The sequence below is a fragment of the Embleya sp. NPDC050154 genome (assembly GCF_044460165.1).
Classification (GTDB): domain Bacteria; phylum Actinomycetota; class Actinomycetes; order Streptomycetales; family Streptomycetaceae; genus Embleya.
In genome coordinates this window covers 230685-275100 of the sequence record NZ_JBITJP010000007.1, presented here as the reverse complement: position 1 = coordinate 275100, position 44416 = coordinate 230685, and the positions used below count along the sequence as shown (strand labels likewise).

37 protein-coding genes (1 of these 37 running past the window's edge) are annotated in these 44416 nt (G+C 72.4%); 19 read left to right on the top strand and 18 right to left on the bottom strand.

The features are described 5' to 3' along the window. The 3 genes from ACIBSV_RS17670 to ACIBSV_RS17660 all read left to right on the top strand — a co-directional run. A partial coding sequence (locus ACIBSV_RS17670; RefSeq protein ID WP_395863888.1) for a hypothetical protein occupies nucleotides 1-4203 on the top strand: 4203 nt, incomplete at its 5' end. 12 nt (nucleotides 4204-4215) lie between these two features. Continuing rightward, complete coding sequence (locus ACIBSV_RS17665) at nucleotides 4216-6822, top strand: right-handed parallel beta-helix repeat-containing protein (protein WP_395863886.1); 2607 nt, start codon at nucleotides 4216-4218, stop codon at nucleotides 6820-6822. 29 nt (nucleotides 6823-6851) lie between these two features. After that, the gene (locus tag ACIBSV_RS17660; RefSeq protein WP_395863884.1) at nucleotides 6852-8036 is read left to right on the top strand and encodes a hypothetical protein; all 1185 of its coding nucleotides are present in this window, start codon (nucleotides 6852-6854) and stop codon (nucleotides 8034-8036) included. Between the two features lie 80 nt (nucleotides 8037-8116). On the opposite strand, the gene ACIBSV_RS17655 is transcribed toward ACIBSV_RS17660, so the two are convergent. After that, entirely contained in the window at nucleotides 8117-9898 is a 1782-nt protein-coding gene (locus ACIBSV_RS17655; protein WP_395863882.1) for a protein kinase, read from the bottom strand. A gap of 1037 nt (nucleotides 9899-10935) precedes the next feature. Here ACIBSV_RS17655 and ACIBSV_RS17650 point away from each other — a divergent pair. Continuing rightward, nucleotides 10936-12639, top strand: a complete 1704-nt coding sequence (locus ACIBSV_RS17650; protein WP_395863880.1) for a SulP family inorganic anion transporter — start codon at nucleotides 10936-10938, stop codon at nucleotides 12637-12639. A gap of 69 nt (nucleotides 12640-12708) precedes the next feature. Here ACIBSV_RS17650 and ACIBSV_RS17645 read toward each other — a convergent pair whose 3' ends face one another. The 3 genes from ACIBSV_RS17645 to ACIBSV_RS17635 all read right to left on the bottom strand — a co-directional run bounded on the left by ACIBSV_RS17645 (nucleotide 12709) and on the right by ACIBSV_RS17635 (nucleotide 14433). After that, nucleotides 12709-12915, bottom strand: coding sequence for a hypothetical protein (locus ACIBSV_RS17645; RefSeq protein WP_395863878.1), 207 nt, complete (start codon nucleotides 12913-12915; stop codon nucleotides 12709-12711). A gap of 156 nt (nucleotides 12916-13071) precedes the next feature. Beyond that, a complete protein-coding gene (locus ACIBSV_RS17640; RefSeq protein ID WP_395863876.1) occupies nucleotides 13072-13767 on the bottom strand; it encodes a glycerophosphodiester phosphodiesterase in 696 nt (231 codons plus the stop codon). A 60-nt stretch (nucleotides 13768-13827) separates the two neighbouring features. After that, nucleotides 13828-14433, bottom strand: a complete 606-nt coding sequence (locus ACIBSV_RS17635) for a TetR/AcrR family transcriptional regulator (protein WP_395863874.1) — start codon at nucleotides 14431-14433, stop codon at nucleotides 13828-13830. A gap of 135 nt (nucleotides 14434-14568) precedes the next feature. Here ACIBSV_RS17635 and ACIBSV_RS17630 point away from each other — a divergent pair, with 135 nt between their 5' ends. Further along, the gene (locus ACIBSV_RS17630; RefSeq protein WP_395863872.1) at nucleotides 14569-15360 is read left to right on the top strand and encodes an SDR family NAD(P)-dependent oxidoreductase; all 792 of its coding nucleotides are present in this window, start codon (nucleotides 14569-14571) and stop codon (nucleotides 15358-15360) included. Between the two features lie 85 nt (nucleotides 15361-15445). Here ACIBSV_RS17630 and ACIBSV_RS17625 read toward each other — a convergent pair whose 3' ends face one another. The 7 genes from ACIBSV_RS17625 to ACIBSV_RS17595 all read right to left on the bottom strand — a co-directional run bounded on the left by ACIBSV_RS17625 (nucleotide 15446) and on the right by ACIBSV_RS17595 (nucleotide 21661). Then, nucleotides 15446-16525 carry an LLM class flavin-dependent oxidoreductase gene (locus tag ACIBSV_RS17625; RefSeq protein WP_395863870.1) on the bottom strand — a complete coding sequence of 360 codons (1080 nt, stop codon included), beginning with the start codon at nucleotides 16523-16525 and terminating at the stop codon, nucleotides 15446-15448. Then, on the bottom strand, nucleotides 16522-17436 hold the full coding sequence (locus ACIBSV_RS17620) for an ABC transporter substrate-binding protein (protein WP_395863868.1): 915 nt from the start codon (nucleotides 17434-17436) through the stop codon (nucleotides 16522-16524). The genes ACIBSV_RS17625 and ACIBSV_RS17620 overlap by 4 nt, the downstream gene beginning before the upstream one ends. Then, nucleotides 17437-18294, bottom strand: coding sequence for an ABC transporter ATP-binding protein (locus ACIBSV_RS17615; protein WP_395863866.1), 858 nt, complete (start codon nucleotides 18292-18294; stop codon nucleotides 17437-17439). After that, the gene (locus tag ACIBSV_RS17610) at nucleotides 18291-19151 is read right to left on the bottom strand and encodes an ABC transporter permease (RefSeq protein WP_395863864.1); all 861 of its coding nucleotides are present in this window, start codon (nucleotides 19149-19151) and stop codon (nucleotides 18291-18293) included. The genes ACIBSV_RS17615 and ACIBSV_RS17610 overlap by 4 nt, the downstream gene beginning before the upstream one ends. Beyond that, a complete protein-coding gene (locus ACIBSV_RS17605; RefSeq protein ID WP_395863862.1) occupies nucleotides 19148-20194 on the bottom strand; it encodes an ABC transporter substrate-binding protein in 1047 nt (348 codons plus the stop codon). The genes ACIBSV_RS17610 and ACIBSV_RS17605 overlap by 4 nt, the downstream gene beginning before the upstream one ends. Further along, nucleotides 20187-21332 carry an ABC transporter substrate-binding protein gene (locus tag ACIBSV_RS17600; protein WP_395863861.1) on the bottom strand — a complete coding sequence of 382 codons (1146 nt, stop codon included), beginning with the start codon at nucleotides 21330-21332 and terminating at the stop codon, nucleotides 20187-20189. The genes ACIBSV_RS17605 and ACIBSV_RS17600 overlap by 8 nt, the downstream gene beginning before the upstream one ends. A gap of 221 nt (nucleotides 21333-21553) precedes the next feature. Further along, nucleotides 21554-21661, bottom strand: coding sequence for a putative leader peptide (locus ACIBSV_RS17595; RefSeq protein WP_395863859.1), 108 nt, complete (start codon nucleotides 21659-21661; stop codon nucleotides 21554-21556). Between the two features lie 302 nt (nucleotides 21662-21963). Here ACIBSV_RS17595 and ACIBSV_RS17590 point away from each other — a divergent pair, with 302 nt between their 5' ends. Beyond that, on the top strand, nucleotides 21964-22794 hold the full coding sequence (locus ACIBSV_RS17590) for an IclR family transcriptional regulator (RefSeq protein ID WP_395864071.1): 831 nt from the start codon (nucleotides 21964-21966) through the stop codon (nucleotides 22792-22794). Nucleotides 22795-22864: 70 nt separating this feature from the next. Here ACIBSV_RS17590 and ACIBSV_RS17585 read toward each other — a convergent pair whose 3' ends face one another. Further along, nucleotides 22865-23377, bottom strand: a complete 513-nt coding sequence (locus ACIBSV_RS17585) for a hypothetical protein (protein WP_395863857.1) — start codon at nucleotides 23375-23377, stop codon at nucleotides 22865-22867. A 445-nt stretch (nucleotides 23378-23822) separates the two neighbouring features. Here ACIBSV_RS17585 and ACIBSV_RS17580 point away from each other — a divergent pair, with 445 nt between their 5' ends. The 7 genes from ACIBSV_RS17580 to ACIBSV_RS17550 all read left to right on the top strand — a co-directional run bounded on the left by ACIBSV_RS17580 (nucleotide 23823) and on the right by ACIBSV_RS17550 (nucleotide 29962). Then, nucleotides 23823-24422, top strand: coding sequence for a CGNR zinc finger domain-containing protein (locus tag ACIBSV_RS17580; RefSeq protein ID WP_395863855.1), 600 nt, complete (start codon nucleotides 23823-23825; stop codon nucleotides 24420-24422). Between the two features lie 111 nt (nucleotides 24423-24533). Further along, nucleotides 24534-25169 carry a septum formation family protein gene (locus tag ACIBSV_RS17575; protein WP_395863853.1) on the top strand — a complete coding sequence of 212 codons (636 nt, stop codon included), beginning with the start codon at nucleotides 24534-24536 and terminating at the stop codon, nucleotides 25167-25169. Between the two features lie 661 nt (nucleotides 25170-25830). After that, nucleotides 25831-27234, top strand: a complete 1404-nt coding sequence (locus tag ACIBSV_RS17570) for a sensor histidine kinase (RefSeq protein WP_395863851.1) — start codon at nucleotides 25831-25833, stop codon at nucleotides 27232-27234. Nucleotides 27235-27251: 17 nt separating this feature from the next. Continuing rightward, nucleotides 27252-27638 (top strand): roadblock/LC7 domain-containing protein, encoded by a 387-nt coding sequence (locus tag ACIBSV_RS17565; RefSeq protein WP_395863849.1) that lies wholly within the window; start codon nucleotides 27252-27254, stop codon nucleotides 27636-27638. Next, nucleotides 27635-27985: a DUF742 domain-containing protein gene (locus tag ACIBSV_RS17560; protein WP_395863847.1), complete on the top strand. Its 351-nt coding sequence runs from the start codon at nucleotides 27635-27637 to the stop codon at nucleotides 27983-27985. The genes ACIBSV_RS17565 and ACIBSV_RS17560 overlap by 4 nt, the downstream gene beginning before the upstream one ends. Continuing rightward, nucleotides 27966-28586 (top strand): GTP-binding protein, encoded by a 621-nt coding sequence (locus tag ACIBSV_RS17555; protein WP_395863845.1) that lies wholly within the window; start codon nucleotides 27966-27968, stop codon nucleotides 28584-28586. The genes ACIBSV_RS17560 and ACIBSV_RS17555 overlap by 20 nt, the downstream gene beginning before the upstream one ends. Continuing rightward, on the top strand, nucleotides 28583-29962 hold the full coding sequence (locus ACIBSV_RS17550) for a cytochrome P450 (protein ID WP_395863843.1): 1380 nt from the start codon (nucleotides 28583-28585) through the stop codon (nucleotides 29960-29962). Before ACIBSV_RS17555 ends, ACIBSV_RS17550 begins: the two co-directional genes overlap by 4 nt. A gap of 508 nt (nucleotides 29963-30470) precedes the next feature. Here the strand turns inward: ACIBSV_RS17550 and ACIBSV_RS17545 are convergent. From ACIBSV_RS17545 to ACIBSV_RS17535, 3 genes are all read right to left on the bottom strand, one after another. Then, nucleotides 30471-31328, bottom strand: coding sequence for a ketose-bisphosphate aldolase (locus ACIBSV_RS17545; RefSeq protein ID WP_395863841.1), 858 nt, complete (start codon nucleotides 31326-31328; stop codon nucleotides 30471-30473). Between the two features lie 204 nt (nucleotides 31329-31532). Next, a complete protein-coding gene (locus ACIBSV_RS17540; RefSeq protein ID WP_395863839.1) occupies nucleotides 31533-32465 on the bottom strand; it encodes a 1-phosphofructokinase family hexose kinase in 933 nt (310 codons plus the stop codon). An 82-nt stretch (nucleotides 32466-32547) separates the two neighbouring features. Continuing rightward, complete coding sequence (locus tag ACIBSV_RS17535) at nucleotides 32548-33438, bottom strand: SIS domain-containing protein (protein ID WP_395863837.1); 891 nt, start codon at nucleotides 33436-33438, stop codon at nucleotides 32548-32550. A gap of 336 nt (nucleotides 33439-33774) precedes the next feature. Here ACIBSV_RS17535 and ACIBSV_RS17530 point away from each other — a divergent pair, with 336 nt between their 5' ends. Next, on the top strand, nucleotides 33775-35325 hold the full coding sequence (locus tag ACIBSV_RS17530; protein ID WP_395863835.1) for an acyl-CoA carboxylase subunit beta: 1551 nt from the start codon (nucleotides 33775-33777) through the stop codon (nucleotides 35323-35325). A gap of 61 nt (nucleotides 35326-35386) precedes the next feature. Continuing rightward, nucleotides 35387-36256, top strand: a complete 870-nt coding sequence (locus ACIBSV_RS17525; protein WP_395863833.1) for an AraC family transcriptional regulator — start codon at nucleotides 35387-35389, stop codon at nucleotides 36254-36256. A 5-nt stretch (nucleotides 36257-36261) separates the two neighbouring features. Here ACIBSV_RS17525 and ACIBSV_RS17520 read toward each other — a convergent pair whose 3' ends face one another. Next, the gene (locus ACIBSV_RS17520; RefSeq protein WP_395863831.1) at nucleotides 36262-36681 is read right to left on the bottom strand and encodes a VOC family protein; all 420 of its coding nucleotides are present in this window, start codon (nucleotides 36679-36681) and stop codon (nucleotides 36262-36264) included. 179 nt (nucleotides 36682-36860) lie between these two features. Between ACIBSV_RS17520 and ACIBSV_RS17515 the strand changes: the two genes are divergently transcribed. After that, nucleotides 36861-37715 (top strand): NAD(P)H-binding protein, encoded by an 855-nt coding sequence (locus tag ACIBSV_RS17515; protein WP_395863829.1) that lies wholly within the window; start codon nucleotides 36861-36863, stop codon nucleotides 37713-37715. A 1045-nt stretch (nucleotides 37716-38760) separates the two neighbouring features. Beyond that, nucleotides 38761-40275 (top strand): RNA polymerase sigma factor, encoded by a 1515-nt coding sequence (locus ACIBSV_RS17510; RefSeq protein ID WP_395863827.1) that lies wholly within the window; start codon nucleotides 38761-38763, stop codon nucleotides 40273-40275. 101 nt (nucleotides 40276-40376) lie between these two features. On the opposite strand, the gene aspS is transcribed toward ACIBSV_RS17510, so the two are convergent. After that, on the bottom strand, nucleotides 40377-41684 hold the full coding sequence (aspS, locus tag ACIBSV_RS17505) for an aspartate--tRNA(Asn) ligase (protein WP_395863825.1): 1308 nt from the start codon (nucleotides 41682-41684) through the stop codon (nucleotides 40377-40379). 375 nt (nucleotides 41685-42059) lie between these two features. Between aspS and ACIBSV_RS17500 the strand changes: the two genes are divergently transcribed. Beyond that, nucleotides 42060-42899 carry an SAM-dependent methyltransferase gene (locus ACIBSV_RS17500; RefSeq protein WP_395863823.1) on the top strand — a complete coding sequence of 280 codons (840 nt, stop codon included), beginning with the start codon at nucleotides 42060-42062 and terminating at the stop codon, nucleotides 42897-42899. A gap of 12 nt (nucleotides 42900-42911) precedes the next feature. Here ACIBSV_RS17500 and ACIBSV_RS17495 read toward each other — a convergent pair whose 3' ends face one another. Then, entirely contained in the window at nucleotides 42912-43454 is a 543-nt protein-coding gene (locus tag ACIBSV_RS17495; protein ID WP_395863821.1) for a carboxymuconolactone decarboxylase family protein, read from the bottom strand. A gap of 46 nt (nucleotides 43455-43500) precedes the next feature. Here ACIBSV_RS17495 and ACIBSV_RS17490 point away from each other — a divergent pair, with 46 nt between their 5' ends. Next, on the top strand, nucleotides 43501-44416 hold the 5' portion of the coding sequence (locus tag ACIBSV_RS17490; RefSeq protein WP_395863819.1) for a PLP-dependent aminotransferase family protein. Its footprint extends 515 nt past the window's final position; only the first 916 of its 1431 coding nucleotides appear in the window; it begins with the start codon at nucleotides 43501-43503; its stop codon lies off the right edge, out of view.

Sequence of the window (44416 nt, the reverse complement as noted above, 5' to 3'; positions counted from 1 at the left end):
ACCCTCACCGACCTCGACGGCCGACCCATCCCCAACCGCGAAGTCACCGCGATACAGGACGGCTACCGCGTCACCGACCCCACCACCAACACCTCCATCCGCTACAACACCACCGACGGCTCCATCGAGCACGGCACCCGACTCGGCGCCGACGACACCCACTTCGTCGTCGACCACGGCAACAACCGACCCACCCTCACCGACCTCGACGGCCGACCCATCCCCAACCGCGAAGTCACCGCGATACAGGACGGCTACCGCGTCACCGACCCCACCACCAACACCTCCAACCGCTACAACACCACCGACGGCTCCATCGAGCACGGCACCCCGTTGCGCGCCGGCGCCGATGAGACCCACTTCGTCGTCGACGCGGGCAACGGCCGACTCACCCTCACCGACACCCACGGCACGCTCGTTCCGGGCCGCGAAGTCACCGCCGTACAGGGCGGTTACCGGGTCACCGACAACGTCGGCGGCGCGTCCGTGCGCTACACCGCCGACGGCGCCGTCGCCGAGCGCGGCATCGCGTTGGGCGGCGCGGGCGATCCGCGTTTCGTGGTGGCCGAGGGCACCGGACATCGGCTCACCGACACGCACGGCGTTCTTCGACCCGAGGTCGTGCAGACCCACCCCGGCGGCGGCTACCGCGTCGAACCGCAGCCGGGCGGAGCCCGGACGTACGAGCGGTTCGACGCCGGCGGCAACCCGGTCGGGAGCGGCCAGGAGTTGTTCGACGCGACGGGCACCCGAATCGGGTACGTGGACCGTCCGACGGCCGGGCCCGCCCTGATGCTGGACAACGCGTTCGATCCGGGCTCCGCGCGGCCCGCGACCTCGACCCCGGACGGGATCCGGGTCGACGACGCGCATGGCGGCCACCGGGTGTTCGACAACAACAGCGGCGCGTTGACCCACGAGACGATCGTCCTGCGCGATCCGTCCGCCGCCGCGCCCACGGCGCGAGTGACGGTGGATCACGCGACCGGCGCCGCGCCGACGGTGCACCTGGTCGAGGCGCCGGGCGTACCGGGGCCGGCCCGCACGGTGACCAGGGATCCGGTCACCGGTGAGCTGCGCGTCACGATCAACGAGCCGAACAGCCCGCGCCACGGCGAGTTCCGTACCCACGGTAACGACGGATCGCTCGGCCACGAGGGCTTCAACGTCCTCAGGGGCGGTCGCCGCACGGACCACCAGTACGTGGTGGATCATCACGCCCGTACCTGGCGGCAGGAGTACCGCGATGGCGTGACCCCTCCGGCCGATGTCAACAAGCCCGCCGGCTTCGAGCGCAACGGCTTCGAGCGCGGCACCGTCGACGCGAGCGGCGCCGCGAACGGCGGTATCAAGCTCAAGTCGGCCACGCCCGGCAAGGTCGACGTGTTCGAGCGCCGACTGCTGCCCGGTGGCAACACCCTCGACGCGTTCCGCCGGACCGACCTCAGCGGGTTCGGCAGCACGAGCAGGCGCACCACGTGGGTCGAGTACGGCGTGGATGGCGCTGTGGCCAACTCCGGTACCCGCAGGTTCGATACGTCCGGCTTCGGGTGGCAGGACGTGGATTCCGGCGGCTCCGTGGTTCGCGAATCCCGGGACACATTGCAGAAGTTCGACGGCAAGGCCGGTCACACGCTGGGCATCGAGGGCGACACGGGCTGGACCTGGCACCGCTACGACGCAACGGGCAACGAACTCGCGCACGGCCCGCGGACACCGCACGCCGACGGCGGGTGGAGCGACCGGACCATCGCGCGGCCCGACGCGCACGGCAACACACCCGCCCGCGGCGACCTGGTCCAGAAGCAGTGGGGGCCGCTGCACTCGCCGAACAACGCGCGGCACTATGTCGAACACCCGTTGGCCAGGCCGACCGATCCCGCACACACGACCTGGGACGTGCAGCCCTCCTGGGACAAGCAGTCGCCGCAGGGCAAGGAGTCCGGCAAGCACGAGGTCAAGGCGGACGGTTCGACCTTCACCACGAACCGGGTCTCCGAGCAGCGCCCGCCGCAGTGGGCCCGCCGCATGCTCGGCGACGGCGGCACCCAACCCACCGGCATCCACGCCTTCCTCGGCCCGGACACCCGGTACCAGATGTTCGCGTGGGAGAAGACCACGCCGAATCCGGCGGGTGGCGAGCCGTTGTCGCACTCCGGTGCCCGGTTCGTCGGCGACGACGGGGGCTACGTCGACATCCACGCCGACGGGACCTTCGCCCGCTCGCAGACCAAGCTGCACAGCGGGTCGACGCTCAAGGTCGGCGACACCGTGGCCCCGCACCCGAACGCGCCGGCCGGGTCGGTGCCGTGGAACGACGGCGGCACGACCGGCTACCGGATCGAGACCCCGGGCGGTGCTCCGGGCGACGCGGTCTGGCAGGACATCCGGTTCGCCGCCGACGGCACCGACCCGAGGGTGGTCCGCGAGGGCTTCGCGAACGGGAACGTGCGCGAGTACAACGCCCCCCAGCCGCACCACGACCCCGCCGGCAACCCGGTCGCCGACCCGAACGCCAACTGGGTGCAGCGCGACGGCCACGGCTACCCGACCGGGCAGCGGCACACCTGGCCGACCGCCGACGGCACCGGGCAGGTCACGGTCACCGCGGCCGGGAAGCCGACCGCGCGGACCTGGGACTGGCAGGCGGTCGACTCCAACGGAAACGTCACGGAGGGCAAGCGGGTTCTCTTCCGCGGCTCGGACGATCCCAAGTTGCCGTTCGACGACTCCTTCCGCGACTTCGACGCACGGAACAACCTGGTGCGCGAGCGGCGGATGCTCGACGGCGGCAAGTACGTCGACGCGTGGCGGACCGAGACCGACGGCTGGAAGTGGCAGAAGTTCGGCCGAAACGGCGCGGAGACACCGCACCCCCGTGCCACCGGGCAAACGGGTGAGCAGGTCAGGACCTGGTGGAATCCCGAGGGCGGCGCCAACGGCCGATGGGAGCCGCATCCGACCGACCACAAGAACCTGCTCTTCCGCGACGAATACCGACCCTCCACCGGTGCGAACGTGGTGGTCCGGGAAACCCCGCCGCACATCGGCGACAGCGCGCCCGCTCGGGTGCGCGAGTACCACCCCGGCGGCGACACGACGCCCGCCCCCGGCACGTGGAAGGAGTTCGACCACGGCTCGGCGGTGCGTACCCGCGAGCAACTGCCGGACGGCACCTACCTGGAGACCGACGCGTGGCGCGGCCAGTGGCGGCACTACAGCGCGGGCGACCATCTGCTCGGCCGGCGCACCGACGGTGGTGTGGTGATCACCACCGACTCGCTGGGCCGCTGGCAGGCGATCGGCACCGAGTACGACTTCCGCGGCCCGTTGAGCGAACTGCGCGGCTGGGGACGGCGGATCCGCGAGGGGCAGCGCATGCCGTGGACGGACGGCCGGCAGGGCATCGACGCGACGCGGTTCCGCGGCGCGTTGCAGGGGTTGCCGAACATCCCGGCCACCGGCGCGATCCGTCTGGCCGAGGCCGCCTACCAGCCGTACTGGTCGGTGATCGCGAAGAAGGCCCTCTTGGAGTTCGGGCAGGAGTTCGTCATCGAGTTCGCCGCGAACCTGATCGCCAACGGCATCAACGCGGCGATCAACAACAAGCCGTTCACCGGGAAGGACGTGCTCAAGTCGTTCGCGAACGCGGCGGTGGGCTCCGCGGTCAAGACCACGCTGGGCACCTTCATCCACGAGAACAGGCTCACGCACACCCGCTGGATGGGCGACACCAAGAGCGGTCTGGGCAACATCGACGGCGGCAAGCACTGGAGCCGTCGCCCGGGCAACCACGACAAGACCTGGGCCAACGAGTGGGCGGGCAACGAGACGCCGATCCGGTGGCGCAGCGGCACCTACGACTTCGGCTTCAACGTCGGCCTCGGCGGGATCACCGGGTGGGTCAACGGCGCGATGAACGCCTCGGTGTGGGGGATCACCGGCGCCGACGGCCTCAACCACAAGCTGACCGGCTGGGACGCGTTCCTGGACGGCGGACTGTCCGCGTTCTCCGGCATGTTGAGCAACGGCAGCGTGGCACTGGCGCGCAACGTCGCGCTCAGTGGCGCGGGCGGGCGGTTGTTCCACCGGCAGGGCTTCAACGAGTTCGTCCTCAACATCGCCTTCAAGTCGCTCGAGAAGGTCTTCAGCGGCTGGCTCACGCCGACGCTGCGGGGCGCCATCCATCCGTACTGGTACTAGAAGAGCAGAAGGGTGCGTAGCGCACAGGTGTCGAGCATCGACCATCGAGGGAGCGGCACCGGGCCGGCGGCTGTCCGGGTGGCCGCCAAGGGCCGCGGCACGCATCGCCGGATCGCGGACGCGGTCCTGGCCGCGTCCCCCGGCGCGACCGTGTGGGTCGCCGCCGGCCACTACACCGAATCCCTGCTGCTGGCCCGGTCGGTGACGCTGTGTCCGGAACCGGGCGGCGGCGAGGTGGTGCTGACCGCGACCGACCGGGGCCCGGCGATCACCGTGGACGCGGCGGACTGCGTGGTGCGCGGGTTGAGCGTGCACGGTGCGGGCACCGACGCGCCGGCGGTCAGCGTGGGTCCTGGCGCGGGCCTGATCCTGGCCGACTGCACGGTGACGGGCGGCCGGATCGAGGTGCGCGGCGGGCCGGACCGGCCCGACGGGGACGGCGCCGATCCGGACCTGGACGCCGCGCCGACGGCCGCCGGGAGCACCTCGGCGCTGCTGCTCACCGGCACCCGCGTGCGCGGCGCGCGGCTCGCGGGCCTGCATGTGTCCGGTGACGCGCGGGCCCGGGTCGAGGACGTCGAGGTGAGCGCGATCGAGGGCACCGGAATCGTGCTGTCGGGTGATGCGCGGGTGGGCGTGGCGCGGCTGCGCCTGGAGGCCACGTCCGGCTCGGGCATCCGGCTGCGCGGCCGGGCGATGTTGCGGCTGACCGATTCGGTGCTGCACGGCTGCGGGCGGGTGGGCCTGCTGCTGGAGGACGCGTCCTCGGCCGTGGCGGGCGAAAGCCGGGTGAGCGCGCCGGGCGCGGCCGGCATCCGACTCGGCGGCAGCGCCCGAGCCGAGTTGACCGACTGTCGCATCCTGGACGCCGCCGCGGCCGGCATCGTGCTCGACGGCACCGCGCGGGTGGTCGCGCAGGGCTGCGCGGTGCGCCGCTCGGCGACCAACGGCGTGCTGCTCACCGAGGGCGCGGGCGCCGACCTGACCGACTGCCGGATCCTGGACTCCGGCTACGGCGCGGTGCACGCCGCCGGCACCGCCGTGCTCAAGCTGGCCGACTGCCGGGTTCGGGGCACTCCCGAGCATGGCGTGCACACCGCGGACACCGCCCGGGCCGAGCTGACCGACTGTACGGTCTCGGCCGCCGCGATGACCGGGATCGCGGTCACCGGCCGGTCCTCGGCGGCGCTCTCCGGCTGCCTGGTCGCGGATACCGCGACCGGGATCGGGATCGGTTCGCCGACCGGGTCGCGGGTGTCCGGCTGCACGGTGCGCGCGGCCGGGCGGACCGGGATCGAGGTCACCGGCGAGGGCGTCGCCGAGTTGGCCGGCAACCGGGTCACCGGCGCGGGCGCCGCGGGCATCGTGTTCGACGCGGGTTCGCGGGCCGAGCTGGCCGGCGGCTCGATCGAGGACTGCACCGGCTCGGGCCTGGTGGTGTGGACCGGCGCCCGTCCCACGGTGCACGGTCTGCGGATCGAACGGCCGGGCAAGAACGGCCTGTATGTCGCCGAGCAGGCCGGCGGCACCTTCACCGGGTGCGACGTGATCGGTGCCGGCTACGCGGCGCTGCACGTGGGCGGCGGCGCGGATCCGCTGTTCCGCCGCTGCCGGGTGCGCGAGTGCACCGACGACCTGAGCACGGACCCGAACGCCGCGCCGGTGTTCGACGACTGCGATCCCGCGCTCGGCGCCGGCACCGACGCGCGGCTCGTGACCGCCGCGACCGCGGGCGCCGCGCCGGGACCTTCGGCCGGCGCCGCGTCCGTGCCGGAGTTGCCCGACGTGGTCGAGGAGAGCCTGCCCGACCTGCTCGCCGAACTCGGCGAGCTGGTGGGCCTGGACGGGGTCAAGCGCGACGTGGCGTCGATGGCCAAGCTGATGCAGACGGTCCGGCTCCGGGTCGAGGCCGGGCTGCCCGCGCCGCCGCTGAGCCGGCACCTGGTCTTCGCGGGCAACCCCGGCACCGGCAAGACAACGGTGGCACGGCTGTACGGCCGGCTGCTCAAGGCGCTCGGACTGCTCGGCCACGGCCACCTGGTCGAGGTCGACCGCAGCGCGCTGGTCGGCGAGTACGTCGGCCACACCGGGCCCAAGACCGCCGCCGCGTTCAACCGGGCGATCGGCGGCGTGTTGTTCATCGACGAGGCCTACTCGTTGTCGCCGCTCGCCGGCGGCAACGACTTCGGCTCCGAGGCGATCGCCACGCTGGTGAAGCTGATGGAGGATCACCGCGACGACGTCGTGGTGATCGCCGCCGGATATCCCGACGACATGGACCGGTTCGTGTCCTCCAACCCGGGCCTGGCCTCCCGATTCACCCGCACGCTGCTGTTCGAGGACTACGACGCCGAGCAGCTCGTGGCCATCGTCGAGCACCAGGCGGAGCGGCACCGCTACGAACTGACCCCCGCCGCGCGCGCCGAACTGCTCGCGCTGTTCGCCGGCATGACCCGCGGCGGCGGCTTCGGCAACGGGCGATCGGCCCGGCAGGCGTTCCAGGAGATGACGGAACGTCAGGCCGGCCGGGTCGCCGAACTCGACAACCCCGACGCGGCCCAACTGATCGCCCTGGAGGTCGCGGACCTGCCCGCGTCCCTCGCGGGCGCGACCGCGTGAGCATCCTCCCCCCGACACCTGGAGTCCCCGTGCCCGCCAACAACCGCCCGCACAACGGTGGTTCCCCCGACGACCCGAACGGCTTCGCGGCCACCTTCGCCCGCCGACCCGGCGCAGGCGCCCGAGGCCCGGTGCCCGGCCTGCGGGTCTGGGGCACGATCGGCGGCGCCGCGGCGCTGACCACCGGCGCGATCGTGCTGGTGCCGCTGCTGGCCGCGCCTGGCACCACCCCCTCGCACCCGCGCCGCGATGTGCAACACGTCGCGGCGAACGCCGCGTTGCCGGGCACTCCCGCCGGCTGGGGCTCCCCGGGTAGCGCCGAACCGGCCCCGGTCGAGGGGGTTCCGGTCGGTGCCGACGGCACGCCCGTCGCACCGCAGGGTCCGCCCGGCGGTGCGCCGGTCGGCTACCAGCCGGGCGGCGTGCCGGGCACCGGGGCGGGCGGCTCGGTGGCCTACAACGGCGGTGCGGCCGGCGGGGGCGGTGGCGCGGTGGCCGGCGGTGGCGCGGGTGGCGGCGGGGGCGGTGGTGGCGGCGGCGGTTCCACCGTCCCCGGGGCCGGCGGGTCCACTCCGGGCGGTCCGGTCGCCGGCGGTGGCAGTGGCGGCAGCACGTCGGGGGCCAAGCCGCCGGTGCCGCCGCCGAGCACTCCGGCCAAGCCGCCGGTCGCCCCGGCCCAGGGGCCGCAGCAGGTCTACAACGGCTATGCCGGGCTGGGTTGTTCGAACTCGGGCGCCGGGTTCCGGGTACAGGGCGACTACAGCGACGGCAAGGAAGGCTGGTACAAGGTCGGCAGCGGCGGCCTGGGCACGGCCGGGTGCGGGGACGACTTCTGGGCGATCCCGATGTCCGGTTCCAAGACCAAGGACGATGCCGGCGTCGCGGCGGTATGGACCTGGAACGCCGGTGCCAAGGCCAAGAGTTGCTCGGTGCAGGTGTACGTGCCCGGCGGCTCCACCTGGCGCGACGCGGCCGGCAAGCCCGCGTTCTACCAGGTGCTGGACACCGACAGCGGTTCCGCTCCGGTCCGGTCCACCTTCACCGTCGACCAGACCGCGCACCGCGGCGCCTGGATCCAGGGCGTGAGCCTGCCGGTCAAGGACGGCAAGGTCGTGCTGCGCATGGTCAACCGGGGCGAGGACTGGGTGGGTTCGGACAAGACGTACGCGCACCTGGCCGCGGGCCAGGCGCGGGTGCTCTGCTACGACCGCTGACCCGACCGCTTCCGTCGGCCGCTTCCCGCCGGCCGGGCCCTTCGCGGCCCGGCCGGCACCGGCCTTGCACGGTGCGCCGCTCAGCGCGGGTACATCTTGACGACCTTGCCGTCCAGGTCGGCCCGCAGATAGCCGCCCCCGTAGTCGTCGCTGACGTAGATCTTCAGCGCCGGCACCCGGTCGATCAGTCCGATGTCCAGGATCACGTAGTGGTTCTTGGGCGTGGTGATGCCCAGTTCCTTGTCGGCCTTGGCCATCAGTGCCGGGAGCGCGTCCCAGTTGACCTTCGTCAGGTCGATGGTCTTGTCGTCCCGGTCGGTCCCGGAGCCGGATTCCTTCTTGGTGACGCCGTCGCGGTAGGAGAAGCGGTCGTACAGGCGGGCGTTGCCGGCGACGGGCGCCTCCGTGAAGGCGTACTTGTCGTAGACGTTGAGTTCCTTGACCTTGGTGCCCCCGATCACCGGGGCCATCGCCTCGATCAGGCCGCGGATGGCGGTGGGGGTGAGCAGGTTCACCGTCTCCGCGGGGGGCTTGGTGGTGCGCGTCGCCGACGGCCGGGTGGGTATCGAGTCCACCGGGATTCCCGGCACGGAGGGCGACGGGGTGGGGCGCGCGCTGTCGCTGCCCTGCTTGCCGGCGCCGGCCTTCTTGTCCGAGTCCGAACCCGTGTCGCCCAGTTGGGAGGCCAGGACCAGCGCGACCAACCCGCCGACCAGGGCGGTGCCGACCGCCGAACCGGCGATGATCCGGGTGCGGCGGGCCCGCTGCCGGTCCGGCGATTGCGGTTCGGCCGGGGTGAACGGCGTCGCATAGCGCGAGGAAGGCGGTACGGACGACGGCGGCGGGGTCGACGATGCCTGCCAGGAACCGGAGTTCGCCTCCGCGCCGACCCGGTCCGCGCCCGACCAGGCCGGTCCGGTGTCCGCCGCGCGACCGCCGCCGAGGTCGGCCGGCTGCCAGGCGAGGGCGTCGGCGACCGGCAGCGCCGAGGTGGTGTGTTGTGACGAGGGCCGCCCGGTCGGCTCGCCGGCCGCCTCGGCCAAGAGCCGGTCCAGGTGCGCCGCGTCCGGGCGGGCCGCGGGATCGCGGACCAGCAGCGCCTCCAGGACCGGGGTCAGCGCACCCGCGCGGATCGGCGCCGGCACCGTCTCGGTCAACACCGCGGCGAGCGTGGCCAGGCTGGTCGCCCGACGCAGCGGATGTTGCCCCTCGACCGCCACGTACAACATCATCCCCAGCGACCACAGGTCGGACGCGGCGTTGTCCTCCTCGCCGCGGATGCGCTCGGGCGCGATGTACTCGGGTGAGCCGATCAGGTCCCCGGTCGCGGTCAGACTCGTCGACTCGCGCAGCGCGGCGATACCGAAGTCGGTCAGCACCGGGCTGCCGTCGGCGCGCAGCAAAACGTTGCCCGGCTTGACGTCGCGGTGGTGGATCCCGGCCGCGTGCGCGGCGCTCAGCGCGGACAGCACGCCCCGGCCGATCGCGGCGGCCTCGACGGGCGGGATCGGCCCGGCCGTCAACCGGTCGTGCAGCGAGCCGCCCGGAACCAGCTCCATCACCAGCCACGGGTGCGGAACCTCGGCGGCATCCACGATGTGATGGATCGTCACCACGTGTGGGTGATTCAGCCGGGCCAGCGACCTGGCCTCGCGCAGCACCCGCTCGCGCAACATCCGCGCGGCGGTCGGATCGTCCTCCAGCAGCGCCGGGTCCGGCGGCCGGACCTCCTTGAGCGCGACCTCGCGTTCCAGCGCCAGGTCACGCGCCCGCCAGACCAATCCCATGCCGCCACCACCGAGCCGCTCCAGCAACTCGAAGCGGCCGTCGATCACGCGTCTGCCAGGTACACCCGGGGTCATGCGGCACACCCTACAAATCCGGACTCCCACACCGGCAATCGCCGGCCGCATCGTGGGCAATTCCCTCGCCGGAACCCACCCGTCGCCCCGCCAAACGCCCCTCCCCCGCCCCGCCATGCGAACCCCTACACACCGCCCCGGAGCCCAAGGCTCGCCCACCGGATTGCACGGCCGCGCTCAGGGACACTGCGCCCCACCCCAAACCGCACCCACGACCCCGCCCCGCCATGCGAACCCCTACACACCGCCCCGGAGCAAGGCTCGCCCACCGGATTGCACGGCCGCGCTCAGGGACACTGCGCCCCACCTCGACCCGCCATGCGAGCCCCTACGCACCGACCCGGGGCCGAGGCTCGCCGGCCAGGTTGCTCGGCTGTGGCCAAGGGCATTAAGTCCAGTCTCAAGCCGCACCCACCACCCCAACCCGCCATGCGAACCCCTGCACGCCGACCCGGGGCCCAAGGCTCGCCGGCCGACTCGCTCGGTTGCGTTCGCGGGCATCGCCCCACCCCAAGCCGCATCCACCGCCACCGCCTCGCCCCAACCGGCCCCTCACCGCCCCGCCCGCCCCGTCCCTCTCCGCCCGTCCCCGCACCCGTCCCGCCCCGCCCCTCACCGTCCCGCCCCGCCCCTCACCGTCCCGCCCCGCCCCGCGCCCGTCTCGTCTCGCCCCCGCCAGGGGTTGCGTGGTGGTTGGGTGCGGAACGTGATGGATGTAGGACTATCGGTTATTTTGATCATCACTTCTTGCTAGGGTCGGCGTAGAGGCGAGAGTGCCCCCGCCATGGGGCCGCGCCGCGATTCGCGCGTTCGCCGGATGTGGACCACCTGACGACACGGATCACACGACACCCGATCTCCCACGGCCCCGCGAGGGGTCCGCGCCCCCACGTGTGAGGGCGATGCGACGGCGCCCTGACCCGGGCGCCCGGATCTGGGCCGGGTACGCGGCACACGAACCGGTGTGCGGGGTATGGCGATTCGGCATGCCCGAACGGGTGCGGGGTCGCCTCGGCCGACGAGAGGTCAGGGCGTTGATGGAAGCGTTCTTCAGGGGATGGGGCCGGGTCGCCGGATTGTTGCCGGGGCCCGGTGATCTGCCGGCGATACGCCGCGCGCCGGGGCGGGATCTGCTGGCCGGTCTCACCGTCGCGGTGGTCGCGTTGCCACTGGCGTTGGCGTTCGGCGTGGCGTCGGGCGTCGGCGCGCAGGCCGGGCTGGTGACGGCGGTGGTCGCGGGCGCGCTGGCGGCGGTGTTCGGCGGGTCCAACCTCCAGGTGTCCGGACCGACCGGGGCGATGACCGTGGTCCTGGTCCCGGTCGTGCAACGCCACGGCACCGACGGCGTGTTGATGGTCGGCCTGATGGCCGGCGTACTGCTGGTCGTGGTCGCCGTACTACGCCTGGGCCGGGCCGCGAAGTACCTGCCGCTGCCGGTCATCGAGGGCTTCACCGCAGGCATCGCCGTGGTGATCGCCCTCCAGCAGGTGCCCGCCGCGTTGGGCGCGGCCGGCGAGGGCGAGAAGGTGTGGCAGGTCGCCGGGCACGCCACCCTCCGCTTTCTCGAACACCCGGACGCGGACGCGCCCGCGATGGCCCTCGGCGTAGCCGCGCTGCTCCTGGTCGGCGCGCGATGGCGGCCGGGCGTACCGTTCTCGCTGCTCGCGGTGGCCGCCGCGACCCTCCTGGCCGAGGCCCTGCCCACCCTCGACGTGGCCCGCATCGGCAGCCTGCCCAACGGCCTGCCCGCCCCGTCCCTGGCCTTCCTCGACGCGTCGATGCTGGTCGTGCTGCTCCCCTCCGCCCTGGCCGTCGCCGCCCTGGCCGGCCTCGAGTCGCTCCTGTGCGCGAGCGTGGCCGACGGGATGACGACCGGCCAACGTCACGACCCCGATCGCGAACTCCTCGGCCAGGGCATCGCCAATCTGGCCACGCCCCTGTTCGGCGGCGTACCGGCCACCGCGGCCATCGCCCGAACCGCCGTCAACGTCCGCGCCGGCGCGTCCTCCCGGCTCGCCGCGCTCACCCACGCCGTCGTGCTCGCGGTGATCGTCTTCAGCGCGGCCGGCCTGGTCTCGCACATCCCGCTGCCCGCACTGGCGGGCGTACTGCTGGCCACCTGCGTGCGCATGGTCCAGGTCTCCTCACTGGCCGCGCTGGCCCGCTCCACGCGCGCCGACGCCGCGGTGCTCGTGGTGACGTTCGTGGTGACCGTCGCGGTGGACCTGGTCACCGCGGTGGTGATCGGCATCGCCCTCGCCGTCGTCCTGGCGCTGCGCCAGGTGACCCGCTCGGCCCGACTGGAACCGGTACCGATCCCCGCCGACGACGCGGAGGAGGACGCCCGGGCCGGGACTCACGGCACGCCCGGGCCACCCTCGACCGGCCACGTCGCGGTGTTCCGCCTGGACGGGCCACTGTTCTTCCCGGCCGCGCACCGCCTGCTGACCCGGTTGTCCGAAGTACAGGACGTCCGGGTGGTCGTCCTGCGGATGTCCCGGGTGACCGCGATCGACGCGACCGGCGCCGGCGTCCTGGGCGAGGCGATCACCGACCTGGAGGTGCGCGGCGTCACCGTACTGCTCTCCGGCGTCCAGCCGGACCATGATCAGGTCTTGGACGCGCTGCGGATCGCCGAGCATCTGCGCCGGGACCACCTGGTCTTCCCGGACACGCGCGGCGCCATCCGGCACGCCCGCGAACTCGCCCGCGCCGGCCGCCCGAAACCGGCGGGCCACTGACGGCGCGCTCTCCGCCCCGCAGGCCCGCCCCGCGAACCCGTCGAGGGAAACCCTCGGGGGAGCCCGCCACTACTCGCCCAGATAGTGGAACGCGAGCCAGAACACGCCGCCGATGATGTGCGTGACGAACAGGAAGAAGCAGAGCCAGATCAGGATGCCCTTCTCGGTCTGCTTCTGCGTCTCCCGAGGCCGCCGCGATACCGCCGCGGGCGAAGCGGTCGCGGGAACAGGCGCGGACGGCGCGGACGCGCCGGGCTCCGGGGCTGGTTCGGTCATCACGGTTCCTCGCGTCGGGGCGGAGCAGACCACCGGGGTACGCGCCCGGACTGCCCCGCCACGGTAACCGCCGCACACGAGACCTCCGCGACGACCTCCCGCGCGGCACCATTCCGCTCGGCCCCGCCGTCCCGTCCGGCCGCCGGCCCCGCGGGCTCAGCCCTGCCCCTCCGCAAGCACACCGAGCAGTCGCCCGACGCGATTGCTGATGATCATGTCCACGCCCATCGCCACCAGCCGGCGCATCACCCGCGGCGAGTCCACCGTCCACGCGCTCACCAGATAACCGTCCGCATGACAACGCTCGACCGAGGCCGCGTCGTACGCCCGCCAGCGCAGGTTGATGTACTCCGGCCGCAGATCGCGCAGCACCGCCGCGTCCGGCACACGTGCGAACGAGTCGCCGCTGAGCCCGATGTGCGCGTGCGCGGCGTGCTCGCGCACCCGGCTCATCGCGACCGGCCCGCCGACGTACAGGATCCGCTCGTTCACTCCGTGCCGGTCGACCGCGTCGACGGCCGGTTCGGCCAGTTCGATCTCGCCGAAGTCGACCATCAACCCGCCCCGGGTGCCCTTGATCAGCTCCAATGCCTCGCCGAAGCTGGGCACCCGGTACTTCCCGCGCCGGCCGATCTCCTGGACCTGAGCCAACGTCAGGTCCCGGACCCGCGCGTTGCGCCACCACAACCGACGCAGCGTCGCGTCGTGCAGGAGCACCAGGTGCCCGTCCCGGGTGATCTCGAGGTCGATCTCGACCAGGTCGGCGCCCTGGTCGAGGGCGCTCGCCAACGACGGCAGGGTGTTCTCTCGAAAACGCCGGGGGTCGCCTCGGTGGGCCACGGCCAGGGTCACGACAAACCTCTCGATCGGGGACCGGCGGGCACACCGTACACGGGGGCCGGCCGGCCCGGCTCATCGCGCCAAGGCGCCGTCGGGCCCGCCGAATCCACGCAGCAGGGTGTCCACGATCCGGGTCGCGAGCGCGTCCGCGTCCTCGCCGCGGTCCTCCTGCGCGGCCTCGTGGATCAGCGCGTAGTACACCCGCCGGGTCCAGTCCAGGTCGACGTCCGCACGCAGCACTCCGGCCTCCCTGGCCCGCCGGAAGAGCCGATCGCACCGGTCGCGCACGTCGGCGTGCACGTGCGCCACCTCGGCGTCGTCGGTGCGCCGCGCGGTCATCGCGAAGCCCCACGCGAGCTTCACCCGCAGCACGTTCGCGGTGACCTGGTACAGCGCGACGGCGGGCGGCGTGGTCTCCGGCCGCCCGGCCGTCACCGCGTCGTGGAACTGTCGGGCAGCCCACACACTCATCGCCGCGATCAGCGCCTCGCGGGTGGCGAACCGACGGTGCACCGTCGTCCTGGCCACCCCGGCCGCCTCGGCGACCTGCTCCATCGTGGCCGCCGGATCGGCGCTCAGCACCCGCTCGGCCGCCTCCAGGATCGCGCGCACGGTCCGCTCCGCGTCCGCGCGCAGCGGTCGCGTGCGATCCCCGGTACCACTCGCCTTCGAAGTCACCATCGAACTGTACGACAAAGTCGCCACTCAACGACTACTTGCAACATCGGTGATGCATGTTCTAACTTCAATGCATCAACGAAGCACTACTTAGTGCTTCGCGGCAGGCAGCACGGCACTACCCAAGGAGCCCTCATGGATCTGCGTCTCGACGGAAAGACCGCCCTGGTGACCGGCGCGAGCCGAGGCATCGGCCTGGCGATCGTGTCCGCCCTCGTCGACGAGGGCGTCCGCGTTCTGGCCGCCTCCCGCACCCTCACCCCGGAGCTCGCCGGAACCGGCGCCCTGACCATGGCCGTGGACCTGGCTCGACCCGACGGGCCGATCCGACTCGCCGAACGCGCCACGGCCGAGTTCGGCCCGCTCGACATCCTGGTCAACAACGTCGGCGGCGGCGACCCGGGCGGCGACGATCAGACCGGCGGCTTCCTGAGTTTCACCGACGACCAGTGGCTCGCCTCGTTCGACCTCAACTTCCTGGCCACCGTGCGCACCACGCGCGCCGCGCTGCCCGCACTGCTCGACGCACGCGGCGCGATCGTGAACATCTCCTCGATCGGCGCCCGAATGCCGCACGGCGGGCCGGTGACGTACACCACCGCCAAGGCCGCGCTGACCGCGTTCGGCAAGGCGCTCGCCGAGGAGTTCGGGCCGCGCGGCGTCCGGGTCAACACGGTCTCCCCCGGCGCCGTGCGCACCGCGATGTGGGAGGCGCCGGACGGCTACGGCGCCCAACTGGCCGCATCCATGGGCCTGTCCCACGAACAGCTGCTCGCCGCGCTTCCCGGCGCGACCGGCATGGTCACCGGCCGCTTCGTCGAGCCCGCCGAGGTGGCGACCGCGGTCGCCTACCTGCTCTCCCCGCTCGCGGGCAGCGTGACCGGCACGGACCACCTCGTCGACGGCGGCGCGCTCAAGGCCGCCTGAGCCTCCCATGCCGCCCGGGCGGCCCAAGCGGTACGACGGGGTCTTCCGCCGTACAGGCCCCGCCGTACGCCCGCCCCGCCGGCGCTCACCCCACCCGAGGCCGCACCCCCAGCGCCGGCAGCACCGTCTCGCCGATCCGGTACGCCTCCTCCAGCAAGGGGTTGCCGGACAGGATGAACGTGTCCACCCCCATCGCCTCGAACTCCTGCAACCGCTCGATCACCTGAGCCGTGGAACCGACCACCGCTGTCCCGGGCCCCGGCCGGAACAGCCCCATCCCGGGCCACAGATTCGGGTACACCTCCAACTCCCGCGCCCGAGCCGGGACCCGACCTCCGTGCTGGCGGAACTGCCGCTCCCAGCCCACCCCGTCCGCGTCCGCCGCCTGGCCCAACTGCCGCGCGTAGGTGGCGTGGCTGGTCACCTCCAGCAGCCGATCGGCCGCCGCCCACGCCTCGTTCTCGGTGTCCCGCACGATCAGGTGCAGCCGCAGTCCGATCCGCAACGAACGCCCGTGCGCGGCGGCCCGCTCGCGGACCCGCTCCAGTTTCTCCTTGAGCAGGTGCGGCGGTTCGCCCCAGGTCAGGTAGACGTCGACGTGCTCCGCGGCCATCTCGATGCCGGCCGGCGACGAGCCGCCGAACCACATCGGGACGTGCCCGCCGTCCCGGTGCAGCTCGCGCAGCCCCGCGCCGGCCTGCCGCAGGTCGTAGAACTTCCCCTTGTGGTCGAACACCTCGCCCGAGGTCAGTCGCCGGACGATCGACCAGTACTCGGCGCTGAGTTCGTAGCGCTCGTCGTGGTCCAGGTGCAGCCCGTACTCGCGCAGACCCTCGGTCGAGCCGTTGACCACGTTGAAACGCAGCCGCCCCGCGCCGAACAACGCCTCGAAGCTCAGCGCCATCTTGGCCAGCAATGTCGGCGCGATCAGCCCGGGATGCACCGCGAGCAGCGGTCGGAACGTCGGCGCCGCCGCGGCCACCACGCTGCCCAGCGACCACACGTCGTACAGGTCGGTCGCCAGCAACGCGCCGCTGAATCCCAACCGGTCCACCGCGCCCGCGAGTTGCTGGAGGTAGGCCAGGTCGACCGGACGCCGGCCGGCGGGCTCCCAGGGATACGGCCCCTCACGCGGGATCACGTACCACAACACCTCGGTGCTCATCGGGCACCGCCGACCGTCGCCGCGAGCGCCCCGGCGACCAGCGGCGTCAACGCGTCGACCTGCGCGTCGGCCACCGTGATCGGTCGGTCGATGAACCCGTTCGCCACGAAGATGTCCGCGGCCTCCTGCTGCTCGGCGATGAACGAGGCCGGTACCGGCTCCAGTCGCCACGGCAGCGCGGCCAGCGCCTCGGCCCAGTCCGCCCGCGCGCCCGGCAGCTCGGCCGCGTGCAACCCGGCTGCCTCGTCGAGGTGCGCCGCGGCCCACTCGTCGGCCTCGCGCAGCGCGGCCACCACGACAGCGGCCACCTCCGCGCGCTCCTCGGCGAACGCGCGGCGCGCGAAGAACACCGAGCGGTCGGTGATCACGTCGCCGACCCGGTGCAGCACCCGAAGTCCGGGCTCACGCAGCGCGGCGACCAGCTCGGGCCCCTGCGCGACCCAGCCGGCGATCTCCCCGGAACGCAGCCGCGCGGCCTGGTCCTGTCCCGCCACCGGCCGCACGGGCGTGATGTCGTCCCGGTAGGACAGCCCGACGTCGGCGAGCGCCTTGGCCACGAAGTGGGTCTGCCACGAACCGATGCTCAGCACGACGGTGCCGTCCTTGAGGTCCGCCGGCGCGCGCACCGGGCCCTCGTCGGCGACCAGCAACGCGCCGTGCCCGGGACGCGGCGCGGACACCGCGACGTAGACGATGTCGTGGCCCTGCGCCTGACCGACGATCGGCGGCGTCGAACCGGTCCCGCCGAAGTCGATCGTGCCGTCGCCGAGCAGTTCGCCCACCCGGGTGCCCTCCACGGGCACCCAGGTCACGCTCTCCCCCAGCGGCTCCAACGCGCGCTCCAGGATGCCCAGCCGCGCGAGCAGGTACAACGACGGGTTGCTGCCATGGACACCGATGGTGACGGTCATTCAGATCACTCCGGTCGAAGACGGGGACGAGGAAGAGGACGAGGAGAAGGACGACGCGGAAGACGCGGAAGGCTCGGAAGACGGGCCGCTGCCGGCCGAGGCGGGGTGGAAGGACGCCCCGGCGGATCCGGAATCCGGCGTGCGCACGCCCAGATCGGCGAGCAACCGCCGGCGCAGCGCCGCGAACGCCGGATCGGTGGGGTCGCGCGGCCGGTCCACCGCGACCACCTCGTCGGTGACCAGGTTTCCGTCCCGCAGCACCGCGACCCGGTCGGCCAGCCGGATCGCCTCCTCCACATCGTGCGTGACCAGCAGCACGGCAGGCCGATGCACCCGGCACAACTCGCCGACCAGGTCCTGCATGCGCAGCCGGGTCAGCGCGTCCAACGCGGCGAACGGCTCGTCCAAAAGCAGCAGTTCCGGCTCACGCACCAGTGCCCGGGCGAGCGCGACGCGCTGCGCCTCACCGCCGGACAGGGTCGCCGGCCAGGCCTGGGCATGCCCTTCCAGACCGACCTCGGTCAGCGCGCGCAGGCCGATCTCGCGGGTGGCCCGACCTCGCGGCAGGCCGACCACGACATTGGCCAACACCCTTTTGGACGGCACAAGTCGCGGTTCCTGAAAGACGATGGTGCGGGCCTCGGGGACCAGGACCGTGCCGCCGTCGCTGCGATCGAGCGCGCCGAGGATGCGCAGCAGCGTGGTCTTGCCGGTACCGCTCGCGCCGAGCAGCGCGACGAACTCGCCGCGGGCGATATCCAGGTGCACACCGTCCAGGACGGCGCGGGTGCCGAACACCCGGCGCAGCCCCCGGATGTGTACCGCGACCTCGGCGGAGCGGGTGCGATCGGTGCTCATCGGCCCGCCCCCTGCCCCTGGTTGCGCCAAGGCATCAGCACCCGTTCCAGGATGCGCACCAGGGCGTCGGCGAGCAGACCGAGGATCGCGTAGACCAGGATGCAGACGGTGAGGATGTCGGTGCGCGAGAAGCTCTGCGCCTGGCTCATCAGATAGCCGATCCCGGCCGTGGAGTTGATCTCCTCGGCTGCGATCAGCGCGATCACGCTCAGCGTCATGGACAGCCGCAGCCCGGAGAGCAGCGCGGGCAGCGCGCCCGGCAGGACCACCTCGCGCACCAGCGCGATCCGGCCGACGCCGAAGCTGCGCATGGCCTCGACCAGCTTGCGGTCCACGTTGCGCACCCCGCCGGAGGCGGAGACGTACATCGGGAACGCGGTGGCCACCGCGATCAGGATCACCCGGGCCGATTCGCCGATGCCGAACCACACCATGAACAACGGGACCAGCGCGAGGAACGGCACGGTGCGCAACAACTGCACGGTGGAGTCCAGGAGTTCCTCACCCAGGCGGGAGAAGCCGGTGAGTACGCCCAGGGCCAGGCCGATGGTGAGCCCGAACACCAGGCCCAGGCCGGCCCGACCCAGCGAGACCCGGAGCGCGTCCGGGAGTTGGCCGTTGTCCCACATCTCGCGCGCCGCGCGGAAGACGTCGGCGGGCGAGCCGAGCAGGTCCGGGCTGAGCGCTCCGCTGTGCGATGCCCAGGCCCAGCCGCCGACCAGCGCGAGCGGGCCGATCGCCCGCAGCGCGGGGCTGAGGAAGCGCGGTCGGGAGCGCGGGAGTCGCGGACGCGGGGTGACCAGACCGGGGTACTCGCGCACCCGGGGTTCGGTCTTGACCAGCGTGGGCGCGCTCATCCGGTCGCTCCCGCGAGGGAGGCCACGTCCAGCAGGTGCGGCTTGACGTCGACCAGGCTCGGGGTGACCTTCTGGTTCAGGAAGAACTGGGCGACCTTGCCGAAGCGTTCCACGTCGGCCGGTCGGATCGGCTCGACCGTGGCGCCCTGCCGGGTGAAGTCGGTCTGGATGCGCTTGGGTTCGGCGCCGTACGCGGTGGGGCCGGAGTCGGTGAAGACGTTGATGTACGCGGCGGGGTCGGCGATCTCCTTGGTGCCGGCCTCGTGCAGGTAGGCGTAGAACGCCTTGACCACCTCGGGGTGCTTGTCCGCGAACGCGTTGCGCACCGCCCACACCGAGTAGTTGTCCGAGCCGAGCGCGCGGCCGTCGGCGAGGAATCGCGCGTTGCCGGAGGCCAGCGCGGGCACCGAGTAGGTGGCCCAGGTGGCCCACGCGTCGACCTGGCCGGCGGCGAACACCGGCGCGGTCTGGTCGGCGCGCAGGTAGACCCGCTCGACCTTGTCGGCCGGGATGCCGGCCTGTTCGAGCGCGGCCAGCAGCAGGTATTCGCTGGTGCCGCCCTGCGAGCAGGCCACCTTCTTGCCGACCAGGTCCCGGATCGAGTGGATCTTCGAGTCGCTCTTGACCAGGATGCCCTCGCCCGCCAGGTCGGGGGCGGTGGCGCCGAAGAGCTTGAAGCTCGGCTTCTGACCGAGCGCGGCGACGGCGGAGGTGATCGAGCCGAGCGCGACGTCGAGTTGGCCGGCGTTGATCGCCTGCGCGGCCGGTGCGAACGGGCCCGCACTGCCGGTCCAGGAGACCTTGGCGCCGACCTTGGCGAGCGCCGCGTCCAGGGAACCGTCCTTCTTGCCGAGTGCGAGCACGCCGTTGTTGCCCGGGTCGGGGATGCGCAGCGTGATGCCGGTCTTGGTGTCGCCCGCGGCCGACGACGCCTTGGCGTCCTTCGACGAGGAGCCGCAGCCGGTCAGCGCGATCAGCGTCGCGGTCGCGAGCGCGACGGCGGACAGCAGACGGGTGTGACGGCGAGGGGGTCGGCTACTCATGGGATGCCTCCAGCGTGGATATCCGGGACGGTTCGGGGTCGAGCGACTGTTCGGGGTGCGCGCGCCCGGCGGGCGACGGCGCGGCGTCGAAGGGGCGGGCGGAGTTCTCGGGTGGCGGCGCGTCCTCGGCCGATGTCCGTCGCGCGTCCGCGAGTTCGCGCGCGGCTCGCAGCGGCTCCGGGTCCGCCCACGCGCGCACGTCCACGGGTTCGGCCAGGAAGCCCTGTCCGTACAGGAAGCGCTCCTGTCGCGCGAGCAGGTCCAGGCGCTCGGCGGAGAGGTCGATCCGCAGCGTGTCCGGGCCGAGTTCGCGGTATGCGCCGGCCACCCCGAACGCGCCCGCACCGGTCTCGGCGCCCAGGATCCGAGCCACCTCGGCGGGATGTCCCGGCGCCCAGTCGGCCGCCTCGACCAGCACCGCGAGGAAGCGGGAGACGAGGTCCGGGTGGTGGTCCAGCAGATTCCGGTGCACGGTGATCGGCCGCGGCGTGCCGTTGTTGATCCGCGCTCGCGGGTCGACCGCCGCGTCCAGGTCGACCGCCACGACCGCGCCGTGCCGCGCCGCCGCCTCGACGGCGAGCGCGCCCTTGACGTACACGGCGTCCACGTCACCGCGCCCGAGCGCGGCCAACTCGGCCTCCCACTGGCCGATCCCGCGCGCCGCGGGCACCTCGACCGGACGTGCGTCGGACAGGGTCGCGCCGGCCAGGGACAGCGCGCCGGCGAAGCCGTGCAGTGCCATCGCCCGCCAGAAGTCGATCGCGATGTCGTGCCGGGGAATCGCCAGCCGCAGCCCGCGCAGATGCTCGGGCGCGCTGATGCCGCTGTCCGCGCGGACCAGGATCGCCTGGCTCTCCTCGATCCAGGTGAGTCCGACCAGCCGGGTCGCCTCACCTCGCGAACGCGCCCACAGCGCGGGCACGTTGCCGCCCTCGCGGAAGAGCCCGGGCAGCGCGTGCGTGTAGTGGTGGTCGGCGGCCACGTCGGCGGAGACGTCCTGCAGCGAGCGGACGGTGATGCCCTCGGCCGCGAACTCGGCGTCGAGCAGCCCCAGATCGGCGGCGATGCCGGTGGCGGTGGGCACGGGACAGCGGGTGAACCACAGTTCGTCCGGACGGGCGCCGGTCACGGCGGTCATGGCGATACTTCCGTTCGCGTTGGTGGCGGCGGGGGTCCGCGGCCCGGTCGGGCACGGCGCGGATCGACCCGGGACCGCCTCGGTCCGGGCAGGGGGCAACGGGTCACGCGTGGTCGGGACCTATGCGTGAGAGGCATCGATCAGGCAGCGCGCGGACGCCGGACGTCGATCGGATCGATCGCTCGGGCGCGGGCGTACCGGGGTTCGGTGCGGGGGGTGGGTCAGCGACAGCCGGCGCTGGAGACGCGCGCGAGGTCGATGTGCCGGCGGCTGGTCAGCAGCGCGCGGGCGGTGGAGGACGGCGCGGTGTACAACGCGTCTGCGGACACGCGGGCCTCCCTCTCGGTTGCTTCGTCGATCACGGGCACGCCCGGCGGAGCGCCCGGCGCGCCAAAAGGCGCATCGGGGGGATCCTGGCATGATCCGCACCGCGCGATCAAACCTTCCCATGATGTGGGATACCTTGATGCTCTCCGGCACGGATCGTGGCCCACAGTGGTCGATCGCCTTGCCGTATGGTGAAAACCGCCTGTCGAACGGCGAGTTGGGGGTTCCAGTGGACGCAACCGCGGCACATGCAAACGCGCCGAACACGAACGCGGCGGACACGGACGCGGCGGACACACCCGCGGTGCCCACCCGCGCGGCGCACGCCGGCGCGGCGGACCCGAGCGCACCGCGCGCACCCTCCGGCGCGCAGGCCGTCCAGCGTGCCCTGGGCATCCTGCACTGCTTCCGGGCGACCGGCACCGACCTGAGCGCGTCGGACATCGCCCGCCGGATGGACCTGTCGGTGTCCACCGCGCACCGCCTGGCTCGCACCCTGGTCGGCGCGGGCTTCCTGGATCAGGACGACCGCACCAGCCGCTACCGGCTGGGTCCCGTGGTCGCCGAACTCGGCCTGCTCGCCTACCACCAGCGCGGCCTGCACCACGCCGCGCCCGAGTTGGAACAGTTGTCCCGGCGCACCTCGGCGACCTCCGACCTGGCCATCCGCAGCGGTCGGCACGCACTGGTCCTGGTCGGCAGTTCGGTCCAGCCCGGCACCGGGCTCGGTCTGCGCCGGCCACTGCACTCGACCGCACTGGGCAAGGTACTGCTGGCCTGGGCCGATCCGGCGGACGGCGGTCTGGAGCCGCTGCTGCCGCTGGCCCCGCAGACCGAGCGCACCATCGTGGACCCGGCGGCGTTGCGGGCCCAGCTGCAGGCGGCCCGGGCGGTCGGCTACGCGCTCAACGACGGCGAGTCGGTCCCGGGTGTACGCACCCTGGCGGTGCCGATCCTGAACCGGGCCGGCCACGCGCACGCGGCCCTGGCCGTGCGGTCCACGCCCGCCGTGATGACCGACGAGCGCATCCCGTGGTTCCGCGACCGGGCCCAGGCGTGCGCGGATGCCTTGGAGGTACTTCTGTTGCCGCCGCATCGACGCCGACTGCGCGAGTCGGGGCTGCCCACGGAATAGGGTCCGCCCCGTGACTCCGGTCCGGAGTCACGGGGCGGACCCTGCGCTTGGGGGTGTCGTGTCGGTCGGGTCAGGCGGCGGCCACCAGTGCGTCGCGGCCGAGCACGCGGGTGCGGGTGGTGGTCACGGTCTTGGCCGAACGCGCCTTCGGCGCCGCGAACACGGCGAGCCGCAGGAAGGCGAATCGGGCCAGCCCGGCGACGCCCGACGCGACCAGGTAGGTGCCCTGCTCGACCATGATGCTCGGCGCGGTCTGGACCGCGTGCAGGCCCAGCACGGCCGCCGTGGTGAACAGGTAGGCGACCACGGCCGACCCACCGGCCTGGGCGTGCGCCTTGAAGTTGGCGCGCCCGGCCCGGAAGGCGAACCGGCTGTGCAACTCGGTGGCCAGGAGCGTGCCCGCCACGGTGACCACCGCGTTGGCGGCGGCGATCGGGAGGTGGCCGGAGAGGCCGACGAGCGCGGCGCTGGAAGCCAGTCCGGTACCGCCGCCGAAGACCACGAAGCGAGCGAAGGAGGCGACCGTACCGGGCGTCGACGGCTGAGTGGTGTCCTGCTCTGCGACCCGGCTGCGGTTGTTCACGTGACTCTCCTTGACCCCCTGCGAGCCCTGTCGGCCCGTCTGGTTCAAACCTAGGGATCGCGCAACACATTCCCCATGGTGCCCACTTCCCTCTCTGGGTGGGGCTGGCCCCACCCCTCGACAGGCGGCCTGCCCCGCCCCCGCCGACACGTCCCCGGGCCGCCATCCACGACACGGGTTCGACAATTGCCACCAAATCCACCGAAACTGCACACCCACGAGCCAGCAAAAGTGCGCGTACGACCCTTCCGGCGCCCCTCCCATCGCGGATGTCTGCCTCGTCACACCACACGCTGTGTGCAAAGAGGATCACATAACGCATGCAGCGCCATCCACCCGCGGCAACGTACGTCCACCGACGGGGCGCCCGGCGTCCGAACCGAGCCGGACCACCACCGACGCACGCACATCCACATGGATATCGGCACCCGCTACCATTAGTTTGGTGAGCACACGAATCGCGGACCTCGACACCGGCGGCGCGCCCCTGCTCGGCGAGCCACTTCCGGTGGAACTGGCCAACACTCGGTACGCGGTGCGCGGCGTACCGCACGAGGGACTGGCCGAACCGGAGCACCTGGCCGCGTGGCTGCGCGATATCGCGCCGCGACTGACCGCACCGCCGTCCGACGCCGCGCTGCTCGCGGTGGACGCGCGGGACCTGGCCGCGGCGCTGGACCTGCGCGCGTGCGTCGCTGCCCTGCTGCACGCCGCGACGACCGACACCGCGCCGGCCGCCGACACGGTGGCCCGCCTCAACGCGTACACCCGCGCCGCGCCGCGCTGGCGCGAGCTGACCTGGCCCAACGCGACCACACACACTCGGGCCGAGCCGATCGCCGCCGTGCTGGCCGAGCTCGCGGACGCCACGATCGACCTGGTCACCGGGCCCGACCGGGGCGAACTGAGGCCCTGTCACGGCCCGGGCTGCGTGCTGCACTTCGTCAAGAACAACCCGCGCCGCGAATGGTGCTCCGCGGGCTGCGGCAACCGCGCCCGGGTGGCCCGGCACTACCAGCGCACGAAGAACCCGCCCCAAATGTAGGGAATTGAGGGCATTGGCAGCATTGGCCAGAGATAAGGGAAGCCCCTGAAGACCGGAACACCCGCCTCCGAAAGACTCTGGGCGATTCCCAGCGAGAGGCTTCGATTTCCGATGCGCGTTTCCCGGATCTCCGGTGTGCTGTCCCCTACCCCCGCGCGCCGTCGTCGCGCCGGTACCCGCGCGTCCGCGGCCGCGGCCGCCGTCCTGGTCGCCTCCGCCCTGCTCACCGGCTGCCTCGGCAAGGACGACGACAAGAAGGACGACAAAGGGAGTTCCGCCGAGTCCAAGCCGCCGATGATCACCATGCCGCCGGCGCCGACCCTCCCGGCGAAGTCCGACCCGTCGACGGGCCCGACCGGCGGCGGTAGCGGTGGCGCCACCCCGTCCGGAACCGCGACCAAGCGCAGCGGCCAGGTCAAGATGATCAAGCTGCACAAGGGCGACTGCGTCGAGGAGAAGGGCGAGGAGCTCGTCACCGTCGCCTGCACGACGCCGCACGACGCCGAGGTGGTCGGGGAGTTCACCCTGCCGGCGAACATGTCGCCGACGAGCATGACCTTCCAGGACGACACCGGCAGGAAGTGCACCGAATTGGTCACCCCGACGGCCGCGCGCAACAGCGACCTCCCGTTGTCCAAGCTCACCCTGCGTCCCACCTCGGGCAGTTGGATCAACGAGAACGACCGCGATCTGACCTGCCTCCTCAAGCGCAACGACCACGTCAAGCTCACGGCTCCCCTGAAGTAGCCACGACGGGCGGCCCGACGGCGAGCACACCGCCCACGCCGCCGGGCGAACCGCCCAGGGCACTCGCCCTCCCGAGCGAGCCGGCGCCCGCCGCTCGAAAGTCGCCGACCGGTCAACCCCGGGGTCTCCCGCCCAGCGAACGGGCTTTCGCTGGACCACCTGACCCCGAGCGGCCGCCCGTACCACTGACCCGCGACACACGGTCCCACCACGGCCCCGCACACGCCCTCCGGGCGAGGCGGGGCCGTTCGCGTTCCCGGCGAGCCGGCGACCGCCTGTTGAGGGCACCCGAAGCCCGCCACCCGCCGCCCGCACGGACCGCGAACACCCCGGCCCCTCTACCGCTTTCGGCCGAAGCCATGTCCCGATCCCGATCGATTCACCCGTTCGAGGGGCTTGTGCGCCACACGCCCGATCCGCCCCACGCGTCCGCGTAGCCTGGCGCCCGCAACGGTGCTTCCCCTGCCCGCCGGGGCGCGACCCCGCCCGCACGGGACCCACTCGAGCACCCCCGCTCGGCGACCGAGCACAGCCCGCCGAGCGGTCCCCGCAGGACACCCGCACGATTCGTTTCCGACATTTTTCGAGGATGCCGATGGTTCTCGCTGGATCGTCCCCCGGAGGCCGACGGCCGGCCCTCGCGTGGGTCCTCCCCCTCCTCGTGACAGCCGTGTGCGCGGCCGCGGCCGTGGCCGCGGTCTCCCCCCAGGCCCGTCCCGCGGTGGCCCTGTGCGGTGGACTCGCGACCGTCGCCGTCGCCGTGTGCGCCGCCGAGGCCGGCCGCCGCGGGCGCACGATCGCGCAATTGCACCTGCGACTCCAGCAGCAACAGGTCGGCCTGCGCCGGCGCCTCGCCGCGCAGGAGGCGGAAACGGTCCGGCTCTCCGAGGAGTTGCTCCCGGAGGCCATCGGCCGCCTACAGATGGGCGAGCCGGTCCCGGAGGTGATGCGCAAGGTCGCCCCGCAGCCGGACGACCCGACCGAGTTCGCGGTCGCACACCGCAACGTGATCCGCTCGGTGATCGACACCGTCAGCGCCGAGGAGGACATGCGCGAGTCCGCCCAGCGCGCGTTCGTCAACATCGCCCGCCGCGTCCAGGCCACCATCCACCAACAGGCCCAGGACATGCGGGACATGGAGGACCGGCACGGCGACGACCCGGTCGTCTTCCGCGACCTCCTGCACCTGGACCACGGCAACGCGCTGATCGGCCGGATGGCGGACAGCATCGCCGTGCTCGGCGGCGCCCGCCCCGGTCGCCAGTGGGAAACCGACATCGGCATGTACAGCGTGCTGCGCGGCGCGATGTCGCGCATCCTGGACTACCGCCGGGTCAAGCTACACTCCGTCGTCGAGGTCGCGGTCATCGCCCAGCACGTCGAGCCGCTGATCCACGCGATCGCCGAACTGCTCGACAACGCCACCCGATACTCGCCGCCCTCGACCACCGTGCACCTGAGCACCGTCGAGGTCCAGACCGGCATCGCCGTCGAGATCGAGGACGCCGGCGTCGGCCTGAGCGAGGAGGCCCGCCGCCGCGCCGAGCGCATCCTTTCCCTGGACGGCGACGCGCTCAACCTGGGCGACCTGGGCGAGACCCCGCGCCTGGGCCTGACCGTGGTGGGCCGACTCGCGCACGCCAACAACTTCAAGGTGATGCTCCGCCCGTCGGCCTACTCCGGCGTACGCGCCGTCGTGGTCATCCCGCAGGACCAGATCACCGCGAACGTGCCACCGATGTACCCGATGCCGGAGCACCTCCAGCACCTGGACGAACTCCCGTCCCTGCACGACATGATGACCGACACTCCGGTCGGCACCGAACTGGGCGCCAACGGCCTCCCGCAGCGCCGCCGGCGCAACCTGGGCACCGTGCCGCGCGCCGGGGGAACGCGCGGCGGGCACCGCGCGAGCGCGTCGAAGCCGGCCCCCGCGCCGGTCGAGGATCCGCCCCCGGGGCTCGGACTGGACGCGTTCCTCAGTGGCATCAACGGCGAACTGCCGTCCAATGAACGGCGATCCGAGACCGGGGACGATTCGTGGGGCGACGGGGGATATCGATGACGGGGTACCGACCGAACATGGACTGGATGCTCGCCGACCTGGCGAAGAGTGTGCCGTTCACGCGCTACATCGTGCTGCTGTCCGCCGACGGCCTGCGGATGGCCCAGCACAACACCGAGGCCGACACCGCGGACCGGCTCGCCGCCGCGTGCGCGGGCCTACAGAGCCTCGCCGCCGCGATCGCGTCCGAATTCCCCAAGGGCGACGGCCGGATGCGGCTGGTCGTGATCGAGGTCAACGGCGGCTACTTCTACATGATGGCCGCCGGCGCGGGGGCCTATCTCGCGGTGCTGGCCGACGGTCAGGTGGACACCGGCCTGCTCGGCCACCGGATGCGCGACCTGGTGATCCGGATCGGCGAACACCTGACCAGTCCGCCGCGCCACGACGGGGCCTTTCCGTGAGTGTGCCGAGGCGCTCACGGCGCGACCCGCACCCCGAGCGGCTGTACCTGGTCGGGGAAAACTTGGAGGCACAGGACCGGTTGGACCTCGTCACCCTGTTCGTGGCGAAGCACGAACCCGAGCGCGGGATGTCCCCCGAGCTCGCGACGATCCTGCGGATGTGTGAACAACCTTTGTCCATGGCCGAGATCTCCGCGCACATGCGGTTGCCGACCAGCGTGCTGACGCTGGTCCTGACGGACATGGTGACCACGAATCAACTCGAGGCGCGGGCACCGATCCCGGCCGCCTCGTTGCCCGACATCGATCTGCTCAAGGCGGTGATGCATGGACTACAAAGGCTCTGAGACCCTCGCCGGGCCGCGCCCCGAGGACATGCTGCCGGCGACGGCCGCCGCCGCGGTCAAGGTCGTCGTCGTCGGCGGCTTCGGCGTCGGCAAGACCACGCTGGTCGGCGCGGTCAGCGAGATCCGGCCGCTCACCACCGAGGAGACGATGACCCAGGCGGGCGTCGGCATCGACGATCTCGCGGGCATCGAGACCAAGACCACCACGACCGTGGCGATGGACTTCGGCCGGATCAGCCTCAACGAGCGCCTGGTCCTCTACCTGTTCGGCACCCCCGGACAGGAGCGCTTCTGGTTCCTGTGGAACGGCCTGTTCGATGGCGCGCTCGGCGCCGTGGTCCTGGTCGACACCCGGCGCCTGGAGGTGTGCTTCGACGTGATGGGCCGGCTCGAGGATCGCGGCGTGCCGTTCGTGGTCGCGGTCAACACGTTCCCCGAATCACCGGTGCACTCCATGGACGAACTGCGCAGCGCGCTCGACCTGGACGAGTCGGTACCCATGCTCGACTGCGACGCGCGCAGTCGCGGCTCCAGTCGGGACGTCCTGATGGCCCTCATGCAATACCTCTACACGCTCACCACGAACCGGGAGACGCAATGACCGCTCCTCCCCCCGTTCCGCCGCCCGGCTGCCCCGCGCACGCGGGCGCGACGGCAACCGAGGGCATCACGAGGTTGTACGGACCGGAGACGATCGCGGACCCGGGCGCCACGTACGAGAGGTTGCGCGCCGAGTACGGGGCGGTCGCGCCGATCCTGGTCGACGGCGACTTCCCCGGCTGGCTGGTGCTGGGCTACCGGGAGAACCTGGAAGTCATGCGCACGCCGAGCCGGTTCTCCCGGGACGCGCGCAACTGGCGCGACTGGCGCGAGGGCCGGATCCCGCCGGACGCCACGATCCTGCCGATCATGGAGTACCGCCCGGACTGCGTGTCCAGCGACGGCGCCGAGCATCAACGCCTGCGCACCGTGGTCACCGAGAGCCTGGACCGGTTCGACCGACGCGGCATCCGCAAGCACGTCCAGCGACTCGCGCACGACCTGATCGACCGGATCGCCGCGGACGGCCACGCCGACCTGGTCGCGCAGTTCGCACAACAGTTGCCGATGCTGGTCATCGCGCAGTTGTACGGTCTGCCCGACGCGATGGGTCCACGTCTGGTCGAGGCCAGCGCCGAGCTGATGATGCAGAGCGAACGCGCGCTCGAATCCAACGAGTTCATTCTGCGCACGCTGAGCGACCTGGCCGACCGCAAACGTGCCGAGCCGGCCGCCGACTTCCCGTCCTGGCTGATCGAGCACCCGAACAAGCTGTCCGAGGACGAGGTCCTGCACCACCTGCGGCTGGTCATGGTCGCGGCGAACGAGCTGACCATCGCGCTGATCGCGAACACGCTGCGGGTGGTCCTGACCGACGACCGATTCGCCGCGTCGCTGGCTGGCGCGCGGCTGACCCTGCCCGACGCGGTCGAACAAGTCCTCTGGGACGAACCGCCGTTGTGGGTCATCCCGGGCCGCTGGGCGCTCGTGGACACCGAGTTGGGCGGGCGCCGGATCAAGGCCGGCGATCTCCTCGTGCTCGGCGTCATGGCCGGCAACGTCGACCCGCAGATCCGTACCGACCTCACCGTGCCGGTCCACAACAACCGCGCCCACCTGGCGTTCAGCGGCGGCGCGCACCTGTGTCCGGGACAGGACATCGGCCGAGCGATCACGGACACCGCGATCGACACACTCAACAGCCGGCTTCCCGACATCCGCCTGGCCCACCCGGACCGCCCACCCGCCTGGCACGCGGCCACCTGGGCCCGCTACCTCACTTCCCTTCCGGTCGAATTCACCCCGGTCCCGCTGGTAAAGCCCACCGAATGGACCCGCCCCCCACGCCCACCCCGTCCCACCACACCCCCCGAGCCCCCGATCTCTCCCCTCCCCACCACCTGGTGGACCCGCATCACCACCTGGCTCTTCGGCTGACCGACAGAGCGCCGGGCCCACCCCCGGCGCTCCCCGTCCCCACCTCCGCAAGCCACCGCGAACCGGCAACGAGCCACCCTTCGCAAGCCGAGGGCCGAAACGCGGGCAAACCAATCAGCCCGTCCGGCGCCTGAGGACACCCCGAAACCCACCCGGCCGCCCGCGAACCGCACCGACCCGGTAACGAGCCACCCTCCGCAGCCACAGACCAAAACGCGGGCAACCCCATCAGCCCGTCCGGCGCTTGAGGACAACCAAGGCCCCCCCACCCCGGACGCCAACCGTCCACGCGAACCCCACCAGCCCGTCCGGCGCTTGAGGACACCCGGGAACCCACCTGGCCCGCGAACCGCACCGACCCGGCAACGAGCCACCCTCCGCAGCCACAGACCAAAACGCGGGCAACCCCATCAGCCCGTCCGGCGCTTGAGGACACCCCGAAACCCACCCGGCCGCCCCGCGAACCGGCCCACCCCCACAGCCCGTCCGGCGTTTGAGGACAAAGGCGCTAGACCGCGCCGGTGATCACCCGCAAGAGCCCACCGACCGCATCCACCATCGCCGACCGCGCAGCGACCAGCGCCGGCCGCGGATCGGCCTTCCCCGGCTCGGCGACCAGCCGCGACCGCAGCGTGCCGGTGTAGGCGATGTTCAGCGCCGTGCCCACGTTGATCTTCGTCATCCCCGCGCCCACCGCCCGCCGCAGCTCCGCGTCCGGCACCCCCGAGGACCCGTGCAACACCAGCGGCACGTCCACCGCCGCGCGCAACCGCGCGATCAGGTCGTGGTCGAGCGTGGCGGTACGGTCCAGCATCGCGTGACTGCTGCCGACCGCCACGGCCAACGCGTCGACCCCGGTCGCCCGCACATACGCGGCGGCCTCGTCCGGATCCGTGCGAGCCCCCGGCGCGTGCGCGTCGAGCGCGGGATGGCCCGGCTTTCCGCCGACCTCGCCGAGCTCGGCCTCCAGGCTGATCCCGCGATCGTGCGCCCAGGCCACCGCGTCCGAAGTGGCCGCCACGTTCTCCGCGTAGGCGAGCCGCGACGCGTCGAACATGACCGAGCTGATCCCGGTCCCCTCGGTGGCCGTCAGCAAATCCACCGACTCGACGTGGTCCAGGTGCAACGCGACCGGTACGGCCGCCTCCTCCGCGAGCGCCCGGCACGCCGCCGCGAACGGACCCAGCCGCCCACGCCGAAACTTGACGGCGTTCTCGCTGATCGCCACCACGACCGGCAGTCCCGCCTCCTCCGCCGCGATCAGCACCGCCTCGGCGTGTTCCAGCGTGATCACGTTGAACGCGGCCACCCCGACCCCGTCCGCACGCGCCGCGTCGGTCAATATCCCCGTCGAGGTCAACGGCATGTCATCTCTCCTCGTGAACGATCCCGACAACAACCGGCCCCGAGCACCCCGGCACCCGAACACCCAAACCCAAACCCACACCGGCACCGGCACCCATACCGGCACCCAAAAGACGCGCACTCACACCCGCGCCACCCCACCCCACCGCGCGCAAGCCGACCGCACACCCACCGGCCCGCGTCCCGGCCACCCCGCGGCGCGGCCTCATCGCGGCGGCTCCACCACATCGACCCGCACCCTCGGCAGCCAGGTCCGGTACAACTCGCCGTCCACGTCGCCCGCCATCGGCGCCGCCACCGCCGCCGCCGACAGCGCCACCGCGTCCCGCAACCGGTCCGGCCAAGGTCCGCCCTCGGCCAACCCGCGTGCCAGCGCCGCCACGGCCGCGTCACCCGCGCCGGTGGCGTTGCCGCGTACCGAGGTGGGTGGCGTCGCCCGCCACCAGCCCTCGTCGGTCCCGGCGAGCATGCCCTCCGGACCGAACGAGGCGACCACCGCCGTCCCGGCCCGCGCCGTCCCCGCCAGCCGCGCGACCGCCCGCAGCGGATCCGCCTCACCCGTCACCGCGAGCAACTCGTCCGCGTTCGGCTTGACCACGTCCGGCCCGGCCGCGACACCGGCCGACAACGCCGGCCCCGAGGCGTCCAGCAGCACCGGCACCCGCGCGGCCCGAGCGAGCGTCACCAACTCCGCGTAGCCGCTCGCCGAAACGCCCGGCGGCAGACTCCCGGACAACACCAACACCGAGGCTTCCGGCAGCAGTTCGGTCGTGGCCGCGACCACCAGAGCCCATTCCCGCGCGGTCCGCGCGGGCCCGAGTTCGTTGAGCGACGTCGCGCCGCCCGAGTCGGTCTCCACGATCGTCGTGGTGCAGCGCGTCTCGCCCTCCACCGGCACCGCCGTCAACGCGATGTCCGCCGCCGCGAGGTCGGCCCGTATTCGCTCACCCGTGGCACCGCCCAACGGGGCCACCGCGGTGACGGCGACGCCGAGCGAGCGCAGCACGCGTGCGACGTTGACGCCCTTGCCGCCGGCCCGTCCCTCGACCGACGCCGGCCGGTTCGCGCCGTGTCGGATCATGCGTTCCAGGTGGTAGGTGACATCCCAGGCCGGATTCGGCGTCACCGTGACGATCACGACGCCCTCCGCCCGACGGACCCGACGGACTCGACGGACCCGTCCCGAGGCCCGCCGTCGACACCCGCGCCGACCGTGTCCCTCACGACGCGTCCAGCACCACGGACCGGGTGAGGTGCCGCGGCTCGTCCGGGTTCAGGCCGCGGCTCTCCGCGATCGCGACCGCGAGCTTCTGCACCCGGACCAGCTCCGCCATCGGGTCGAGCGCTCCGGCCACGAACGTGCCACCGGTGGCCGCGACCTGCTCGGCCAGGCCCTCGGGTACCGGCCCGAACACCCAGGTGACCCGGTTCGGCGCGGCGATGCTGATCGGCCCGTGCCGGTACTCCATCACCGGGTAGCTCTCCGTCCACGCCCCGGCGGCCTCGCGCATCTTCAGCGCGGCCTCCGCCGCGAGCCCGACCGACCAGCCCGAGCCCAGGAAGGTGAACTGCTCCGCGCCCACGAACTCCGGCTCGGGCAGCCACGCGACGGCCTCCTTCGCGTCCCGTACGGCCCCGTCCAGGTCCGCGCCGACGTGCGCCCGCAGCAGCGCGAGGGCGGTGGTGGCGAACCGGGTCTGCACGACCGAACGCTCGTCGGCGAAGTCGAGCATCACGAGTTCGTCCGCCGCGGTCACGATCGGCGTCCCGGGCGTGCCGGTGATCGCGGTGGTCGCGACCGTGCCCCGGATCTCCGCCAGCAGCCGCAGTACCTCGGTGGTGGTGCCGGAGCGGGTCAACGCGATGACCCGGTCGTAGTCCCGTACGCCCGGGAACTCCGAGGCCGCGAACGCGTCGGTGACGCCGAGCCCGGCCCGCTCGCGCAGCACCGCGTACGCCTGGCCGATGAACCACGAGGTTCCGCATCCGACGATCGCGACCCGCTCACCGGGGCTCGGTAGTCCGGCGCAGTCCGCGGCCAGCGCGGCGGCACGCGCCCACAGATCGGGCTGAGTGGCGATCTCGGCAGTGGTGTGGTTCACGGTCGTCATGACGCTCCCGGGTCCTGGCGCGCAGCACCGCGCGGACTGCGCACTGCTGCACTCGCATGCTTGAAACTATTCATTTGATAGCAGTTTCACGCACGAATGAGCAATGCCGCTCAGCATGATGAGGTCCGATTCACCCGGATTCGATCTGAAATATCCACCACGCTCGTGCCGCGCACCCGGCGACTTCGGCCCTGTCGCCCGCACGCGACCGCCGCTACATTGGCCCGGCTCAGGCGGCCCGGCCCACCCGGCCGGCGCCACGAGCCCACAGCCCGCAGCCCGCAGCCCGCAGCCCACGCCCCACACACCCGCCCCGCCCCACCCGACGGGAGATCCGTGCACACCGAAGGACGTCCCGCCCCCGACAACCGGACCGCCTGGCAAACGCTGCTCGCCGATCTGGAGGAGCGCCGAACCCGGTCACGAGCCATGGGCGGCCCGGCGAAGGTCGCGCGCCACACGGTCGCCGCCCCCGGCCGGATGTCCGCCCGGGTCCGAGTCGCGGCCCTCCTCGACGACGACTCGTTCGCGGAACTGGGCACGCTCACCGGCGGCGCGGACATCCCCGCCGACGCGTTCGTGGCCGGTTCGGGGCTGCTGGACGGCCGCCCGGTGTTCGTGGGCGCCGAGGACTTCACCGTGCAGGGCGGCTCGATCGGCCCCGGCGCCGCCGCCAAGCGGGCCCGACTCGTCCGGCTGGCCGGTCAGGAACGCGCGCCGCTGGTGACCCTGCTCGAGGGCGCCGGCCACCGGGCGGGCAACGCGCTCGCCGGCCACACGGCCACGCCCAACGACCTCCAGGCCCTGGCCGACCTCGCCGGACTGGTCCCCACCGTCGCGATCGTGCACGGCCCGTCCGCCGGGCACGGCGCGCTCACCGCGCCGCTGTCCGATTTCGTGATCATGGTGGAAGGCACCGGAGCGCTCTTCACCGCCGGCCCACCCCTGGTCGAGGCCGCCACCGGCGAGCGGGTGGACAAGCACACCCTCGGCGGCAGCGGGGTGCACTGCGCTGTCAGCGGCGTCGCGCACAACGCCGTTCGCGACGACACGGCGGCGCTGCGCCTGGCCCGCCGCTACCTCTCCTACTTCCCGTCACACGCCTGGCAACATCCGCCGTACGCGGGAGCGGACTCGGGCAACACCGACACCGCCCCGCGAGCCACCGAGGCGCTCCTGGACCTGATCCCGCCGGACCCGCGCCGGCCGTACGACGTCAAGACCGTGCTGGCCGAGGTCTTCGACGCGGGCACACTCCTGGAACTGCAGCCGGCCTACGGCGCCTCGATCGTCACCGCGCTCGCCCGTCTCGGCGGCCACGCGGTCGCGGTCCTGGCGAACCAACCCGCGGTCCGGGCGGGCACCATCGACGCGGACGCCGCCGACAAGGCCGCCCGCTTCCTGTCCGTCGCGGGCGCGTTCCACCTGCCGGTGGTCTTCCTCGCGGACAACCCCGGCGTCCTGGCCGGCACCGCCGCCGAGCGTTCGGGTGTGTTGCGCGCCGCGGCCCGACTGTTCGCCGCCCAGCACCGCCTGCGCGTTCCGAAGCTGCACCTGACGGTGCGCAAGGCGTTCGGCTTCGGCAGTTCGGTGATGGCCATGAACCCGTTCGACGCGCAGACCGTGTCGTACGCGCTGCCGGGCGTCACCCTCGGCGGCATCCCGGCCGCCGCGGGCGCCGCCGCCGCGAAGCAGGACGCGGACACCACCCGCCGGCTCACCGCGAACGAGGCGAGCGGCCCGTGGCGCTCGGCGAACGCGCTGTCCTACGACGACGTGATCGCACCGACCGAGGTCCGCGACGCCCTGCTCACCGGCCTGACCCGCGCCCGAGCCCGACTGACCGGCCCGATCGAACCGGACCGCCGCCCCGGCTACCTGCCCTAGAGAGACGTGTCTTGAGGACACGCCCTGGGAGCGCTCCGGAGCCAGGACCTAGGCTCGCCACATGGACGGTTTGGGTGACCTGCTGCGCGGGATCAGGGCCGACGACGCGCTCTTCGACCGACGGGCGCTGCCCCCGGGGACTTCCGTACGGATCACCTCCGGCGCGCCGTTGACCCTGTGCACGGTGGTGCGCGGCAGCGGCCGACTCGTCCCCGAGGACGGCCCCTCCCTCCCGCTGCGCCCGGGTGACGCCGCCCTGGTCCGGGGTCCCGCGCCGTTCACGTTCGTCGCCGACGCGCGCCCGGGGCACGAGACGGGGACGGACTCGGACCCGGACGACGGGGCCTTCGCCGAGTTGCTCTGCGGCTCCTACCGCGCGCACGCCGACATCGGCCGTCGCCTGCCCGCCGCGCTCCCCCAAACCTTGGTCGTCCCCGACGACCAGGGTTGCGAGGCGGTGTTGGGCTTCGTCTCCGCCGAGGTCGCCGCCGACCGGCCGGGCCAGAGCTTCGTCCTGGACCGGCTGCTCGACTGGATGCTGGTCTGTACGCTCCGCGCCTGGTTCGACCGCCCCGAGGCGCATCCGCCCGCGTGGTACCTGGCCCTGGCCGACCCCGTCGTCGGCACCGCTCTGCGCGCGGTCCACGACGCCCCGGCCCGGCCGTGGACGATCGCCGCCCTGGCCGCCGAGGCGGGCGTCTCCCGCACCTCCCTCGCCGAGCGCTTCACCGCCCGGGTCGGCACGCCGCCGCTCACCTACCTGACCGAGTGGCGGATGGCCCTGGCCGCCGAATTGCTCACCGAACCGGACGCCACGGTCGCCGCCGTGGCCCGCCGGGTCGGCTACGCCGACCCGTTCGCCTTCAGCACCGCCTTCAAGCGCGTCCGCGGCCTGAGCCCCACCGCCTACCGCACGACCCACGCGGCGTAACGCCGCTATCGGGGCAGTTGCTCGAACATCCAGCGATGTCCCTCGGGGTCGGCGACGGTGTAGGCGCGCCCGTGCCCGGTGTCGCGCGGCGGCGCCAACACGGTCGCGCCCGCGTCGCGGGCCACGGCGAAGTGCGCGTCCAGGTCGGCGACGTAGACGTGCACGCCGTCCACCACGTAGGGCACGGACAACCACTTGTCCGCGTCCGCGCAGGTCTCGGCGTGCCGCCGGGGCGAGCGGTAGTCGGGCGTCGGCTCGGCGAGCATGATCAGCCCGCCCTCCGGGGTGGCCAACTCACCGTGGCCCACCGAACCGTCCGGCATCATGATCCGAGTCACCTCCCGGAAGCCGAACGCCCGACTCAGCCAGTCCAGCGCGGCGGCGGCATCCTGGTAGGAGATCATCGGCGTGACGGTCTGCGACATGGTCGACTCCTTCGATCGTGCGATGCTCGCGCTTCCGAGTCTGCTCGCGCCGGGCGCGCCGGTCTTGGACGAACGGGAACAGGCGTGCCCCGACCCCACCCGGTCGCCCCGGACGTACGCACATGTCCCCCGGTTTCTCGCCCATGTCGGCCGGGCCCGGCCCGGATCAAGCTGGACGCATGACGGAAACCACGCAGTTCCCCATCCTCGTTCTCGGCGGCACCGGCAAGACCGGCAGCCGGGTGGTCACCGCGCTCCGCGCCCGCGGCGCCGCCGTGCGCGTCGCCTCCCGCTCCGCCGAACAGCGCTTCGACTGGACCGACGACCGCACCTGGGGCCCCGCGCTGGCCGGCGTCTCCGCCGTCTACCTGGTGCCCCTGGACGGTGTCCCGACCGGTCCGGCCTTCGTCCGCCGAGCGGCCGACGCCGGGGTCGAGCGCATCGTGCTGCTCTCCGCGCGCGGCACCGACGTCCCCGGCTACTTCGCCGCCGACGACCCCGGCAACCAGGCTCGCCTCGACCTGGAGGCGGCCCTGCGCGCCTCGGGCATCGCATGGACGATCCTGCGTCCGGGCTGGTTCGCGCAGAACTTCAGCGAGGGCTTCTTCCGCGACGAGGTGCGCGCCGGCGAGTTGACGCTGCCGACCGGCGCCGCGTCGGTGTCCTTCGTCGACACCGAGGACATCGCCGCCGTCGCGGTGGCCGCCCTGCTCGACCCCGGCCACGCCGGCGAGACGTACGAGTTGTCCGGGCCCCGGGCGGTGACCTTCGACGAGGCCCTCGCCGAGATCGCCGCCGCGACCGGCCGGCAGGCCCGCTACGTCCCGGTCGACCCGGCCGGGTACACCGCCGAGCTGATCGCCCGGGGCCTGCCCGAACTCGACGCGACCATGTGGGCGTCGGCCCTGAACGGCATCCACCGCGGCCTGGAGGCCAAGATCTCCGACGGCGTGCAGCGCGCGCTGGGCCGCCCCGCCCGCGACTTCACCGACTTCGTCCGCGCGGCGGCCCCGACCGGCGCCTGGTCCGCCTGACCCCACGGCCGGACCGCCCGGCCCGCACCGAAGCGACACCGCGCCGGACCCGATGCCGCGATGGGCGGCCGACGACTCGAACAGAGCCGTCGGCCGCCCATCGGCACGCGCGCACCCGGCCCGGCCCCGGCCGGCTGCGGGCCGGCAGGCCCGCCGGCCCGCAGCAGCCCCGCCCGATGATCGAATTCACCACCCGTTTGCGCACCCGTATATCGATCCACTGATCACTCACACGTCATCCACGCGCGTCATCTTCCGCACGGCCCACTATTCCGCGCGTCGGACTCCCGATCACCGCGCCGAATCGATCTCGCGCGGCCGCACTTCGATTGTCGTATCGATTAGCCGAATAGTGTGCGACGAAGATCGCGGCGGAGATCCTTTACCGCGTCGACACGTCCGCCCTATCCCGCCGATCGTCATCGCACAACCGCGCCCGCCGTCACTCGGATAGCCGAAGAAATCACACACCGCGCACCGCTATTTCCGCGCCGCGTCCGCCGCCCGCACGCATTACCGCCGACCCGACCGAGGAAATCCCGCCCGCCGCTTTCCGCGGGTCCCGCCGGCGGCCCGGCCGCGGCGCCCCGAGGAGTCGGCCCGGGCACCCGCACCGCACCGAGGAGGTCCGCCCCGTGCGTAACGCGCCGGCAGGCGGGCATTCTCAAGACAGGTTCAGGACCGCACGACCGACGCCGATGCCCGACCCGATCCGCACCAGCACGAGAAAATTCGACCCCGCAGCATCGGCACTCGGATATCGTCGATCCCCGGCCACGGCAGTGTCGTCGGGCCCGGAACCCCGGGCTCACCGGCGCGACCACGCAGATCAGCGGGCCGTCCCGCACACTGGGGAACCCACAGCTCGAAGCCCCTGCGGACCGACGTGACCCAGGTCACGCTCGCGGAGGCGTAACACTTGTACCGATCGGAGCGATGCCTTGAGTGGCGCCGGCAGCGCCGACGGATCCGGTCCCGCGGATGCGTCATCGATTCGGTGTAGTTGCGGCGCCGCAGCATGCCCGCGTGAACCGAGAGGTTATTTGTGACCCCGAGCTCGTCCAGCACGCTTCCCAACAGAATCGCCGAATCGGAATCTCTGGTGGCGCTCATCGAGCGTGGCCGTGCCGAAGGATCGATTACCGGCGAGGACATACGCCGAGCCTTCGAAACCGATGCCATCCCTGCGACGCAGTGGAAGAGCATCCTCCGTAGCCTCAACGAGGTCCTCGATGAGGCCGGTGTGACCTTGACCGTCAACCCGGTCAAAGAGACCCAACGGAGAGACGTAGCCACAACTCGGCGATCTGTCAAGAAGACGCTATCCACGCGCTCAACCCGTGTCAAGAACACAGAGACCTTGCCCGCGCAAGTCACGCCCGCGGCAACGGAATCGGGAGAGTCCGTCGTGGAATCTGCTCCGAAGCCGAAGAAGGCCGCAGCCAAGAAGAAGGCCGCGGCCAAGAAGACCACCACCACCGAGACGACTGCCGTCGAGTCGCCCGCCCCCAAGGACGGCGACGAGGCACTGGTCGAAGAGGACCTGTTCGACGAGCCCGCCGAGGCGGCGGCTCCCGAGGTCGGTCCGAGCGGCTTCGTCCTCACCACGGACGAGGACGACGCACCGCAGCAGCAGGTCACCACGCCGGGTGCCACCGCGGACCCGGTCAAGGACTACCTGCGGCTGATCGGCAAGGTCTCGCTGCTCAACGCCGAGCAGGAGGTGTCGATCGCCAAGCGCATCGAGGCCGGCCTGTTCGCGTTGGAGAAGCTGGACTCCGAGCCCGGCCTGACCCCGCAGTTCCGGCACGAGCTCGAACTCGTCGCCGAGGACGGCAAGCGTGCCAAGAACCACCTTCTGGAGGCCAACCTCCGCCTGGTGGTCTCGCTGGCGAAGCGCTACACGGGTCGCGGCATGCTCTTCCTGGACCTCATTCAGGAGGGCAACGTCGGTCTCATTCGTGCGGTCGAGAAGTTCGACTACACGAAGGGCTTCAAGTTCTCCACGTACGCCACCTGGTGGATTCGCCAGGCGATCACCCGGGCCATGGCCGACCAGGCGCGGACCATCCGCATCCCGGTCCACATGGTCGAGGTGATCAACAAGCTGGCCCGCGTGCAGCGCCAGATGCTCCAGGACCTGGGCCGCGAGCCCACTCCGGAGGAGCTGGCCAAGGAACTCGACATGACCCCGGAGAAGGTCGTCGAGGTGCAGAAGTACGGCCGCGAGCCGATCTCCCTGCACACCCCCCTCGGCGAGGAGGGCGACAGCGAGTTCGGTGACCTCATCGAGGACACCGAGGCGATCCGGCCGGCCGACGCGGTCAGCTTCACGCTGCTCCAGGAACAGCTCCACTCGGTCCTGGACACCCTCGCCGAGCGCGAGGCCGGCGTGATCTCGATGCGCTTCGGGCTCACCGACGGTCAGCCCAAGACGCTCGACGAGATCGGCAAGGTCTACGGGGTCACCCGTGAGCGGATCCGCCAGATCGAGTCGAAGACCATGTCGAAGCTGCGCCACCCGTCCCGCTCCCAGGTGCTGCGCGACTACCTGGATTAGGCAGCAGGACCCCGGGTACGGACGGACCGCCACACCGGCGGCCTCCGTCCGTACCCGGCGCCACACCTTCCGTGCCACGCCCCGGCGTCGCCGTCAGGGCGTCAGGGCGTCAGCCGATGCGGACCGCGGAAGAGGAACGTCGCGTCCCGGATCGACGGCAGGTCCAGGAGCAGCATCAGCAGTCGGCCCAGCCCCAGGCCCAGACCGCCGTGCGGCGGGATGCCGTAGCGGAAGCAGTCCAGGTAGGACGCGAGCGGTGCCGCGTCCAGGCCCTTCTCGCGCAGTTGGGCGAGCAGTCTTTCGTGACGGTGCTCGCGCTGCGCGCCCGTGGTGATCTCGACGCCCTTCCACAGCAGGTCGAAGCTCTCGGTGAGCGTGGGGTCGTCGTCCGGACGCAGGTGGTAGAACGGCCGGATCCCGGCCGGGAAGCGGGTCACGAAGACGAACTCGTGCCCGGTCTCCGCCGCGATCGACGCGGACAGCGCGCGTTCGCCCTCCGGGTCCAGGTCGACCCGGGTACCGGTCGGGTCCCACCCCTCGGCCCGCAATCGGCGCAGCGCGTCGGCCATCGTGATCCGCGGGAACGGCAACTCGGGGACGGTCACCTCGACGCCGAGGAGTGCTTCGATCGACGCCCCGTGCACGGACCGGACGTCGTCCAGTACCGCCCGCAACAACCGCTCCTCGAAGGCCATCACGTCCTCGACCCCGTCGATCCAGGCCAGTTCGGCGTCGACGCCGGTGAACTCGGTGGCGTGCCGGGACGTGTAGGACGGCTCGGCGCGGAAGACCGGGCCGATCTCGAAGACCTTGTCGATGCCGGCCGCGATCGCCATCTGCTTGTAGAACTGTGGCGACTGGGCCAGGTAGGCCGGGCGGCCGAAGTAGTCGACGGTGAACACCTCGGCGCCGGATTCGGACGCGGTGCCCATCAGCTTGGGTGTGTGCAGCTCGGTGAAGCCCTCCGCCGCGGTGACCCGACGCATCGCCTGTTCGACGGTGCTCTGCACGTCGAGCACCAGCCGTCGGTCGGGGCGCCGGAGGTCGAGGAATCGCCAGTCGAGTCGGCGGTCCGGGCCGGTGTGGGCGTCGATCGGCAGCCCGGGTTCGGCCCGCGAGAGGATCTCGACCCGCTCGGGAAGCAGTTCCAAAGCGCCGAGTCGGACCACGTCGTTGGCCACGACCCGGCCGGTGATCCGGACCGCCGACTCGGGGGTGACCTGCTCGAAGGCGGCCTCGATCGGGTCGTCGGCGCCGACGCGGCGGTGGGTGACCTGGACCCGACCGGTGTGGTCGCGCACCACGACGAACTGCATGCGGCGCTGCCGGCGCAATGTGTCGACCCACCCGTGGACGGTGACCCTCTCGTCGAGATGTTCGGACAGGTCGCGGACGAGGGCGCGCGGCATGGCGGCAACTCCCTTGGTTGCGGGCGCGTTGGTCGCGCCGGGTACGGCGGGTGGTAGACGGCCACCCGAGGAGATCGTCAGCGTAGGTGGCCGGGTCGGCGGTGTCGCCGGATTAAACGGCGGCGGGAGGCACGGGGTGGAGCGGGGGCGAGGCAACGCCGGCCGGCCGCCGGGCACCGGGCCCGCCGCGCCACAGCCTGCGATCGGGCCTGCGCGGGCGACCCGACAGGGCGGTACATCTGCCGACTTTTCCGCCCGTGTGGGCACCAACTGCCGTTTGCAGCACGGGGATTGATGACCAGCCGCGTTGCCTGCGGTTTACCATCGGCGGTGTGCCGCACCACCCCCAACCGGCGGCCGCGAGGTGTCGAGATCATGACCGAGAACGCTGGAGACCGAGTGTGGTCGACGGAGCCCGCCGGTGAGCGACCGCCGCCGGGCATCGATGTCAACGTGCCGAGCGTCGCGCGCATCTACGACTTCCTGATCGGCGGGAAGGACAACTACGCCGCCGACCGCGAGGTGGCCCGCAAGTTGATCGCGGTGGCGCCCGATCTCGAACACGACGCCGGCGCCCATCGACGGATCCTGCACCGGGGCGTGCGCTTCCTGGTCGAACAGGGCATCCGCCAGTTCGTCGACATCGGATCGGGTCTGCCCACCGCGCAGAACACCCATCAGGTCGCCCAGGCGATCGCGGCCGAGACCACCGTGGTCTACGTCGACAACGACCCGATCGTGCTCGCGCACGGTCGCGCGCTGCTCGCCGAGAACGACCGCACCACGGTGATCACCGCCGACCTGCGCGAGCCCGAGTCGATCCTGAAGAACCCGGACCTGCTGCGCCTGATCGACTTCGATCGGCCGATCGCGTTGATGCTGCTGGGCGTGATCCACCACATCAACGACGACGAGGATCCGGCCGGGCTGGTGCGCACCTACCTCGACGCGTTGCCGTCCGGGAGTTGGCTGTTCCTGACCCACTTCCTGCACAGCGGCCCGGAGTCGGAGCAGTTGGAACGGGTCATGCAGGGCTCGCACAAGAGCGGGCGCTTCCGCGAGCGCGAGGAGATCGCGGCCTACCTGGAGGGTCTGGAGACGGCCGACCCGGGCCTGGTCTACATCGACCTGTGGCGGCCCGAGGAGCCGGTGGACGAGGCGACCCTCTCGGTCACCCAGCGCCTGGTCCTGGGCGCGGTGGCCCGCAAGCCGTAGCCGGGGCGGTCGTCACCGCTTCGCGCGCTGGTCGGTGCCGGCGAGCTTGCCGGTGCCGATCGCGATCCGGTTCCAGGTGTTGACGGCGAGGATCAGGGCCATCAGGTGGGCCAGTTCGCCTTCGTCGAATCGGTCCGCGGCCCGGGCGTAGACGTGGCCCGGGACGCCGTCGGCGGCGACCAGGGTCAGCGCCTCGGTCAGCGCGAGGGCGGCCCGTTCCCGCTCGGTGAAGAAGTGCGCGGCCTCGCGCCAGAGCGCGACCAGGGCCAGGCGTTCGTCGTTCGCGCCCGCGTTGTGCGCGTCGGTCCAGTGCATGTGCAGGCAGTACGCGCAGCCGTTGAGCTGCGAGACGCGGATCTGGACCAGTTCGACCAGCGCGGCGTCCAGTCCCTCCCGAGCGGCGGCGTCGAAACCGATCAGGGCCTTGAACACCTTGGGTACGGCGCGGGCGAAGTCGACGCGGCGGGCCTCGGGATCGGGGTGGGAACGGGGTTCGGGGGCGGCCTCGGTGGGCCGTTCGGTGCGGTGCTCGCTGCTCATGTCGACGAAGCTCATGTGACGAAGGTAGGCGCGAAAGAGACCTGGTATAGGGTGCAGTTCCATGTCGGAAGACGAGGTCAATTCCGCCGAGTGGAGCGGCCGTGACCTGCATCTGGAGTTGTCCGGTACGGGCAGCCGGCGGGCGGTGCTGATCGGGGCGATCCGGACGGCGATCCGCACCGGTCGGCTGGCACCGGACACGCCGCTGCCGCCGTACCGGTCACTCGCCGCCGATCTGGGCATCGCCCGGAACACGGTCGCCGACGCGTACGCCGAGCTGGTTGCGGAAGGCTGGCTGACGGCGCGTCAGGGCTCCGGGACCCGGGTCGCCCGGCGGGTCGAACCGCTCGCCGCGCCGCGCCGCCGCGCCCGCACCGAACTGCCCGCGCGGTCCGCCGGCTCGACCCACAATCTGCGCCAGGGGCAGCCGGACGCGGCGTCCTTCCCACGTACCGCGTGGGTCGCGTCCGCCCGCCGGGCGCTGAACGCCGCGCCGAACGAGGCGTTCGGACCCGGCGATCCGCAGGGGCGTCCGGAGTTGCGGGCCGCGCTGACCGATTACCTCGCGCGGGTGCGCGGGGTGCGTACCCATCCGGATCGCATCGTGATCTGCTCCGGCTTCGCGCACGCGTTGCGGCTGCTGTTCGCCGGTGTGCTGCGCGGGCCGGCCGCCGTGGAGTCGTACGGGCTCGCCTTCCACCGCTCGATCCTGGACGCGGCATCGATCCGCACGCTGCCCCTGGACATCGACGAACAGGGCGCCGACACCGACGCTTTGGCCGCGCGGGCGAACGCGCGCGTGGCCGTGCTGACGCCGGCTCACCAATTCCCCACCGGCGGCCCGTTGTCGCCCGAGCGACGGGTCGCCGTGCTGGACTGGGCACGGGCCCGGGGCGGGATCGTGCTGGAGGACGACTACGACGGCGAGTTCCGCTACGACCGGCGTCCGGTGGGCGCGGTCCAGGGCATGGATCCGG

What these genes read in the sequence shown, in the direction of transcription:
- ACIBSV_RS17655 (WP_395863882.1), bottom strand. Translation starts at nt 9,898, where the DNA reads ATGACCCCGGGTGTACCTGGCAGACGCGTGATCGACGGCCGCTTCGAG.
- ACIBSV_RS17650 (WP_395863880.1), top strand. Translation starts at nt 10,936, where the DNA reads ATGGAAGCGTTCTTCAGGGGATGGGGCCGGGTCGCCGGATTGTTGCCG.
- ACIBSV_RS17645 (WP_395863878.1), bottom strand. Translation starts at nt 12,915, where the DNA reads ATGACCGAACCAGCCCCGGAGCCCGGCGCGTCCGCGCCGTCCGCGCCT.
- ACIBSV_RS17630 (WP_395863872.1), top strand. Translation starts at nt 14,569, where the DNA reads ATGGATCTGCGTCTCGACGGAAAGACCGCCCTGGTGACCGGCGCGAGC.
- ACIBSV_RS17625 (WP_395863870.1), bottom strand. Translation starts at nt 16,525, where the DNA reads ATGAGCACCGAGGTGTTGTGGTACGTGATCCCGCGTGAGGGGCCGTAT.
- ACIBSV_RS17620 (WP_395863868.1), bottom strand. Translation starts at nt 17,436, where the DNA reads ATGACCGTCACCATCGGTGTCCATGGCAGCAACCCGTCGTTGTACCTG.
- ACIBSV_RS17615 (WP_395863866.1), bottom strand. Translation starts at nt 18,294, where the DNA reads ATGAGCACCGATCGCACCCGCTCCGCCGAGGTCGCGGTACACATCCGG.
- ACIBSV_RS17610 (WP_395863864.1), bottom strand. Translation starts at nt 19,151, where the DNA reads ATGAGCGCGCCCACGCTGGTCAAGACCGAACCCCGGGTGCGCGAGTAC.
- ACIBSV_RS17605 (WP_395863862.1), bottom strand. Translation starts at nt 20,194, where the DNA reads ATGAGTAGCCGACCCCCTCGCCGTCACACCCGTCTGCTGTCCGCCGTC.
- ACIBSV_RS17600 (WP_395863861.1), bottom strand. Translation starts at nt 21,332, where the DNA reads ATGACCGCCGTGACCGGCGCCCGTCCGGACGAACTGTGGTTCACCCGC.
- ACIBSV_RS17575 (WP_395863853.1), top strand. Translation starts at nt 24,534, where the DNA reads ATGCGCGTTTCCCGGATCTCCGGTGTGCTGTCCCCTACCCCCGCGCGC.
- ACIBSV_RS17565 (WP_395863849.1), top strand. Translation starts at nt 27,252, where the DNA reads ATGGACTGGATGCTCGCCGACCTGGCGAAGAGTGTGCCGTTCACGCGC.
- ACIBSV_RS17555 (WP_395863845.1), top strand. Translation starts at nt 27,966, where the DNA reads ATGGACTACAAAGGCTCTGAGACCCTCGCCGGGCCGCGCCCCGAGGAC.
- ACIBSV_RS17550 (WP_395863843.1), top strand. Translation starts at nt 28,583, where the DNA reads ATGACCGCTCCTCCCCCCGTTCCGCCGCCCGGCTGCCCCGCGCACGCG.
- ACIBSV_RS17545 (WP_395863841.1), bottom strand. Translation starts at nt 31,328, where the DNA reads ATGCCGTTGACCTCGACGGGGATATTGACCGACGCGGCGCGTGCGGAC.
- ACIBSV_RS17535 (WP_395863837.1), bottom strand. Translation starts at nt 33,438, where the DNA reads ATGACGACCGTGAACCACACCACTGCCGAGATCGCCACTCAGCCCGAT.
- ACIBSV_RS17525 (WP_395863833.1), top strand. Translation starts at nt 35,387, where the DNA reads ATGGACGGTTTGGGTGACCTGCTGCGCGGGATCAGGGCCGACGACGCG.
- ACIBSV_RS17520 (WP_395863831.1), bottom strand. Translation starts at nt 36,681, where the DNA reads ATGTCGCAGACCGTCACGCCGATGATCTCCTACCAGGATGCCGCCGCC.
- ACIBSV_RS17515 (WP_395863829.1), top strand. Translation starts at nt 36,861, where the DNA reads ATGACGGAAACCACGCAGTTCCCCATCCTCGTTCTCGGCGGCACCGGC.
- aspS (WP_395863825.1), bottom strand. Translation starts at nt 41,684, where the DNA reads ATGCCGCGCGCCCTCGTCCGCGACCTGTCCGAACATCTCGACGAGAGG.
- ACIBSV_RS17500 (WP_395863823.1), top strand. Translation starts at nt 42,060, where the DNA reads ATGACCGAGAACGCTGGAGACCGAGTGTGGTCGACGGAGCCCGCCGGT.
- ACIBSV_RS17495 (WP_395863821.1), bottom strand. Translation starts at nt 43,454, where the DNA reads ATGAGCTTCGTCGACATGAGCAGCGAGCACCGCACCGAACGGCCCACC.